At 35.2% G+C, this 51,861-nt stretch carries 37 protein-coding genes and 3 pseudogenes; 7 read left to right on the top strand and 33 right to left on the bottom strand.

Annotated elements, in window-relative coordinates:
• Positions 1 to 701 (bottom strand): annotated as a pseudogene (locus TEPIDINF_RS04610) (IS3 family transposase); the annotation flags it as partial.
• Positions 702 to 876: 175 nt separating this feature from the next.
• A pseudogene (locus TEPIDINF_RS04615) lies at positions 877 to 1,588 on the bottom strand (IS30 family transposase); the annotation flags it as partial.
• 222 nt (positions 1,589 to 1,810) lie between these two features.
• Between TEPIDINF_RS04615 and TEPIDINF_RS04620 the strand changes: the two are divergent.
• Together TEPIDINF_RS04620 and TEPIDINF_RS04625 are read left to right on the top strand one after the other, a co-directional pair.
• Entirely contained in the window at positions 1,811 to 3,109 is a 1,299-nt protein-coding gene (locus TEPIDINF_RS04620; RefSeq protein ID WP_069797965.1) for an NCS2 family permease, read from the top strand.
• A 63-nt stretch (positions 3,110 to 3,172) separates the two neighbouring features.
• Entirely contained in the window at positions 3,173 to 3,520 is a 348-nt protein-coding gene (locus TEPIDINF_RS04625) for a cupin domain-containing protein (protein WP_068724212.1), read from the top strand.
• Between the two features lie 173 nt (positions 3,521 to 3,693).
• On the opposite strand, the gene mnmA is transcribed toward TEPIDINF_RS04625, so the two are convergent.
• From mnmA to TEPIDINF_RS04670, 9 genes are all read right to left on the bottom strand, one after another.
• Positions 3,694 to 4,788: a tRNA 2-thiouridine(34) synthase MnmA gene (gene mnmA / locus TEPIDINF_RS04630; RefSeq protein ID WP_068724214.1), complete on the bottom strand. Its 1,095-nt coding sequence runs from the start codon at positions 4,786 to 4,788 to the stop codon at positions 3,694 to 3,696.
• An 82-nt stretch (positions 4,789 to 4,870) separates the two neighbouring features.
• Positions 4,871 to 6,106, bottom strand: a complete 1,236-nt coding sequence (locus TEPIDINF_RS04635; RefSeq protein ID WP_421691429.1) for an MFS transporter — start codon at positions 6,104 to 6,106, stop codon at positions 4,871 to 4,873.
• 132 nt (positions 6,107 to 6,238) lie between these two features.
• Positions 6,239 to 7,684, bottom strand: coding sequence for a degradosome RNA helicase CshA (cshA, locus tag TEPIDINF_RS04640; RefSeq protein WP_069797967.1), 1,446 nt, complete (start codon positions 7,682 to 7,684; stop codon positions 6,239 to 6,241).
• A 216-nt stretch (positions 7,685 to 7,900) separates the two neighbouring features.
• Positions 7,901 to 9,508 (bottom strand): gamma-glutamyltransferase, encoded by a 1,608-nt coding sequence (gene ggt, locus TEPIDINF_RS04645; protein WP_421691430.1) that lies wholly within the window; start codon positions 9,506 to 9,508, stop codon positions 7,901 to 7,903.
• Positions 9,509 to 9,608: 100 nt separating this feature from the next.
• Positions 9,609 to 10,220: a DedA family protein gene (locus TEPIDINF_RS04650; protein WP_421691431.1), complete on the bottom strand. Its 612-nt coding sequence runs from the start codon at positions 10,218 to 10,220 to the stop codon at positions 9,609 to 9,611.
• 105 nt (positions 10,221 to 10,325) lie between these two features.
• Positions 10,326 to 11,099, bottom strand: coding sequence for an SDR family NAD(P)-dependent oxidoreductase (locus tag TEPIDINF_RS04655; protein ID WP_421691432.1), 774 nt, complete (start codon positions 11,097 to 11,099; stop codon positions 10,326 to 10,328).
• Positions 11,100 to 11,207: 108 nt separating this feature from the next.
• Positions 11,208 to 12,203, bottom strand: a complete 996-nt coding sequence (locus TEPIDINF_RS04660) for a DoxX family membrane protein (protein ID WP_421691433.1) — start codon at positions 12,201 to 12,203, stop codon at positions 11,208 to 11,210.
• Between the two features lie 161 nt (positions 12,204 to 12,364).
• A complete protein-coding gene (locus TEPIDINF_RS04665) occupies positions 12,365 to 14,425 on the bottom strand; it encodes a thioredoxin domain-containing protein (protein ID WP_421691434.1) in 2,061 nt (686 codons plus the stop codon).
• Between the two features lie 294 nt (positions 14,426 to 14,719).
• Entirely contained in the window at positions 14,720 to 14,821 is a 102-nt protein-coding gene (locus tag TEPIDINF_RS04670; RefSeq protein WP_421691435.1) for a Mur ligase family protein, read from the bottom strand.
• Positions 14,822 to 14,992: 171 nt separating this feature from the next.
• Between TEPIDINF_RS04670 and TEPIDINF_RS04675 the strand changes: the two genes are divergently transcribed.
• On the top strand, positions 14,993 to 15,256 hold the full coding sequence (locus tag TEPIDINF_RS04675; protein ID WP_421691436.1) for a hypothetical protein: 264 nt from the start codon (positions 14,993 to 14,995) through the stop codon (positions 15,254 to 15,256).
• A gap of 41 nt (positions 15,257 to 15,297) precedes the next feature.
• Here TEPIDINF_RS04675 and TEPIDINF_RS04680 read toward each other — a convergent pair whose 3' ends face one another.
• On the bottom strand, positions 15,298 to 15,882 hold the full coding sequence (locus tag TEPIDINF_RS04680) for a lytic transglycosylase domain-containing protein (protein WP_421691437.1): 585 nt from the start codon (positions 15,880 to 15,882) through the stop codon (positions 15,298 to 15,300).
• Between the two features lie 303 nt (positions 15,883 to 16,185).
• On the opposite strand from TEPIDINF_RS04680, the pseudogene TEPIDINF_RS04685 reads away from it, so the two are divergent.
• A pseudogene (locus TEPIDINF_RS04685) lies at positions 16,186 to 17,432 on the top strand (IS110 family RNA-guided transposase).
• Positions 17,433 to 17,678: 246 nt separating this feature from the next.
• Complete coding sequence (locus TEPIDINF_RS04700) at positions 17,679 to 18,194, top strand: L,D-transpeptidase (protein WP_421691440.1); 516 nt, start codon at positions 17,679 to 17,681, stop codon at positions 18,192 to 18,194.
• Positions 18,195 to 18,236: 42 nt separating this feature from the next.
• On the opposite strand, the gene TEPIDINF_RS04705 is transcribed toward TEPIDINF_RS04700, so the two are convergent.
• The 13 genes from TEPIDINF_RS04705 to TEPIDINF_RS04765 form a co-directional block, all read right to left on the bottom strand.
• Positions 18,237 to 21,830 (bottom strand): AAA family ATPase, encoded by a 3,594-nt coding sequence (locus TEPIDINF_RS04705; RefSeq protein ID WP_421691441.1) that lies wholly within the window; start codon positions 21,828 to 21,830, stop codon positions 18,237 to 18,239.
• Positions 21,827 to 23,065 carry an exonuclease SbcCD subunit D gene (locus TEPIDINF_RS04710; RefSeq protein WP_069797979.1) on the bottom strand — a complete coding sequence of 413 codons (1,239 nt, stop codon included), beginning with the start codon at positions 23,063 to 23,065 and terminating at the stop codon, positions 21,827 to 21,829. The genes TEPIDINF_RS04705 and TEPIDINF_RS04710 overlap by 4 nt, the downstream gene beginning before the upstream one ends.
• Before the next feature lie 93 nt (positions 23,066 to 23,158).
• Positions 23,159 to 23,833: a tetratricopeptide repeat protein gene (locus TEPIDINF_RS04715; RefSeq protein ID WP_421691442.1), complete on the bottom strand. Its 675-nt coding sequence runs from the start codon at positions 23,831 to 23,833 to the stop codon at positions 23,159 to 23,161.
• Between the two features lie 137 nt (positions 23,834 to 23,970).
• The gene (gene pgmB, locus TEPIDINF_RS04720) at positions 23,971 to 26,946 is read right to left on the bottom strand and encodes a beta-phosphoglucomutase (protein WP_421691443.1); all 2,976 of its coding nucleotides are present in this window, start codon (positions 26,944 to 26,946) and stop codon (positions 23,971 to 23,973) included.
• A 61-nt stretch (positions 26,947 to 27,007) separates the two neighbouring features.
• Positions 27,008 to 28,702: a phospho-sugar mutase gene (locus tag TEPIDINF_RS04725; RefSeq protein ID WP_069797985.1), complete on the bottom strand. Its 1,695-nt coding sequence runs from the start codon at positions 28,700 to 28,702 to the stop codon at positions 27,008 to 27,010.
• 169 nt (positions 28,703 to 28,871) lie between these two features.
• Entirely contained in the window at positions 28,872 to 30,014 is a 1,143-nt protein-coding gene (locus tag TEPIDINF_RS04730; RefSeq protein WP_421691444.1) for a glycerate kinase, read from the bottom strand.
• Positions 30,015 to 30,057: 43 nt separating this feature from the next.
• On the bottom strand, positions 30,058 to 31,326 hold the full coding sequence (locus TEPIDINF_RS04735; RefSeq protein ID WP_069797990.1) for a GntP family permease: 1,269 nt from the start codon (positions 31,324 to 31,326) through the stop codon (positions 30,058 to 30,060).
• A 142-nt stretch (positions 31,327 to 31,468) separates the two neighbouring features.
• Positions 31,469 to 32,629, bottom strand: a complete 1,161-nt coding sequence (locus TEPIDINF_RS04740; RefSeq protein ID WP_069797992.1) for a sugar diacid recognition domain-containing protein — start codon at positions 32,627 to 32,629, stop codon at positions 31,469 to 31,471.
• A gap of 36 nt (positions 32,630 to 32,665) precedes the next feature.
• Positions 32,666 to 34,174, bottom strand: a complete 1,509-nt coding sequence (locus TEPIDINF_RS04745) for a carboxypeptidase M32 (protein ID WP_421691445.1) — start codon at positions 34,172 to 34,174, stop codon at positions 32,666 to 32,668.
• Between the two features lie 341 nt (positions 34,175 to 34,515).
• Positions 34,516 to 35,115: a pyroglutamyl-peptidase I gene (pcp, locus tag TEPIDINF_RS04750; protein ID WP_421691446.1), complete on the bottom strand. Its 600-nt coding sequence runs from the start codon at positions 35,113 to 35,115 to the stop codon at positions 34,516 to 34,518.
• 13 nt (positions 35,116 to 35,128) lie between these two features.
• Complete coding sequence (locus TEPIDINF_RS04755) at positions 35,129 to 36,763, bottom strand: peptide ABC transporter substrate-binding protein (protein ID WP_421691447.1); 1,635 nt, start codon at positions 36,761 to 36,763, stop codon at positions 35,129 to 35,131.
• Positions 36,764 to 36,799: 36 nt separating this feature from the next.
• Complete coding sequence (locus tag TEPIDINF_RS04760) at positions 36,800 to 37,648, bottom strand: M55 family metallopeptidase (RefSeq protein WP_068724269.1); 849 nt, start codon at positions 37,646 to 37,648, stop codon at positions 36,800 to 36,802.
• Positions 37,649 to 37,865: 217 nt separating this feature from the next.
• Positions 37,866 to 38,318, bottom strand: a complete 453-nt coding sequence (locus tag TEPIDINF_RS04765; protein ID WP_068724271.1) for an Lrp/AsnC family transcriptional regulator — start codon at positions 38,316 to 38,318, stop codon at positions 37,866 to 37,868.
• A 384-nt stretch (positions 38,319 to 38,702) separates the two neighbouring features.
• Here TEPIDINF_RS04765 and TEPIDINF_RS04770 point away from each other — a divergent pair, with 384 nt between their 5' ends.
• Positions 38,703 to 39,980: an MFS transporter gene (locus TEPIDINF_RS04770; protein ID WP_421691448.1), complete on the top strand. Its 1,278-nt coding sequence runs from the start codon at positions 38,703 to 38,705 to the stop codon at positions 39,978 to 39,980.
• A 145-nt stretch (positions 39,981 to 40,125) separates the two neighbouring features.
• On the opposite strand, the gene TEPIDINF_RS04775 is transcribed toward TEPIDINF_RS04770, so the two are convergent.
• The 7 genes from TEPIDINF_RS04775 to TEPIDINF_RS04805 all read right to left on the bottom strand — a co-directional run bounded on the left by TEPIDINF_RS04775 (position 40,126) and on the right by TEPIDINF_RS04805 (position 49,360).
• A complete protein-coding gene (locus tag TEPIDINF_RS04775) occupies positions 40,126 to 41,034 on the bottom strand; it encodes a zinc dependent phospholipase C family protein (RefSeq protein ID WP_421691449.1) in 909 nt (302 codons plus the stop codon).
• Positions 41,012 to 42,244 (bottom strand): MDR family MFS transporter, encoded by a 1,233-nt coding sequence (locus tag TEPIDINF_RS04780; RefSeq protein WP_421691450.1) that lies wholly within the window; start codon positions 42,242 to 42,244, stop codon positions 41,012 to 41,014. The genes TEPIDINF_RS04775 and TEPIDINF_RS04780 overlap by 23 nt, the downstream gene beginning before the upstream one ends.
• A gap of 276 nt (positions 42,245 to 42,520) precedes the next feature.
• The gene (locus TEPIDINF_RS04785; protein WP_421691451.1) at positions 42,521 to 45,625 is read right to left on the bottom strand and encodes an ATP-binding protein; all 3,105 of its coding nucleotides are present in this window, start codon (positions 45,623 to 45,625) and stop codon (positions 42,521 to 42,523) included.
• A complete protein-coding gene (locus tag TEPIDINF_RS04790) occupies positions 45,622 to 46,896 on the bottom strand; it encodes a metallophosphoesterase family protein (RefSeq protein WP_069798010.1) in 1,275 nt (424 codons plus the stop codon). Before TEPIDINF_RS04790 ends, TEPIDINF_RS04785 begins: the two co-directional genes overlap by 4 nt.
• A 112-nt stretch (positions 46,897 to 47,008) precedes the next feature.
• The gene (locus TEPIDINF_RS04795) at positions 47,009 to 48,253 is read right to left on the bottom strand and encodes an MFS transporter (RefSeq protein WP_421691452.1); all 1,245 of its coding nucleotides are present in this window, start codon (positions 48,251 to 48,253) and stop codon (positions 47,009 to 47,011) included.
• 162 nt (positions 48,254 to 48,415) lie between these two features.
• Positions 48,416 to 48,994 (bottom strand): non-canonical purine NTP pyrophosphatase, encoded by a 579-nt coding sequence (locus tag TEPIDINF_RS04800; RefSeq protein ID WP_421691453.1) that lies wholly within the window; start codon positions 48,992 to 48,994, stop codon positions 48,416 to 48,418.
• A gap of 45 nt (positions 48,995 to 49,039) precedes the next feature.
• Positions 49,040 to 49,360: a hypothetical protein gene (locus TEPIDINF_RS04805; protein WP_069798015.1), complete on the bottom strand. Its 321-nt coding sequence runs from the start codon at positions 49,358 to 49,360 to the stop codon at positions 49,040 to 49,042.
• 247 nt (positions 49,361 to 49,607) lie between these two features.
• Here TEPIDINF_RS04805 and TEPIDINF_RS04810 point away from each other — a divergent pair, with 247 nt between their 5' ends.
• Complete coding sequence (locus TEPIDINF_RS04810; protein ID WP_068724295.1) at positions 49,608 to 50,066, top strand: OsmC family protein; 459 nt, start codon at positions 49,608 to 49,610, stop codon at positions 50,064 to 50,066.
• A gap of 91 nt (positions 50,067 to 50,157) precedes the next feature.
• Here the strand turns inward: TEPIDINF_RS04810 and TEPIDINF_RS04815 are convergent, their stop codons facing one another.
• Complete coding sequence (locus tag TEPIDINF_RS04815) at positions 50,158 to 51,834, bottom strand: TRAP transporter permease (protein WP_421691454.1); 1,677 nt, start codon at positions 51,832 to 51,834, stop codon at positions 50,158 to 50,160.
• Positions 51,835 to 51,861 lie beyond the last annotated feature (27 nt).

Raw genomic sequence — 51,861 nt, forward strand, 5'->3', positions numbered from 1 at the left:
TCTGTTGTCATCGATTTTGCAAAAGAGTAACCAACAATTTTATGTGTATGTAAATCCATTACAGAAGCCAGGTAACACCAACCCTCTTTAAGCGTATGGATATACGTAATATCTGCCACCCACTTCTCATTCATGGTGTTGGTAGAGAAATCCTGTTGCAACAGATTGTCACGTTCCACAACCTTCTCTTTACTCGGATAAGGCTTATATTTTTTCTTCACAATGGAACGGATATCTGCCTTTCTCATCAAACGCTGGACACGCTTAAGACTGACCTTATAACCTTCTTGGTTCAGGAGATAATGGATTTTGGGAGCACCGTAACGCTGTTTGCTCTCCTCGTGGAGTACTTCTTGGAATGCCCAACACCTCACACAAGGTGTGGACAGCATAATCTGATTTATGGTTATCAATCAATTCTGTCAATTCTGTGTCACTTACTTTTTGGAGAATATGGCTATAGCCTTTTTTAAGATTTCATTCTCCTGTTGGAGGCGGAGCATTTGCTTTTGCATGTCGGCTACCTCTTTTGGAGTCATTGCCTCGTCTCCTGTTCCAATTGGGGTATATTGTTTAATCCATTTGTAGACCGTAACCTCTGATACGCCATATTCGCTACACAGATCTTTGACAGAAGTGCCTGAATGATACAAATCCACAATCGTTTTCTTAAAGTCATCATTGAATTTTTTGCGTTTCATATTGGACACATCCTCTCCCGTTTTTATTGTAAGGGACTTAACTAAGTTGTGTCCATGAAACTATACTAACATCAATGCATTTCACGTTTAGAAAGGGACTATACAGTAAATATTACCAATGCTTGTTATAATTATAAATAATACTTAGCGTACGAAATTCGCGTTTTGTTGGCGGTACCCCTTGTATTGCATGATGGATCGCAGTCGTTGTCTTTTGATCGATTTTCATGATCACTTCCTTGCGAGTCATGCGCTCAGTTAGGGTAAGGAGGACAGCTCCTTTTTGACGACTGCCTAAAACTGTATCAATTTCCCAGTGTCCAAACTCTGTGCGTTCGTTAATGTGAGAAGGGCGTTGTTCAATGCTTTTTCCAAGGATCTTCTTATTGACGCGGTTTCGTTTTTTCTTTGTGTTTCTTGTTACTTTTAAAGGCAGATCAATATTTTTCACAGGTAGTACACCAAGATCGATGTAGTTATAGAGCGTTTTTGTGCATACAACGACCCCAAAGAGTTGATTTGCCTTAGCAAAGCCGCAGACGGCATCAGGAGACCAATGTTCTTTTTGTATTTTCTCTACGGCAAAGCGAATAAAATCAGATGCTTGGACGAGTTTATATTTAGCCCCGCAATGGAAGCGGTTGGCTTCATAACGTGCTTGTCCTGTTTCCGGGAAATAGGTCTTATACTCAGATAAGTCAGAACGACGCTGAATAACAGTTCCTCGCTTCAATTCTCGAGAAATCGTAGATTTGTGGCGACCAAGAAGATCTGCAATCTCTTGAAGGGTTTTTCCTTCTTTTTGTAGCACTTGAATTTGACCTCGCTCCATATGGAGTGAGATGTTTGAAATGACGTTTCTTTGTGTTATGATTAGAATAAGCCATCGGTAAATCCTCCTGTTATGTATGGTTTTGGTCAACTTAATCATAACGGATTTACCATGGCGTTTTCTATATATTTGTTGTTGCATTTAATTTTACAATGAACCTTCGTTTTTATGAACATCTATATTAAACAAAAATGTTGATGACGGGATTATTCTTTCATATAATGAACATGTTTGTGATTACTTATCTTTACTAAGACAAAGCGTTGAGGTGATTAAATTGAATCATTTTTTTAAACTTCAGGAACGGGGTACAACCGTTTCTACAGAATTTTTAGCTGGGTTAACTACATATTTGACAATGGTATATATTGTTATCGTGAATCCTGCCATCTTAAGTGATGCAGGAATGGATTTTAATGCTGTATTTATTGCTACGATTATTACAAGTATGTTAGCGACGTTAATTATGGGTTTATTTGCAAATTATCCTATTGCAATTGCTCCAGGTATGGGGTTAAATGCTTATTTTACTTATACGATCGTAAAAGGCAATGGTGTTCCATGGCAGGTTGCATTAGGTGCTGTCTTGGTTGCTGGAATTTTATTTGTTTTACTTTCTGTCACTAACTTTCGAAATATCTTAATCAATGCAATTCCTAAAAATTTAAAATATGCCATTACAGCAGGAATTGGTTTATTCATTTCCTTCATTGGTCTACAACATGCTGAAATTGTTGTTGATTCCCCTGCAACATTGGTCACAATTGGTGATTTCTCTAAGCCAATGACTCTTTTATCCATCATTGGGTTAACCATCTCTTTGATTTTAATGGCGTACAATATAAAAGGGTCATTATTTATTGGGATGATTATTACCTTCCTTCTCGCTTGGATATCTGGACACGTTTCAATACCCGAAACGATTTTTGCGATGCCAACTGGACTTTCAAAAACTGCGTTTCAAATGGATTTAGGCGGAATATTTGAGCATGGATTATATACGGTTATTTTTACTTTTCTTTTAATTACCCTTTTTGATACGACGGGAACGATGCTAGGTGTTGCGGAACAGGCAGGGTTAATGCGTGACGGGGAGTTTCCTAGGGCAAGATCTGCATTTTTAGCAGACGCTTTTGGTGCTACTTTTGGTGCTTTAATGGGGACAAGTCCAACGACAGCCTATATTGAATCCACTTCCGGAGTTGCTGTTGGTGGAAAAACTGGACTCACCGCCGTTTTCGTTAGCATACTAATGCTTGTGACTCTATTCTTTGCACCAATCGCACAATTACTAGCAAGCATCCCAGCAGTAACTGCACCTGCTTTGATCATCGTTGGCTTCTTCATGATGAATGGGTTAAGAAAAATTGATTGGCACGATTTAGAAGATGCCTTTCCTGCTTTCTTAGTTATTGTTACTATGCCGTTAACCTATAGCATTGCAACTGGAATTGGAATTGGTTTTATTGTTTATCCTGTGTTAAAAGTGATACGAGGCAAGGCAAAAGAAGTACACCCAATTTTATTTTTATTTGCAGTTCTCTTTTTTATCCAGCTAGTCTTTTTAAGCCATTAAATGTTTCTTAAAATCTAGGTAGGGTTTATAATAGATGTAAGTTTATATAAAGGGGGAAGCGTAATGATTGTATCTCATCTTCGGGAGTTAAAAACAATGAAAATGGATCATCCTGATGCCAAAGAAGTTTTAAAAAAAGTTTTGGTTTCACCAGCAGAGGGTTGGGAAGGTTATGTCATGCGAGTATTTGATTTGGGAGAAGGTGGACATTCACCTAAACATAGTCATCCTTGGCCACATATCAATTATATGATTCAAGGGAAAGGAATCCTACATATTGATGGAAAGGATTACGAGGTTGAAGAAGGTTCATTTGCCTTTGTTCCACCAAATAAGGTCCACCAATTTTCCAATCGAGGTTCAGAAACATTTACATTCATCTGTATTGTTCCTGAAGAAGGGGATAAATAAGATAAGTTTGTATATTCCAACGCGCTCCGTTGTCCGTGTATTTCTTCTAAGGAAAGAAAGTTATACTTTCATTAACATTAAAAAATAGCAAAATATAGTTAAGGGGTAGTTATTGGGATAGCGCGTTCTTTACCATCTCATAACTCCCCTTTTTATTTGTAGACATTTATGACTTATTTATAGATTTTATCAATCGTACCCCCGCCAAGGCAAACTTCTCCATCATAAAATACAACGGCTTGTCCAGGAGTAATCGCTTTTTGTGGATCATCAAAGATTACCTCACAGGTCTTATCTGTTTGAATACGTACACGTACGCCTTGGTCAGGTTGACGATAACGAAATTTAGCTGTACATTTAAACTCTTGTTCAGGTTTCTGTTTACTGATCCAGTTCACATCTGTCGCAAATAAACCTTTTGAGAATAGACTTGGATGGTTTTCACCCTGTACAACATAAAGGATGTTATGTTCTAAATCTTTCTCCGCGACAAACCATGGTTCACCTGTTCCTGAACCACCGATGCCTAAACCTTTCCTTTGGCCTAAGGTATAGTACATTAACCCATGGTGTCTTCCCTTTAATTCACCATCTAAAGATCTTATTTCTCCAGGTTGGGCAGGTAGATATCTTCCTAAAAATTCATTAAAATCTCTTTCACCAATAAAACAGATCCCCGTACTATCCTTTTTCTTAGCAGTTGCTAGCCCAGCTTCCTCTGCTATTTTCCTTACTTCCTGTTTGGTTAAGTGACCTAGAGGAAACATCGTTTTAGAAAGTTGATATTGATTTAATGCGTTAAGAAAATAGGTTTGGTCTTTCCTTTGATCAGCAGCTCGTAATAATTTGTGCTCTCCATCAATATAATCCACACGTGCATAATGGCCAGTTGCAATATAGTCGGCCTCTAGCTCTAACGCCTTTTCTAAAAATTCCCCAAATTTGATCTCTCGATTACACATGACGTCAGGATTAGGAGTTCTCCCTTTTTTATATTCATCTAAAAAGTAAGCAAATACTTTTTCAGAGTATTCTTTTTCAAAATTTACTGTATAGTATGGGATTCCAATTTGGGTAGCGACCCTTGCTACATCCTCAAAATCTTCTTCAGCCGTACAATACCCTAATTCATCTGTACTGTCCCAATTTTTCATGAAAATTCCTATCACATCGTAGCCTTGCTGTTTTAATAATAATGCGGCTACAGAAGAGTCTACTCCACCAGACATACCCATGATTACTTTTATATCTTCTGGTCTTTTTTGCATATCAATCGCCTCTCTTAAAACTGAAAAACTATAACTGATAATGAATTATAGCAGATTTCAAATAGTAATACAAAAAATATGGTTAAGATGTTAGTTGTTCAAGCCCCTCTTTATGATAGGATGCATGGATAAGAAATAGTAAAACAGCAATGCTTGAAGTAATTGCTGCCAAGGTAAGAATTGGTATAACTCCATAATAATCATACATATTCCCAAAAATATAGGGACCTAAAAGACGTCCAAAACTACCAAAGCCACCTACGACTCCTAAATAAAAAGGGGCAGCTAATCCAGTTCTTTCAGTAATAAAGGCAGGAATCGTTGGGGCAATAAGCATTTCCCCGATGGTTGCAATGATCATTCCAATAATAAAATCTAGATAGTAATGATGGAAAAAAACCATAAAGACAAAAGCAATTGCATAAAACAGAGCACTTGCAACAAGTCTAGAACTTAACGATTTAATAATCGTTCGATTTAAAAAGCTTGTAAAGGGTTGACCTGCAAAAATGACAATGCCATTGATCGTCCATAAGAAACTATATCTAGCCATACTAAATCCTTGTTCATCCAAGTATGGTGCAATCCCGGAACTCCACTGAGAAGTAGAGAACCAAACAAACAGAGAGCCTAAACCAATAAATAAATACATTTTATAATCAAATAATAACTCTTTTGGTGTTTGCATCACTTGTTGTGACTGTTGACCTAAAGAATAGATTTGTGTATCTTTTAACGTTACTTTATTTAAAAGAAATAAAAAGAATAGGGCAAATCCAAAGGTTGTGAGTCCATTGAATAGAAAGATTAAATGAAAAGAAATGGTTGCAAGGATCCCGGAAAGAGTCGAACCAATGGCCATCCCTACATTATTGCTAACATAAACCACGTTAAATAATTCACGTGTTTTCTCCTTCCAGTGGAAGCCAATAAATGCGTTGATTGCTGGCATGGTAATCGACATCAGAAATCCTAGGAAAGTGAGAGTAGCCATATAAATCGTCCAACTAGAGATAAAGATAATTGAAACTTGTGCGATAGAGGTCAAAATGAGAGAACCAACAATCAGCTTTTTTACCCCAAGCTTATGAAACATAGAGCCTCCCACAATTTGGCCAATAATCCCTGCCAGTGACTGTAGCAATAATACAAAGCCTGCATCCCCATAAGACCGATGTAATACATTATGTACATATAAGGTAGTAAGAGGCCACATTAAGGCACTGCCCATGGAATTAATAAAACTGGCAATGATAAAAAATAAGGCCTCTTTTGGATAGTTTTTTAGGATCGTCATGGTATGTAATCCTTTTCTCAAGAACTTCACCTTTTTCTATGTAGTGTGACAACAAATACAAGTATACTATGTTTAAGTCAAAAAGAAACGATAAAAAAGTTTTTTCCATGAAAAAAGACTCCTAAAAAGGAGCCTCTTTATTAATTAATATGTTTATTTTGATTTGCCTTTTTTTCTTCTAGGTGATGAATGATTTCTACTTCTCTGTTCAAAATTCCCTTTTGGAATTCGCTTTCCTCTTTTATTTTGGGGCCTTTGTTCCGTTTTAACCTTTTTTACACGAAGAGGTGCTTCTTCTGTTAATTTAACTGGGGTTTGATTGGGCTCTTTTGTCAAAAGTTTTAATGCAGCGGATAAAAGGCTAACAGAATCGGTTTCGTTTAATAAATCCTCTGCCAAACCACGGTATTGCTGAATCTCTTCCTCTTCGATAACACGTAATAGCTTTTCCATGGTAATTCGTTGCTGTCCTTCTAATGCTTCAGCTAGAGTAGGGACGGATCGACGTTCTACTTTATGTTTCGTCATATGTTCGATAAATTTTAAATGTTCAATTTCTCTTGGTGTTACAAAAGTTGTTGCTAGACCTGCTTTTCCTGCTCTACCTGTTCTCCCAATACGATGGACATAGCTTTCTGGGTCTTGAGGAATATCAAAATTATAGACATGAGTCACTCCACTAATATCTAGCCCTCTTGCCGCCACATCAGTGGCTACTAAGACTTCAATGGTTCCGTCTTTAAATTGACGTAAAACAGAATCTCTCTTTGCTTGTGTTAAATCACCGTGAATTCCTTCTGCAGAATAACCACGTTTATTTAATGCTTCCGAAAGCTCGTCTACACGTCGTTTTGTTCTGCCAAATACAATAGCTAATTCAGGAGATTCTATATCCAATAGCCGACAAAGGACATCAAATTTTTGTTTTTCATGCACTTCAACGTATTCTTGCTTAATACTAGGAACAGTAATTTCCTTAGCTTTAATTTTGATGATTTCTGGATCTCTCATAAAACGTTGAGCAAGTGCTTGAATTGGCTTAGGCATTGTCGCTGAAAAGAGTAAAGTTTGTCTTGTTTCTGGTATTTCTTGAAGAATAGCTTCAATATCCTCAACAAAGCCCATGTTTAGCATTTCGTCTGCTTCATCTAATACGACCATAGAAACTTGTTGTAAACGAATGGTTTTTCGATTGATGTGGTCAATTAAACGCCCAGGAGTGCCAACGATAATTTGCGGGCGTTTCTTTAGAGCTTTGATTTGTCTATTGATATCTTGTCCACCATAGATCGGTAATGTACGAATTTTTTTAAATTGCCCAATCTTATTTAATTCCTCCGCTACCTGTACCGCCAATTCTCTTGTCGGTGTAACTACAATCCCTTGGATCTGTTCTACATCAATTGACACTTTTTCTACTAAGGGGATTCCAAATGCAGCCGTTTTTCCTGTCCCAGTTTGGGCTTGTCCAATGAGGTCCTTTCCTTCCAAAGCTAATGGAATTGTCTTCTCTTGAATAGGTGTTGGTTCTTCAAAACCCATGTTATTGATCGATTGTACTAGGTTGTTACTTAAGCCAAATTCACTAAATGTTGTCATTTTACATCAAACTCCTTTTGTAACTCTCATATCTATATCATGTACTATTTTTTCATCTCTTAAAAGAAAAAAAGCATTATCCGTCAAATGGCAGAAAATGCTTTCCACAATCTATTAGGCTTATATAAGGTACCACATTATAGTTAAAATAACAAGTTCTTTATTTATTATTCTTTTCTATTATCAATAAAAGTGTAAACTGACTACTAAATCATTTTACCAAGAAGCAATTGTTCCATCTGTTCTTGGTTCAGTCCCTCCGACTAAAACACCATGTTTATTTCTCCAAATGATTTGTCCTCTGCCAAAGCCACCTGTTCCTAATGCCCATTTTATAGAATGCCCCCTTCTTGCCAAAGCCTCTACAAGATGGGTTGGCATTTGCTGTTCTACTTCTATAACCTTCCCTTCCATCCATTGCCATCTAGGTGCGTCTAGTGCAGCTTGTGGGTTAAGCTGAAAATCTATGGTATTCATGATCACTTGAACATGTCCTTGTGGCTGCATAAAGCCACCCATGACACCAAATGGACCAATTGGTTGACCATTTCTTGTTAAAAATCCGGGAATAATCGTATGGTATGTCTTTTTACCAGGTTCTAAGTAATTGTCATGAGCTGGGTCAAGGGAAAAATTATGGCCACGATTTTGTAAAGCAATTCCTGTTCCAGGTACCACTAAACCTGAGCCAAAGCCCATATAGTTACTTTGGATATAAGAAACCATATTGCCTTCTCCATCTGCCGTTGCCAAATAAACCGTTCCACCTTTAGGGGGCTGGCCAGCAATAGGCAGCAAAGCGTTGTTGCCAATTAATTTTCTTCTTTCTTCTGCATAGGCATCTGATAGTAAGTCTTCTACTTTTACTTTCATCTTTCTTGGGTCAGTAATATATTTCTGCCCATCAGCAAAGGCAAGTTTCATCGCTTCAATTTGTTTATGATAGGTATCTACTGTATCCTTCTCGGTAAACTCAAATCCTTTTAATATATTAAGGGCGATTAAAGCAACAAGCCCATGACCATTAGGCGGAATTTCCCAAACGTCATACCTGCGATAATTCACTTTGATTGGTGTAACCCATTCTGGTTTGAAGCTTTCAAGATCCTCTATTGTTAAATAACCACCGTATTGCTTAGAAAATTGATCAATCTTTTCAGCTATTTCTCCACGATAAAAAGAATTTGATTTAGTTTCGGCAATTGACATTAACGTTTTCGCATGGTTAGGTGAACGCCAAATTTCGCCAATTTGTGGAGCCTTTCCATCAGGAGCAAAGGTCTCAAACCATGATTGATATTGTTCTTCTTTCAAATTTTCTTTGTAGATTTGATATGCTCTGTTCCAATACTTTCCTAGTATCGGGGAAATAGGGTAACCTTTTTCAGCATATTCTATAGCTGGTCTAAGAACTTCAGTAAGAGGAAGTTTACCAAAGCGTTCAGAGAGAGCCGCCCAGGCTGAGGGTGCTCCAGGTACGGTAACAGGTAACCAGCCATATTTAGGCATCGTATCATATCCAGCCTTTTTTACTTTGTCTGCAGATATTTGTATTGGTGCTGGCCCGCTAGCATTAAGACCATGTAATTCCCCTTTTGTCCAAACAAGGGCAAAAGCGTCCCCTCCAATTCCATTGGAAGTAGGTTCAACCACGGTTAAACAAGCGGCTGTTGCAATAGCAGCATCTATTGCATTTCCTCCCTTTTTCAAGATCTCTAAACCAGCTTGTGCAGCGAGTGGTTGTGAGGTTGCGACCATTCCATTTTTCGCATAGACAGACATTCTTTGTGATGAATAAGGATGATAAAGTGGATCGTAGTTCATTTTAACTTTCACCTCTACTATTATTTTTATTTAGAATAGATTGAATTGAAAGATATTTTTTAAATTATAACATAGTAGAGTGATAAATTTACCAATGATTTTACATTTGTTTTTTAAGTTTTTTTTGGATACGTAAGGTTAATAGTAATAATAAAATGATTCCAATGAAAATAGCAAAGGTTGTAGAATATGGTCGAATCATTTCATCTATTTGCAGCCAATGTTCACCAAAACGATAACCTAAATAAATGAATACATAGGTCCATGGTAAAGAACCAACAAAGGTAAAGATTAAAAATTTGCCAAATCCCATTCGTCCCATACCAGCTGGAATAGAGATAAATGTGCGGATGACAGGAAGTAATCGACTAAATAAAACAGCCCATTCACCATATCGTTCAAACCAACGCTCTGCCTTATTTAAGTCATGCTCATTTAAAAAAATATATTTTCCGTACTTGAAAACAAAAGGTCGTCCACCCCAACGGCCGATCCCATAAGATAAAACAGATCCTAATAAACCACCTAGTACACCTGCAATTGTCGCATCAAGTAATGTAAGCTTTCCTTGATAAACAAGAAATCCACCCAATGGTAAGATAAGTTCACTTGGGATAGGAATAGCTGCACTCTCTAATGTCATCCCTATGGTAATACCCCAATAGCCTAATTGTCCGAGAAACTCAACGATTTTAAGAAAGATATCTAGCAAGATATTCTCCTCCCTCATTGCTGCATGATTTTTTATTCACTTAAATGACAGAGGAAAGTGAAAAAAAGTTCACTCCTTTGCCAATAGCAATTATATGTTACACTACTACTTTCGATTCATTTGTTTTGCTATCCATTTATCAAAGATTTTCGGAAATAAATGATATAATTTAACCCCGATGTTAGCCAAACTAGGAATCGTTTTTTCATGCTTTTTATCGATCATCATTTTTAAAACCTCTTTAGCAACTTTTTCAGGGGATAACATCAACCATTTCACTTGTTTTACATAGTGACCTGATGGATCAGCTCGATCAAAAAACGGAGTATCAATGGGTCCTGGGTTCAGCGTTGAGACATAAACACCAGTTCCATTCAACTCATGACGTAATCCATTTGAAAAGCCGATTACAGCGAACTTACTTGCCGAATAGCCACTTGCTTTAGCTGTTGCTAGTTTTCCAGCGACCGAAGCGATGTTGATGATATGGCCATTTTTTTGTTTTAACATGATCGGTAATACAGCTTTTGTGCACCTAACCATTCCCATATAATTGACATTCATCATCTCTTCAATATCTTCAATGGAGGCATCTACAAATCGATCAAAGATTCCAAAACCTGCATTATTGATCAGAATATCAATTTTACCGTATTTTTGTACAATTTGATTCATCACTTTGAAAACCTGTTCTGTTGAAGTGACATCAAGCTGAAATATCTCATGGGCACCTGATAATTTAGTTGAAACCTTTTGTAGTTTTTCTAACGAGCGAGCAGTTAAGATGGGAATGGCCCCTTTTTCAGCTAACTGCTTTGCAATTTCTGCCCCAATTCCACTTGATGCTCCAGTAATGACTACGATTTTGTCTTTGAACATTCTGTTCTTTCTTCCTTTCTTATGAAAAAGATATTTACTACTCCATATTATCCCACAAAAAAAGAATCATTTCCCTCAACCGGAAATGATTCTTATTAACAAAGTTAATTATGCAAAACGATAATAAATCATTATCATGGTGGCTAATACAAAAATAAAGTTAAAAACCACAAAGATGAGTTTATCTATTCTCCGTTTGTGATAATCGATTGGTGGTTTGTAATAACCTACCCCTTCAATAATAAAGATGATAAGAATAATATGAACAATAAAATGGCCTGCTACCTCCACTCCACCAAAAACACTTGTTGTTAATATAAATAATAAAGTGACAACTAAAGCAAGTAATCGATTGAGGATCCCTACAACTAATAGATATCCTACAACAAATTCAATATAGGCAGCTAACATCACAAACATTTCTGGACTAAAGCCAAACGTTGGTAATTGGTAGTGTTCTACAATTCCCGTGCTCATTCCTGGGAAAACCCATTTTTCTACAGCAACCCACGAAAGAGATAACCCTGTTCCCAAATAAAGAGCTGGTGTACCTGTATCTTTCCATTTGGTATTCATCGTAAAGAGAGCATATGCAATCGCCAAATAAAACCCGTAGTCTAACATGGAAAACCAGCCTAATTGAGCGACGGATAACCCAAATAAGATCAAAATCAAGAGGGAGGCTATTTTTGTTGCCAGATGATATGGGATGGCCAACATGATCATGGTTAAAATTCCAATCCATTTCATCGTACTGTTCAACTGGACATCTGGAGCTAATATACTCAGGTTTAAGATTTGAATCAAAAGTGCCAAAGCTAGTCCGTATCGTAAAATAAAAGGAATCCATTTTTTAAAGGATTCAAGCCTTTTATCTAATTTTTTTGCAAAAGGAAACTTCATTAAATAAGGTGTAGCTTGGGATAAAATCGCCAATATGATAGCAGTTATCATTGCAGTAATCATAAAAGCAGGGGTAATGATTTCTTCTAGTGGCACTTTCACTGGATCGGAAACATTAAACCATTTGACATGTGCAAATGCTTTAACATTGATTCCTATAATTAAAAAAAATACAAAGCTGGCAATGATCTTTTTTTTCATGATCCTAATCCTTTCTCTTAGTAATAAGAATCTACCGTTCTTATTTTAACCACTTTCGCACTATTTGCAATGTGGAAACTGTAGGAAATAAGCATAAAAAATGTGTTCCCATTCATATCTAGACTAAATGAGGAACACATGTTGTGTTATATAAAATCTTTTTAAGAGTTAAGCAATTCGTATAATTTTTCGCTACTTGTTATAGGAGCTTGACAAGCATAATTTTCACACACATAGACTGTGGGCATTGAATCTTTTTTCTTCTGGTCCTTGGTAAAAGGAGCAATTTTTTCTATGTCTTCTCTTCCTTTTCCATCTGGATGGAGAAGAACTACTGCTTCTGGTAAGTAAGTATCACGAATGATGTTAAACAGATCCATTGTTCGTTCATCCTCTAATTCCCCGGCGATGACGATCTCCTTTGTTGGCCAAAGGGCAAATTGGATCGCAGTTAAAAAATATGAATATGCACGTGGATATTGTTCAATAGATCCAGCGAATGCTTTTAATTGGGTATTAGCATCTTCTTCTAATTGAGGATCTCCTGTTATGCGTGCTAATCGTAATAAATTAACTGCTGCTACTGAGTTCCCAGAAGGAATAGCCCCATCGTAGATCTCCTTAGGTCTTGCAAGTAATTCTTCTGCATCACTTCCGTAAAAGAAGTAACCCCCTTTTTGATTATCCCAGAATAAATCTTTCATCTGTCTGTTTAATTTAAGTGCATCTGTCAAATAGCTTACTTCAAAAGTCGCTTCATATTGTTCGATCAATCCCCAGATCAAAAACGCATAGTCATCAAGATAACCCAGAAAAGCAGATTCACCTTCTCGAAAACGCGCAAGTAAACGACCATCATTTCTTTGTAAATGTTCAAGGATAAAGCGAATCGCTTTTGCTGAAACTTCGCTATAATCAGTGCGGTTTAAAACTTTAGCTCCTTTTGCAAAAGCAGCGATCATCATCCCATTCCACGATGTTAAAATTTTATCATCTTTATGGGGATAAATTCTTTTTTCTCGTACTTCAAAAAGCTTTTTACGGGAAACATCTATCCGTTGTTTTAGTTCTTCAACCCGAATTCCTTCATTCTTTGCAATTTCTTCTAATGATTGTTGAATAAGGTTAGGGATACTGTGTCCTTCAAAATTACCTTGAAATGTGATGTCATATACCTTACAGAATAGATTTCCTTCTTCTTTACCCAAAATCTTAACCACTTCTTCAGGCGTCCAGACATAGAATTTTCCTTCTATCCCTTCTGAATCGGCATCTTCAGCAGAAAAGAAACCTCCCTCCGAGTGAGTCATCGTCCGCAAAACATACTCCAGTATTTCTTCTGCTATACGGGCGTATTCTTTGTTTTTTGTTGCCTGATAAGCTTCTAGATAGGTGTATGCTAAAAGAGCATTATCATAAAGCATTTTTTCGAAATGGGGAACCAGCCATTTATTATCGGTAGAGTATCTCGCAAAACCAAAGCCGATATGGTCATAGATACCACCTGCATGCATGGCCTGTAATGTCGTTTCTACCATATGTAACGCTTTCTCATCTCTATATTTTTTCCAATAACGGAGTAGAAACAAAAGGTTATGCGGTGTTGGAAATTTAGGAGCAGATCCGAAACCACCATAAGTTTCATCAAATTGTTGGGAAAATTGTTCATAGGCCATGTGAATAACCTTTTCACTGATTTGACCTGCTACAAAGTCATTTAAATTAGGTTTAATTGCATCTACCAATTGATCCCCTGTTTTCAATAAACCATCGCAATCTTGTTCCCATTTCTCCGCTATATGGGAGATAATTTCCATTAAACCAGGTCGGCCATATTTCTCCTTTTTAGGAAAGTAGGTTCCTGCAAAAAATGGTTTTTTATCTGGCGTCATGATAACGGTTAGTGGCCATCCACCTTGACCTGTCATAGCTTGACAAACCGTCATATAAATATGATCTACATCGGGCCTTTCCTCCCGATCTACTTTAATGGAAACAAAATGCTTATTTAACATTGAAGCCACTTCTTCATCTTCAAACGATTCATGAGCCATAATATGACACCAATGGCATGTGCTATAACCTATGGAAAGAAAAATTGGTTTGTTCTCGTTTTGCGCCTTTTTAAAGGCTTCATCTGACCAAGCAAACCAATTCACAGGGTTATTCGCATGTTGGAGCAAATAAGGAGATTTTTCATAGATTAATCGATTAGTAGGCACAAGTACACTTCCCCTTTGCAATTTTTTTCAAATTCATTATATCCACTCATCCATTTTTTACGCAGGTATTAAGTGTTTTGAAGTTTTTAGAGCACAAAAAAATAGAGCTACTTCTTCTGTAGCTCAAAATAAATCTACATTTGGTTTTATTATTTCGCAACTTCTTATTATATGTCCAAACTTTTGTAAACCATATTCTAAAATGACAATTTCATAGGAGTTATCTATAATATTTTTAAACTTTTCTACGTACTTTGGCATATTCATATTATTTGATGTTTTAAAAAGTTTACCTCAATATTTTAATATGGATGCTAACATTTCTGTCGTTGTTGTTTTACCCGCACTACCTGTAATGGCGATGATTGGTTTTAAGAAGTTTTGTTTATCTTCCAAGATAGATCCCCCCTTAATTTTGATATATTACATCTTATGTGGTCTTCAATTCTGATGTATAGATTGATACCTTATCATCTTGATCCATTTCTCTAAATTTTAGGATTTCAGCTTATACAGAAATGTTTCACTTTTCATATTCTATTACAATCAGGATAAGGGGGGATAAAGATGCCTGAAACGAATCAACCATTAGGTAAAATCAAAATAAAAATCAATGAAAAAGGGATCGTCGAGGAATTGCTTCTCATCCAAAATAAAACAAGAATTCTTTTTATTGAACAAGAAGGAAAAAAAATAAAAACAACATGCCATTCAATATCTGGAAAATATAATTTTAGTAAAAAGGATTTAGAGTACATTAATCAAAGTATCTTAAAAGAATTAACCAATTCGAAATGGGAAACAAAAAATGATTGTTATTGTATAGTGTAAAACAAATATAAAACCCCGTGCCAAATAATTTATATACAGATTTATGAAAGTTTACTTAATACCTTATCGATATACTGTCTCGTATCTGCAAAAGGTGGAATTCCCTCAAAACGGTCAACATTTCCTGGTCCAGCGTTATAAGCTGCTAAGGCTAATTTGGTATTCTGGTACTTGTCCAATAATTGACGTAAATATTTAACTCCACCTTCAATATTCTCCTTTGGATCAAAAGGATCTTGTACCCCTAAAGATTCTGCAGTCTTTGGCATTAATTGCATAAGTCCCATCGCCCCTACCTTAGAAACTGCATTAGGGTCAAAGTTGGATTCTACTTGGATCACCGCTTTTACCAATTCGGAAGGAACTTGATATTTTTGTGAAACTTCATCAATTATATCTTCAAAGTCAGTTTTGCTATACCTTTTGTTATGTAATATGGGTGGAATTGAAACGGTCCTAACTAACCCACCCTGATATTGATTTAAAGGACTGCCTTTTTCTAATTCTTGATTTAATATTTCATCAAATTTGGATTCGACGCCATACATCTCCTGATTCTGCTTGGCATTGATTTGTGCAAGTAATAGATATTTGATTAGGAGATCGTTTGTAGACGATTCAATCATGTTTATACCCATTCCTTTCGCTTCGCTCAAGGCACAAAACGCAATGAAATAAGTTGGCCTTAAGCGTTATTTTTATTAATCTATAGTCATAGGGATAACAGTTAACTACAAATCACGTGGAGGTGAGTGGGCTGCTCCAGTTGTGGAGTGACCGCATTTTTATATGTGTAGATTGCCTTTCCAAGCACAAATAAGTGTGACTTCGAGCACGCGGACTTATCTTTGTATAAACATTACTCGTTTATTGCTGGGCAATCAGTCAATGTTGTCTATCCCTATCATTCTTTGAAAGGAGTTTTCCCTATGGCTTTAAAAATTGTTTATCCAATTTGTTGTGGAATTGATGTCCACAAAACCTTTGTTGTTGCCTGTATTGCTTCAACAAACAACAGAGGAGTTACTACCTACAAACGCCATCGCTTTTCTACCTATACGAAAGGATTGAAAGAGCTGTCACAATGGCTTTGTGAAAATGACTGCAAGGATGTCTGTATGGAATCTACCGGGAAATACTGGATTCCCGTGTTTAATGTACTTGAAGATTCTTGCAACATTACTCTTGCACATCCTAAATATGTCAAGGCTATCCGTGGCAAAAAGACTGACAAAAAAGATGCCCAATGGATTGCCGATTTATTTAAGCATGACCTTGTAGCTGGAAGCTTTATGCCTCCGCTTGCTATCAGACAGCTTCGTGACCTTATGCGTTATCGTTTTAAACTGACTAACTTTATGTCCAGTGAGAAGAACCGTCTTCAAAACAGTTTAACCGTGTCTAACATTCAGCTTTTAAATGTTGTTTCGGATACCTTCGGCAAAAGCTCCATGAACATCATTGACAAGCTCCTTAAAAATCCTCTGGATACCTCTTTTGATTTAGAACCTTTAATCCATGGCTCCATGAAGGACAAACTTCCCGAACTGGAACTCGCCATTGACGGATTTATTACTCCGGAACAGGCTGAAAAATTAAAGGTTATTAAACAGCACTATGAAGACCTTAAATCCCGAAAAGCTGACCTTGAAAAAATAATTCTTTTCCTTGCCGGGTCCTACACAGAAGAAATCAACTTAATCTTAACTGTTCCGTCCTTTAAAAACATTTTTTCTGCCATTGCCGTGGTTTCAGAAATAGGGGTTAATATGGACGTCTTTTCGACAGCTAAGCATTTTATGTTCCTGGGCAGGACTTACACCTACAAATAACGAGAGTGCCGGCAAGAAAAAGTCAGTAAGAATTTCGAGAGCTGGCTGCTACATAAAGCCTCTTTTGGTACAGTGTGCTACCGCTGTAGTCAAAAGCGAAAAGCATCCCTGAAATCCGAAACCGTTATTTAAAACTCAAAAAACGCCGTGATCACAAACGAGCAATTATTGCAATTGCACGAATGCTTTTAACAGCTATATACAACATCCTCAAAAAGAAAGAACCATATAATGCTGAATTAGATAAAAAATCGGATGTTCTTCCAGTAAACCGTGAAATCACGGTAGAGCAAGCGATTTTATTAGCTAAAACTCAAGGTTATCGTGTAATGGTGGCAACTTGATATTTTCTTATCCATATATTTTTTAAAAAGTCATCAATAGATGGCTTGTTTGCTATGCTCTTTTCTTTACTGACGGCTTCTAGTATTTATTTCAGACTTCACCTCATCCATTAGGACAATCTGTATCTAATTTCAAGGATAACTTAAAAGATGAAGGTTCACAATATTTTTTCAAGGTTTTCCATGCAAGAATGAATATTATTTAGGTAACAATATCTATGAATGTAGGTTTAAGGGAGATAAAAAATGATTAAAAAAAATATGATCTTCATTTCTGTTATGTTTCTACTCTTTTCATTTCCCGTACTTGCCGCTACGGAAGATAAACGAATCGATCAGGAAAATTTGACTATGCCAGACGAATATGAGGGTGTCTATTTGGAAATCAATAAGACACAGAATACCTTAAAGGTTTATTTAAATGGTTATGTTGTGAAAAGGTTTCCGGTAGCCACAGGGAAAAATAATCTTTTAACGCCTGAAGGTAAATTTAAAATTATTACAAAGGTGAAAAATCCATGGTATTTACCGAAAAATATCCAAGGAGGAGACAAAAAAAATCCATTAGGCACTCGTTGGTTGGGATTAAATGTACCAGGAACAGGTGGATATAAATATGGAATCCATGGAACAAGTAATCCATACTCCATCGGTCATCATGTTAGTCTTGGTTGTATTCGGATGCATAATAAAGATATAGAGTGGATGTATCGGCATATTCCACTTGGCACACCAGTCATTATCAAAAGCGACATGAAATAATCCTCTCTTCCAAACGGTATATTGGGGATTAGGTACGATTGTTTAGGCGTATTCTACATTTATCTTCGAACCATTACCAAACGTATCAGGTGGAGTAACGATAATTCTACGGTTTAAACGATTTTGTAACTCTGGTACATGCGAAATAATGCCAATAGTCATCCTTTCAGCTTGTAGCTTTTCTAAAGTCATCATAACTGTATCTAAAAGATCTGTATCTAAAGTACCAAATCCTTCATCCAAGAAGAAAAATTCTAAAGGCTGACCACCTTTTAATTGAATCTGTGAAGATAAAGCTAATGCTAATGCTAGAGAAGTTAAAAATGTCTCTCCTCCTGATAAGGTTTGAACAGGCCTTGATAAACCACCATTTAAATCATCGATCATGATAAAACCACCTTCTTGATCTACATCAAGTCGGTAACGATTTCTTGTTAATTGCTTTAGTTTTTCAGAAGCAGTTAAAGTGATATTGTGTAGATGTTCTTGAGCGATAAAATCAACGAAGGCATTACCACGTAACACTTGATTTAATTCGGATACAACATCCAATTCCTTTTGTACTAATTTTCGTTGTTCTTCAAATATTAACCATTCTTGATGATCTTGTTCTAATTGTCGATATTGGTAATTTAACTCAGATAATCTTGATTTTGTAATCTCAAATACTTCTTCCAATTCTAGTTTTTGTTTTTGTAGTGTTTGCCATTCTTCTTCGATCAAAGTTCTTCCTTTTAATTGAACGACATATTGTTTTTCTTGTTGATATAGAAGATACATGGTGTCATTATAAACCTTGATTTGTTGATTCAGTGTTTCTATTTCTTCATGAGGAATTAGATAGGTTTTTACATGTTCAATCGATTGCCAGTTATTTTCCTGTAATTTTTCTTCTAATGCTTTAGAAAGGTCTTCGAATTGACTTCTCAATGTCTTCATTACTGCTTCTTCCGAACTTAACTTTCGCTCAAGTTGGTTATATTCTTCTTTTGAATTAACCCAACTATTCTCAAATTCAGCTCGTTTTTGCTTTAATTCGTCTAATCGCTGATCTACTTCTGAAATCCTCTGTATCGCAGGTTTTCCATTTGTAACCTTTTCCAAATTTGCATATAACTCTTGCCGTTTCTCTTCTGTTTGCTTATTATTCATCTCTAATATATCAAGAATAGATCGATTGTTTTGTTTTTCCTCATTTAACTTTTTTTCATTTAAGTCTAAATTTGATTTTATTTCTTCTGCCTTCGTTATTTGTTCAAGCAATTTTTCTCGTTGTTCATCAAATGCTGCTATCTCTTGTTTACGAATTTCAATGGTTTGTAAATCCCAATTTCCTTTTACTTTTTGCCATTGTTGTTCTACTTCTTGAAGTTGAGATTGAATTTGTTCTTTTGAGTGTACTATGGTTTGTTTACGTTCTAGATATAAGGTGATTTTTGATTGGATGATCTTTATATCTTGTTCTTCTATACCAATCGTTTTTTGCACTTCTTGAAGTTGCGTCTGCAAGTTTTGATACTCTTCACTCCAAGATGCTAGTTGTTCTTTAAGATTTATATGTTCCTTTTGTTCTTTGGTGAAAAGTTTTATCATTTTTACCAGATCTAATTCTTTGTATGGTAGGGGTAAGGCCTTTCTCAAATCTTGTACTTGTTCTTTTTTAGCTTCTATCTCCTTCTCTATTTTGAAAAGTTGATGTAAAACCATTTCTTTTTTACCTTCCAGTGTTTTTAGAGAAATGTTTTCATCTGTCAGTTGAGCTTCGATCTGCTTGATTTGATACTGGATTTGTTCATGTTCTTGATAAGATTCAGGCTCTACTATACCTTGATAAGGATTTGGATGATGTACTGAACCACAAACTAAACAAGGGACACCTTCTTCTAAATGTTCAGCCAGAATAATTGCCATCATTTCTATCTGTTTCTTATCCGATTTTGAAAATGTAAGCTTCAGTTCGTCTAACTTTATTTGAAATGAATCAATCCTTTCATTTATTTTCTCAATATGAGAAGAGATTTCAGCAATTGTTTCAGATGTTTGCTTTTTTTCTTTTTCTAATGTTTGAATTTCATGATTGATGGTCTGCAATTTATTTAACTTCAGTTCAAGTTCTAGAAGGCCACGGTCTTGTTCATGCCACTTTTCTTCTGTAATAGGTTTTTGGTCTAACATTTTTTGTTCTAATCGTTTTAAGTTTACATAATCTTCATTATGTTCCTTTGTGTTTTCTGTATGCTTTTCGATTTCCGCTTTTTGGACATTGATAGCTGTATCGATTTGAGTAATTTCAGCAATGAGTTCATCTAATTTACTTGTTATTTGTAGCAAATTCTGTCGAACCAGAAAAGCCTGGTCTAATTTATTTCTTTCTTCAGAAGTGACATGGATTTCTTCCATTTTTTGTTTCCATTGTTGAAGGTTAAACTCGATTTCATTTTTTTGTTGCAAAATGGACAATCTATCTTTTTCAATTTGATCTAACCGTTGAAGCACTGAATTCCTTTCTTCAGCATATCCTTCTAAAGTCTTAGTTAATTTTTCAATTTCCTTCTCCCATTCTAACGCTATGTCAAATTTGTATTTCTTCTCTTGAAGTAGTGGGACATCTTTATCAAATTGTTCTTTGGCTTGCAAAAATTGATGTTCCTTTTCCTTCAAACTCTCCGCTAGTTGCTTTTTGTGAAGATTTAATTGATTTATATTAGATTGCAAATGATCCATTTGTTCCAGTGTCTTTTGATATTGCTGAATGTATGGTTCAAGCTGAAATGCTTTTGTTGCCTTTTCACTTTTTTCTTCTAGTAGCCGCACATCTTGTTCTTTTTCCTTTAATTCGTTTAATTGTTGATGAACATAGTCTAATTGCCTTTGTAGTTCATATACCTGTTGTTTTTCAGTAAAATTTATTAGAAATCGACTTAAAGCTTCTTGCTTTTTCTCTTTTCTTTTTGTGGTTTCCTGAAGCTCCATATAAAGCTGATCAAGATTTTCCTTTGTTGCATGTGCTATCATTTCTTGCTTAATCAATATCTCATCTCGTTTTTTTCTAAGTTCATTCTCTTTTAATTGCACTTTATCCTTTAACTTTTTCCCATACTCATCTAAATGAAAAAGTCGTTCTAGCATTGGTCTTCGATCTTGAGCTTTTAATGTGAGAAATTCTGCAAATTTTCCCTGTGGCAAGACTACTGCACGTGTAAAATCATCCACAGTTAGACCAAGCAAGTTTTCTATTTCATTTGTTACTTCCCTTTCTTTATCAGCAATCACTGTTTCTTTCCCGTTTTCTATTACCACAAGACGGGCCAAAGTTGATTTAACACGATGTTCTTGACTTCTACTATATACTCGTTCAACTATATATATCCGAGGAAATTGGCCAAAATATAATTCAAACGAAAATTTAACATGAATTTTTTCTTCTTGTTGATTTAAGATACCTATCCGATTTGCATCACTTCGCTCTACTCGGCCATATAATGCTAATGTAATCGCGTCTAATATCGTCGATTTTCCACTTCCTGTAGGACCAAAGATGCCAAAAACTCCAGCATCAGAAACTTGCTGAAAATCAATATGTTGTGCTTTACGAAAACTATGTAATCCTGCAATGATTAAAGAGATCGGCTTCAATCTTCTTCAACCTCCTCGTCATTTTGTTGTTGAAACAGTTTAAGAAATAGATCTACAATTTCCTTTCTAGGTTCAGCACCTATACGTTGTTGATAAAATCTCTTAAATAATTCTGATGGTTGTTTAGATTGCATTTCAATCGCTTCCATTGCCTGTTCTAGTTCTGGTGTAACGACTCGAATATGAATAAATCCCTCATTCATTTTGCGAATTCGCTGGATTTCTTCCATTGATAGTGGATGGGGCATATGAAGCTCTAAGTCGATCCAAGCAGGTGTAGTTCCCTCGTTTGTCAGCCATTCTTCTAATTCAGGAATGCCATTTTTAATCTTCTTTTGTATCAATAACTTCCCACTGGATAAGTAAATTTCGTAAGGTTGCACTGAATCATTTGGATTAACATCAAAAATAGTGACAGATTTTTTGTGATTTGCTTCTGAAAAGCTATAGGCCAAAGGAGAACCAGCATAGCGCGTTAAACTTAATGTTCCTTTCACATCTTGCGGTCGATGTAAATGGCCTAAGGCAATATATTGAAAAAAGTCTGGAATGTGAATAGGATTGACTGTATAAGCTCCGCCAACTTGAATTTCGATTTCTGAATCAGAGGCTTGTCCACCTTGGACAAAAAGATGGCTCATTGCCAAATTTACCGTGTTTGCCCGGAAAATTGATCGTTGGGACTGAAACCATTGATGAACAAAAGCGGAATAGGATTCTCTTATTTCTTTCACATCTGCACTTTCATGAAACAATTGTTTTAATCGCGATTCAGATGGGTATGGTAAAGTTGATACCATAGCCGTTTGATTTGCTGTTGGTAAATATAGTTCAAGCCATCCTATCCCAGTTTTTTCTGCATAGACTTGTCCATGATTTTTTAACTGGCTTGGATAAATTTCATCTGTGGGTAACCCCAAGAGATAAATACCTTGTTTATCCGCTAATGGATTTGCAGCTCGAATACGTTCTGGTTGGTCATGATTTCCTGCAATCACGACAACTCCCCGTTTTCCATAGTTGCTTAAGCGATGAATCGTTTCATAAAAGAGATGTTCTGCCCATGCAGGGGGATTCACCGATTGATAAATATCTCCTGCTATTAAAACAAGATCTATCTTTTCATCATCAGCAATTTGACAGATTTCATCCATCACTTCAATTTGCTCATTTTGTCGATCTCTTCCTTCTAATGTTTTTCCTAAATGCCAATCTGCGGTATGTAAAACTCTCATCCGGAAACTCCTCTCTTCTAACCTTTCTCTATTGTATCTGTCTTTTGCCACAAAAAAAACACTTTCCATCATGGAAAGTGAAATGAAATAGTTTTAGCAGTCAAATTGCATATGTCGATGTGTTAAGGAAAGAAGCTGGCTAACTGTTCCTTGTGGTGAAAGATCCAAGGTTAAGATATGATCTACTTCTTTAAGGTTCACTTCTGAATAAGTGTATGCTTGTTTCAAAAGTTGGATGGCTTGGCTCGTATCTTCCTTTTCAAAAGCCAATAGTGCCAAATTGAAGTATGAATAGAATAGTAAACTGTTGGTTTTTTCTTCTTTCTTATGTACTTCTTCATTTTTAATAATGGAATAAATTTCTTGAGTCACTTTATCAGTATCACCAGATAAAGCATGTATTTGCCACATTTGATTATAGAGAAGGCCTCGATTGATCAAAGGAAAGGAAGTAACCGTTTTTTGAGAGAGACAGTCAATCGCTAGATTCAATAGTTCGATTGAGTGTTCTTTATCGCCTGTTGAGACCCAATAATAATCCGCTAAGTCAGATAACGACCAGATGTATTGCTCATCATCTTCCTGCTTCACTTCTTCTAAAATCGATTCTAAAAGTTCAATAGCAGGTTTATAAATATTTAGATTTGCTAAAAGTCGACCAAGTAATGCACGATTATGCCAATTTTCATAAGATTCCAGTGCTCCTTTTTGCAATGGAACATATTCTTTTACATAATCTGCCCAGTACCGATATTCTTGTTCGTTCAAAGCTATTCTCCTTTCATCTACTCTTGTAAATTCGTTGATACTTCACCATATGATGCAAAAGTAGATTCTAGTACAGGACATGCTCTGAACCAGCAAATTTTTATGAATGATGAAAAAAAGCCACCGTATATTGGTGGCTATTTAAAATTTTCTCTTAATCTTTCCAATGTAAGTTCATTTGTATCTTTCACAATAAGGTCTGCTAGATGCATCGAATCTTCATTTCCAACTCCTACGGCAAACATATTTGCTTCTTTAATGGCTCTTATTCCAGCTTCTGCATCTTCAATACCCACACAGTTTTGCACTGGTACCTTTAATTGTTCGGCGGCCACCATGAAGATTTCTGGATCAGGCTTTCCTTTCACGATTTTACCAGCATCAACAATGGTATCGAAATATTCTCCGACTTGCAGTTTATCAATAACAGTAAAGGCATTTTTACTGGCAGAAGCAAGGGCAATTTTAACGCCATTTGTTTTTAATTCTTTTAATAATGGCAAGATCCCTGGCAATAAATCATTCGGTGTAATTTTTTGAATCAACTGCTTATAATGGTCATTTTTCCGATTAGCTAGGGATATCTTCTCTTCAATTGTGTAAGATTTGTTTCCTTGTTGCAGAATGAGCTCTAATGAATCCATTCGACCAACACCTTTAAGCTTTTCATTAAATTGACGATCAAAAGGAAGACCTAATTCTTCAGCTAGCTGTTTCCAAGCCAAATAGTGATATTCAGCAGTATCTGTAATCACACCATCTAAATCAAAAATAACCGCTTCAATGAAAGGTTTCAGACTTTTATTTATGGATTTGCCTTGTTCTAATTGAAGGCTTTCTTGACGATGATAAATCGTTATCGGTTTTCCTTCTAATAAGGTATAACTAACCTTTTCTGTTGCAATATCAACATCAATCAAACGGCCTTTAAACGTAACCTTAAAGTGATAACCCTCCCATTTTTTAGGAACGATTGGATTAAATCTTAAGATTCCTCCATATTCTCTTACACCAGCAAATCCATTAAAAATGGACAACCAAGCTCCAGCCATTGATGCTGTATGGATTCCATCTTTTACATTTTTATTGATATCATCTAAATCCATTCTTGCCGTTCTCATGAAGTATTCATAAGCTTTATCATGATAACCTATTTCAGCAGCCATTATGCTGTATGTGCAAGGAGATAATGAAGAATCATGAGTAGTAATTGGTACATAATAGTCATAATCGCGTTTCTTATCTGCCAAGTTGAAACGATCTCCTTGTAAGAATAAAGCAAGAACTACATCCGCTTGTTTTAACACTTGATAACGATAAATTACCAATGGATGATAATGTAAAAGTAATGGATAATTTTCTTGGGGCGTATTTGCAAAGTCCCATACCGCTTTATCTAAAAAAGAATCGTCCTGTGGATGAATCCCTAATTCATCATCATAAGGTAGATACATTTTTTCTGCAGCGTTCTTCCATTCTTCAATCTCTGCATCGTTTAAATTGATCTTTTCAGCTAATGATTTGAATTCATTAGAAAATTTATCTTTAAGTAACTGAGCAGTATGATAAGCAAACTCTAAATGGTCTTTTGCCATAATGTTTGTATATAAGTTGTTATTCACGATTGCCGTGTACTCATCAGGACCAGTTACATCATTGATACAGAAGCGATTTCCTTTCCTTTTGATATAATCTCCTGCATCTACCCAAAGTCTAGCGGTTTCAAAGAGCATTTCAGCGCCTTTTTCTACTAGAAAATCTAAATCATCTGTCGCATGTATATATTTTTTCAGGGCAAAAATGATATCTGCATTGATGTGATATTGGGCAGTCCCTGCTGGATAATAGGCTGAGGTTTCTTCCCCATTAATGGTTCGCCATGCATAAAGCGCACCTTTATGTGATAATTCTTTAGCTCTTTTACGAGCTTTATCCAAAATACTGTAACGATATTCGATTAACTTTTTGCTGATTTCTGGATTCGTATAAAGGAAGAATGGTAACACATAGGTCTCAGTATCCCAAAAATAATGGCCTTCGTATCCTTCGCCTGTAATTCCTTTTGCTCCGATATTCGTCTTTCCATCTTTCCCCACAGATTGAAGTAGATGATATTCATTAAAACGAATACTCTGTTGTAAAGAAAGATCTCCTTTAATTTCAACATCGCTTCGGTACCAGAAGTTTTGTAAATACTGTTTTTGATCAGCAAATAATGCATCAAATCCTCGTTGTTTCGCAGCCATGACTGTTTCTCTCGCCAACTCATGCAACCGATTTTCAGGATAATCTTTTGATGTATAGTAGGTAATATATTTTGATAAGCGAATGGATTGTTCTTTGTTGGCCACAATTGTGTACTTAGTTTCGACCCATTGATCTTTTGATTGCGCTATAAATGTAAAATTACTTTCAGTCGCTAGCTCATTTTCCATAGCACAGACTAAAGCAAACTGAGTATTTTTTGTCTTTTGATGTATTGCACCGAAAGTTCCTCTTTGCACTACGTCTTCTGTTAAAAGAACTTGCTCCGATAAAACTGATCCAGCCCTAGGATCACCCATAGAGACTTGATTTTGCACTTTTCCGTTAATTGCTGAGATAAGAATGACTTCACCATCAAAATTAAGGGGGATTACTTCATAAGAAATCGTTGCTAAATGTTTGTTAGTTAAAGCAACAAATCGCTTAATTTTAAGTTTTACTTGTTTGCCTGAAGGTGATTCCCAGGTTACTTCTCGAGTTAAAACCCCTTCTTTCATGTTTAATTCCCGATAGTAGTTAAGAATTTTTCCGGTAAATAGATTAAATTCTTCACCTTCAACATATAACCGAATAATTTTACTATCCGTTACATTTAACATTGTTTGAGAATATTTGGCATAACCGTAAGCTTCTTCTCCATATATAATTGGTTCTGACTCATAAAAACCATTTAAGTAAGTCCCGTTTACTGAAGTACCCTCTGGGCCAGCATATCCTTCTTCAAAATTTCCACGCATGCCAATATATCCATTTCCTGTAGCAAAAATCGTTTCATCCTGTAGATTTGTTTCGACATCAAAAGAATTTTCAATAATTTTCCATTCATGAAATGGGTAGATTACTTTCATTTTATGACTCCTTTTTACGTATAAATATTCCTTATCTTGTATTGTTTCCCACAATAGCATTTCATGTAAGTTGTGCCAAGACAGCCTCTTTTAGTTGTTTTAATTTTTCTTGAACTGAAAGTGGAGAATTACTAACCATACTAAAGTAAAACTTTAGCTTTGGCTCTGTACCAGATGGGCGAATGGCAATCCAAGCGTCATCCTCAAAAATGATTTTAAGCACATTGGATTTAGGAAGACCCATTGGTGACAGTAAATAATCTTCTACCGACTTCACCTTCATACCAATTAACTCTTTGGGTGGATTTTCTCTAAAGGACGTAACAATCTCCTTAATTTTGTTACTTCCTTCAATTCCTTTTAATGTGATTGAAACTAGATCTTCTTTGTAATACCCAAATCGTTGGTATACTTCATCTAGAATGTCTAACAGACTTTTTCCTTCAAGTTTATATACAAGAGCCATTTCGGCTACAATAGCAGTAATTTGTACTGCATCCTTATCCCGAACAAAATCCCCTGCTAAATAACCATAGCTTTCTTCGTAACCAAATAAAAAGGTGTATTGTCCTGTTTCGCGATATTCTTTTATTTTTTCACCGATATATTTAAAACCTGTTAATGTTTTTTCTGTTGCAATATGAAAAGCACTAGCGATTTTTTCTCCTAAGTCTGAAGTAACAATGGTATTTACCATTACCCCATTCTCAGGAAGAATTCCTTTCTTCGCTTTCTCATTTAATAAATAGTATAAAATTATCGCACCTAATTGATTTCCATTTAAAGCCTCATATTCTTCCCCATTTTTCACCAGAACACCAAGTCGATCTGCATCTGGATCGGTTGCCATGATGATATCTGCATTCTTTTCCTTAGCTAATTGCAGAGCTAAATGAAAAACTTCTCTTTCTTCTGGATTTGGTGCTTTTACTGTTGAAAAATTGGGATCAGGATGTTCCTGTTCTTTTACAATATGTAAGTTTGTAAAGCCAACTTGATGTAATATCTCTCTAACAGGTTTATTTCCTGTCCCATGTAAAGGGGTGTAAATAATTGATAATTCTTTGCCACTTTGGGCAATCAGATCCTGATTTAATAACAATGACCGAACATTCTTGGCATATTCATTGTCAATCTCTTTACCAATATAATGGATTAAACCTTGTTCAAGCAATTGATCTAAAGGTTCTACTGAAATATGTAATATGTCTTTTACATTGGTCATCTGATGATAGATTTGTTCAGCCATTTCTTCAGTGATTTGGTTCCCATCTGTATTGTAAACTTTGTAACCATTGTATTCTGAAGGATTGTGGCTAGCTGTAATCACTATACCTGCAAAGGCATGCAAATGTCGAACGGCAAAGGATAAGAGTGGTGTAGGTCTAAGCTCATTAAATAAATAGACCTGAACTCCATGAGTAGCTAAAACTTTCGCAGATTCTTCTGCAAAAGTTTGTGAATATCTTCTTGAATCATATGCGATAACCACGCCTTGCTTGATCGCTTTTTCACCTTGCTCAATAATACAATTAGTTAGCCCCATTGTGGCTTTTCGAACAGTGTAGATATTCATTCTGTTTGTACCAGCGCCTATTATTCCTCGTAAACCACCAGTCCCAAACTCTAAATTTTTGTAAAAACGTTCTTCGATCTCTTTCATGTTTCCTTCTATTTGCTGCAATTCTTCCATCAATTCTGGTTGTAAGTTGTCATACTGTAACCATGTTTCATATTGTTTTAATACTTCTCCCATTTGACCACCACCATATTAAGCATTTAATTTGGAGTTACTTCATCATACTATCATTTTAACTTATGAATTTGAAATGACAACTATGTATATCAGTGAAAAAGGAGCATAAACATCTCGTTTAAGCTCCTTCATTTTAAGAATTGACCAAATTTTACCTATTTAAGAGATTTTATATTTCATTTTTACTTATTCTCCAAACAGCGGCTACATTACGAGCTGTTTGATAAACGTAATTAGATGCGCCTTCGAATGCATCATGTAAAGAAATCACGCCAGGTACAACACTAAATAAAGCATCAATACCATGTTGATGGACAATATGACTGTCTGTGGATACACTACCTGCTATTCCAATCACAGGAATGTTTAGTTTTTTTGCAGTTTTGGCTACTCCAATGGGTGTCTTTCCATGGATGGTTTGATTATCAATCTTACCTTCTCCGGTGATCACCAAATCAGCCTTGTTCATATGCTTTTCCAATTCTGTTGCAGCTATAACGATATCGACTCCTCTTTTTAATTCAGCAGAAAGAAAAGCAAGTAAGCCAGCACCGAGACCTCCAGCAGCACCTGCCCCAGGAATATCAATGACATTTTTTTTGAGATCTTTTTTGATGATTTCAGCATAATGGGTTAAATTTCGATCAAGAAGGTTGACCATTTCAGGTGTTGCACCTTTTTGAGGTCCGTAAATTGCTGCAGCGCCAGTGGGACCAACAAGTGGATTATTTACATCACAAGCCACTTCAATCTTTACTTGTTGAAGTCTTGGATCTAATGCTGACAAATCAATTGAAACAAGCTGGTTTAATGAACCACCACCATAGCCAATTTGTTCGCCTTTATCATCTAGTAACTTAGCACCTAATGCTTGAGCCATTCCTGCTCCCCCATCATTGGTAGCACTTCCACCAATTCCAATAATGATATGTTCTACCTCATAATCTAAAGCAGCAAGAATTAACTCTCCTGTTCCCCATGTCGTAGTGATTAAAGGATTGCGATCCGATTGAGGAACCAAATGCAAACCTGATGCGGCAGCCATTTCAATGACAGCAGTTTTTCCATTTCCCAAAACCCCAAAAAATGCTTCCACGGGATGTCCCAATGGGCCAATCACTTGTTTATTTATAATTTGGCCATCTGTGGCATCTACTAAGGATTCAACTGTTCCTTCCCCACCATCTGCCATAGGAATCTTTATATAGGTTGCATCAGGATATATCTCTTGAAAACCTTTCTCAATCGCATTGGCAACTTCTAGTGCTGTTAAACTTTCCTTAAATGAATCTGGCGCGATAACAATTTTCATTTGAGACACTCCAATCTATTTTGTCTTTCTTAGAAGCATATTCTTATCCGAAAAATTTAAATACACCATAAATCAAAGTAGAAACAACAGCTAATGTTAAACCTACTAATGATTCATAAGGGATTAACTTTAATCTTTCTTTGATTTGCATATTTACACTACCGCCTGTAGCATGGAAGAAACTACCGTGTGGTAAATGGTCTAATACTGTTGCACCTGCATGAATCATAGCTGCACCTGCTATCGCAGCAACGCCTAATTCTAAAATAGTTGGACCAAATACACTACTTGCTACAGCTGTACCCGCGGTGGTCGAAGCTGTTGCTCCTGACATAAGTACACCAGAAATTGGTGCCAATAGATAAGCTGGTAAACCTGAAGAGCTTAATGCATTAATGACTACATCTTTTAATCCAGAGTTGGCAATGATACCTGCTAATGTACCTGTACCTAATAACATAATCGCAACTCCAGACATTTTTCCTAAACCAGATACTGCATATTGGTTGATTTGTTTGATTCTACCCATAAATAATGCACCGATCAATCCACCTAAAGGTAATGCAATCATTGGGTCAATACTAATATCAGCAATTGGACGTAATGCTAATAGGACAATAGTGACAACTGGCCCTACAATAGCCGTAAAGAAGATCGGTAGGTTTCCATCGCTGTGGTTTTGGATTTCTGCTAATTCAACCTGTGAACCTTTATGAGTAAGTTTTTTTGCAATAAAATAAGTGACAATCAGACCAAAAAATGCTGGTATAATTCCTGCTGCCATAACCGATGTTAATGGAATATTGAAGGCTTCCGAAGCAGCAATCGCATTTGGGTTAGGAGAAATGACGTTACCTGCTTTACCTCCACCAATCATCGCAATTAAAATGGCCATTTTAGAAAGGTTAGCCCTTTTTGCAATCGCTAACGCAATTGGTGAAACGGTAATAACCGCAACATCAATAAATACCCCTACAGCTGTTAAGATAAGGGTTGCAATCGCTAACGCAAACAATGCTCTTGTTTCCCCTAATTTTTTCACGATGGTTTCAGCTATCGTTGATGCTGCACCAGACTCTATGAGTACACCTGCTAAAACTCCAGCTGCTAAGATTCTTAATACTGCTGGAATGATACCTTTGGCACCATCCATCATTAATGTGACTGTTTGACCTAAATCTGCACCGCCAATAATACCACCTATTAATGCTCCAGCGATCATTCCGTAAGCAGGTGGAACTTTCCTAAGAATCAGGACAATGGCAATGACTAATGCTACTATAGCACCTAAAGCAGTTACTTGAACATCCATGTTTTGACTCCTCCTAAAGTATTTTTATGATGATTAGTTCAATTACCATTGTAAGCGGTTCCTTGCCAATTAACATCATTCATACAACAAAAAATAACCAAAAAAACAAGCCGTTTTTTTGGTTATTTGCATAAATAATGCTTTATTTTGAATTTAACAAATTTAATAACATTGAGATATATAAGTCTATTAAATCTTTTAGTTTTTTGGGATCTTTACCTGTCATTTCTTTTATTTTTTCGAGGCGATAATGTAGAGTATTTCGATGAATAAATAACTTCTCTGCTGTATGATTAACTTCACCGTTCTCTTCAATAAATACTTTTAATGTTTGTTGAAGTTCACCCTTTTTGTCATTTTGAACAATTCTTTGATAAACTTCAAATAGTGGATGTTTTAATGTTTTTGGTAGATCCACTAATAAGGTAGGAAAACCCATCTCTTGATAAGAATAAATATCGATATCAGGAAATAAATGTTTCCCAACTTCTAATGTTTTCATTGCCTCATGATAGGATAAAGATAGTCCCGCTATTTCAGGATAATACGATCCTATGCTCATGGTTGTCTTGACCTTTGATAATTGGAAGATACGTGATCCCCATGAACGCAATTGTTGCAGTGTTTGTCCTTCATTCCATTGATCATCATTTAATTTAATTTTTTTAAACAGGATAATATCAGTGGTATACCCCAGTGCCATTAAGTCATCATTATCTAGCAAATTTTGAAGGGTAGAGACTACTTTTTTCCTTCTACTCAATAATTCCTTTTCAGATAACTGATTAACCTTTATTTCAATAATGACTGCCACTCTAGGTATTTGAAATGAAATTCCAAGAATCTTTGCCCTTTCAAGAAACCATGGATCTGTTTCAAGATTGCCAACTACAATCTGATGAATGACTTCCTCTTTTAATCTTTGATCCCACTGAATTTGCTCTAAAAGAAAGGCCTGTTCTAGAATCATTTCTGCAGCCATTTTAACTAATTCTCCATAGCCTCGTATTTCCTCTGGGCGGCCAGTAATTCCAACTACACCAACAATTTCGTTTCTAAAAAAGATCGGAAGATTTACTCCTGGCTTTGCTCCTTTTAGATAGTTCGCCTTTACTTCATCGATTTCAACCACAGATTGACTTTTGATTACAGCAACTGCGCCATCGTGGATTTGATTGATCCTTTCTTTTTCTCCAGAACCAATAATAACTCCTTTTTCATTCATCACATTGATATTTCGGTGAATGATATTCATGGTTCGATCAACAATTTGTTCAGCTAGTTCATGATTAAGAAAAATCATTTCATTCCTCCCACAACCATTTAAAAGAAAAAAGGGCTAGACTTGGTAGATATCTTTTACTTTCTCGGTTAAATATTCAATTAAATATTTCGCATTTAAACTCTCATGGGTTACATCTTTTAACAGTTCGTTTGGTGTTTTAGCTTTACCAAAACGGTGAATCTTATCGTCTAACCAATTTTTGATTGGGATTAAATCCCCTTTTTGCAATAATTCATTAAAATTTGGTAACTCTAATTTAAGTTGATGATAAAATTGTGCAGCATAGATATTACCTAATGCATAGGTTGGAAAATAACCAATCATCCCTCCAGACCAATGCACATCTTGTAATACTCCCTCCGCATCGGTATTAGGAACAATCCCTAAATATTCCTGCATTTTTTCTTTCCAAATCGTGGGCAGTTCTTCTACTTGTATCGTTCCATTGATCAGTCCTTTTTCAATTTCATAACGGATCATAATGTGAAAATTATATGTAAGTTCATCCGCCTCAGTTCGAATCAATGAAGGTTTCATTTCATTAACCGCTCTATAAAAATCTTCTTTTGTGATATTTCCTAATTGTTCAGGGAAATAAGAAATCAAATCTTCATAATAGGTATCCCAGAAAAGAGAGCTTCGTCCAATCATATTTTCCCAAAAACGAGATTGAGATTCATGAATCCCCATTGAACTTCCTTCTGCCAAAGGTGTTTTTTCCAAATCTTTTGAGATATTTTGCTCATATTGCGCATGTCCACCTTCATGCATGGTTCCGAATAATGCGATGGTTAGATCATTTTTCTCAAACTTGGTTGTTACCCTTGCATCACCACGATTTAATGTGATTTGGAAGGGATGAACCGTTTCATCAAGCCTACCAGCTTCAAAATCGTAACCCATTTTCCTTAAAATAAATTGGCACAGTTCTTTTTGTTGATGGGGATCATACTCTTTTTTCAAAAAGCTTGTATCGACGGGGGAGGCTTTGGCTACCTTTTGTATTAATGGAACCAATGCATCTCTTAAATCTTTAAAAATTGGATCAAGTTGTTCAACTGTCATTCCTGGTTCATATTGGTCTAATAAGGCATTGTATTTATTTCCTTCATAACCCCAAAGTTCAATAAATTCTTGGTTAAATTTTACTATTTTCTCTAGATATGGTTTAAATAAAGAGAAATCATTCTTTTTCTTTGCTTCCTCCCAAACAGACTCTGCATTAGAGACGAGGACAACATATTCTTGGTATTTGTCTTTTGGAATTTTCTTATCTCGATCAAATTCTTTCTTTAATAAGCGAACAGATTTTAGTGTGATTTGATCAATTTCATCCTCATATTCTGACAATTGATTTAATAACTGTTCCATTTCTGAAGACGTTTTCATTTGGAAAACTTCTGAAGATAAAATACCTATGACTTCAGAACGTCCTTCTACTCCATTTTTAGGTGCCCCTGTTCTTAAATCCCAATACATCACATTGATTGCTTCATTGTACGACTTTATCTTTTTTACAAGTTCGTAAAATCTTTTTACCTGTTCTTCAATCTTGCTTGACACATATTTCACCTCTATCTTTATTTTCTTCTATTTTCCATGATTTAACTGTGAAATTCAAGTGTAATTGCACACTTCATTGATATATTCCTGACGATATTCTTCATAGCAATTAACACGACAGTTCCGTCTTCAAGTATTATCATTGTCTTGATATTTAATAGCCCATCAACCGTTGCTTGAGCTGAGGAAATTCTTCCACTCTAATTGGGTAGTGAAATCGCTTTTTCCAAATAAAGAAACCTCCGCTAGTTCGTCATTTTGATTTTACTTCTTTCTAATAATGAAAAAGAGTCGGTTTTTCCGACTCTTTTATAGGAACCTATTTGAATCAATTTCAATGTTTACAAAACATTGATGATCAACTCGATTGCCTTAACTAAGTCATGTTGATGCCAACTTGGTAAAGAACGATTTTTGAGCGCTAAATCATGAGAAGCAGGCACATGAACAAATCCAGAACGTGTAGAAAGACCTTCTTTTGCTATTTTGTGTAACATACTATACATGACATGATTGCACAAATAGGTACCAGCACTATTTGATATTTCTGCAGGATATCCTTCTGCAACCAAAGTATCTACTATTCTTCTGATTGGTAATGTAGAAAAATAGGCAGCAGGACCTTCTTGCTCTATAGGTTGATCTTGCATGATAACTCCTTTATTATCTGCAGCCCCATCATTACAATTAATAGCGATACGTTCAGGTGTAATTCGGTTTCTTCCAGCAGCAAGTCCTAATGAAATGACAACATCTGGTTTTTCTTTATCAAAAACCCTAAATAAAACCTTTGCCGCTTCTGCAAAATCTACAGGAAGAACCTGTTCAATTACTAAATATTGGTTAATTACCTTTCCTTTTAATTCTTTAACAATTTCTTCTGTTGGATTGATTGGATTATCCAAAAACGGTTCAAATCCAGTTAGCAGTAATTTCTTCATTTTCTACTTTCCTTTATTCAGCAATTTTTTTTGCCCAACGGACATTTGGATAGCGGTTATAAGGATACACAATTCCCTCAAACTTTTTCGATGTGAGATAATTATTGGAATAGAAGTAGATTGGCATGAATGGAAGTTCTTGCATCAATACTTCTTCTGCTTGATGTAAATATTCCATCCGTTTGGTCTGATCTTGTTCTACTTTTCCTTTATGTAATAAATCATCATATTTCTCACTTATCCATAATGTTCTATTATTAGGACTATCACCTAGAAAATAATCCAGAATGACAGATGGATCTAAGAAAATTCCAACCCAACCCATGCGAGCCATTTGAAAGTCAGATGAATTTGTTCTTTCCAAATAGGCTTTCCATTCCTGATTTTCTAAAGTAATTTCAATCCCTAAGTTTTTCTTAAGCATATCCTGAATTGCTTCTGCAATCTTCTTGTGATTTTCAGAGGTGTTATAAATTAAAGTCACCTCAGGAAACTTTGTCCAACCTTCTTCTTGCATTGCTTCTTGGATTAATTGTTTTGCTTTTTCTAAGTCTTTCTTTAAATAAGCTTCTTTTTGTGCACGAAAATCTTCTCCTGAAGGCGTTTTAACACCATAAGGAACAAAGGCGTATGCTGGTGTTTCACCAGATAATGTAATATGATTAGTAATGGCTTCTCGGTCTATTGCTAAGTTAAAAGCCTCTCGTACTTTTGGATTATTAAATGGTTCCTTTTTGACATTAAACATAAACATATAGGTTCCAAATAAAGGTGTGATTTTAAATTCCTCATTTGATTTTTCAGTTTGAATCGCATCAGCGGGAATACTTTGAATCAAGTCAATTTGTCCACCTTTATACATTTGATAATAGGTGGTGGCTTGATTGATCATCACCCATGTTACTTTTTCCATTGTGATTTCATTTTTGTTATAGTACTGATCATTCTTTTCGATCACTACTTCTGAGTCATGGATCCAACTAGTTAACTTGTAAGCACCATTGCTCACCAAAGTTTCCGCTTCTGCTGCCCAATCTTTATTCTCTTCAACAAGAGATTTTTTCACAGGGAAGTAAACCCAAAATGTTAACATTTTATCAAAAAAACCAACTGGCTCTTCTAATTCCACGACTAATGTATGGTCATCTATCGCTTTTACTCCAACTTGATCTACAGTTGCCTCTCCACTATTATACGCTTCTGCCCCTTTAATGTAATATAAATAAAAAGCAAAATCACTTGCAGTCTCTGGGTTTAGAACACGTTTCCAAGCATATTCAAAATCATATGCTGTTAGTGGATCTCCATCTGACCATTTTGCATCATCACGAATGGTGATGGTATAAGTTTTCCCATCTTCAGAAACTTGAACATCTTTGGCTGCTCCTTTGACTATATCACCATTTTTGTCTGTGGTATATAGACCCTCAAAAAGATGTTCAATTACCCAACCTGAAGTAGTATCGGTTGCTAATGCTGGATCTAAAGTCGGCGGTTCACTCATTGCATTTAACGTAATCTCTTGTTTAATATTGTTTGTGGTACTTCCTGTTTCTGAAGATGTTTGCTTGGCAGTATTTCCACATGCAGTTAAAACTGGAACAACGAATAAAACGATAACTAAGAATGAAAATAATAACCTTTTCAATTGATTTTCCTCCTCTTTTTTATTCATTTATTTAGTTTAAGCATTGGCATGTCCTAAAACCCCATTTGTTGCTGACATACCAATGATCACTAATCCCCACATCATTTTGTATGCTGTTACATAATCATCACAAGTAAAGCGAATGGTTTTAGGGTTTACTAATTCAACTGAAGGGATCGTTGTTGTCATTAGTGCTTGATTGCTCCCCTTAAACTCAATTTCAAATATAACTGGACCTTGGACAACATATGGTTTGATTTGGCTTGCATTTTTTACAGCATTTTTAGCTTTTTTCCTTATCAATTCGTGAGCATTATCCGGTGATAATAATTCCGCAGCAAAACGGTCAATTCCACGCTTAACAATAGCTGTTTCAACATTGGGTAATGTGTCTTTTACTTCTGAGGTTACTATGTCATCCCCTGTAACAAGTAGAACTGGAACTTTATAAAATCCTGCAACACCAGCATTTAATTCACTTTCTCCTACTACCTTACCATTGATTCGCATTTCATTTACAGCTACCCCTGCCAAGGTATGACTAATCACAGAACGTTCGGAACCACCTTCCCGCCCATGATAGCCAACAAAGAATACACCATCAAAACTATCATCAATACCTTCCATTTGGCACATGACGCGATTATTTCCAGAAATTAAGCGAGCCCTTGGGTCAAGATCCTCAATCAGAATATTTGACATATTTCCATGACCATCCGCTACTACTACTTCTGTTGCTCCCCCTTGAAAGGCACCTTCTATTGCTGCATTTACATCCTGTGTCATTAGTTTGCGAAAACGATGATACTCATCATTTTTCTTCAATTGCATGTTTGTCGCTACACCTGAAATCCCTTCCATGTCGACTGAAATATAGATTTTCATGATCCTACTCCCTTTCTAAAATTCAATTTTTGTATTTTCATCTAAAGTTATTTTTTATCATTGGATGAGCAATCAAACTGAAGTCCATCATCTTTATTCCTACCCCTGCACCAAGTTTTAAACTATATCATCTCTTTCCGCTTCTTCTTTGATAGTAGCCTCAATATCAATATACAATTGTTGTTAAGAACATTAAAAATGGCTTAAAAAACATACCTTATAGATACTCGAATGAATTTTTATATACCTCGAGTTGAACCATTACATTCACATGCATAATTCCTGCAATTCTATTAACCTTTTTTAGCGTCTCTGTTAATTCCTCATAGGTATGTACATTAACTTGAGTAAGCAACTGAAATTCCCCAGAAACAAAAGAAATGTATCGGATTTCTCGAAAAGACCGAAGTTCATCAATCACATGATCAAGCGTATTTGGCTGCACGCTTATTTGAATAATTGCTCCCGTTTTGACCCCAAGAGAAATTGGATTTACTATTCCTACAACCTCAAGAATTTGGTTCTCAACAAGGTTCTTATATCTTACACGTATTGTTTTTTCTGATACATTTAATTGATTTGCAATCTCTGTAAAAGCCATTCTTCCATCCTTCGATAGAAGCTTAATCATTTCTTTATCCAGTTCATCTAAAGTATATGTTTGCACCATTCCATTTCCTCTCCTCAAACTATATTTTAAATTTTAGTAATGATATTAGGACTAATACATATAAAAAGTGGCTTATTTAATCAATAATTTGAAATTTTACTACTGAATTTCGTAAAATATTTGATTGTTATTTTAATTTATAAAACTCTTAAAGACAATAGTTTTTTGAAAAATTATAAAAAAATAAATCCAACAAAAAATGACACTAATTTCACGCAAACATTTGTGTGACTGCCCAGATCGCTCTTCAAGCTAATGTAAGGGATCATGGCGAAATTTGATTCTCCAACGTTAATGTAAATTTTATATAAATTTAATGATGCAACCGATTCTTTTCGTTTAATTACATGATATGATAGGAAAAAAGGGACGTGGAGGAACTTTATGGATAGAAAAAAGGCAATCTTTGGCTGGACCATGTATGATTGGGCAGATTCTGCATTTGCAACAACAATTATGGCCGCCGTTTTACCGATTTATTACACAGATATTGCAGGGATCTCACTAGAAAAGACGACAGCTACCGCTTATTGGGGATATACTCAATCGATTGCGATGTTGATTGTTGCAATTCTTGCCCCAATCTTAGGAGCTATATCTGATTATACATGTTCCAAAAAACAGTTTTTACGAATTTTTGTCTATATGGGTGCGATTGCAACAAGTTTACTCTTTTTTACAGATAAAGGAGATTATCTCTTGGTTTCCTTTCTTTATATATTAGGAATGATCGGATTTTCCGGAGGAAACGTTTTTTACGATGCCTTTCTTCCTGAGATTGTTCCTTTAGAGGAAATGGATAATGTTTCATCTAGAGGTTATGCATTTGGATATATTGGTGGAGGTTTCTTATTATTAGTTAATCTAACAATGATCCAAAAACCGGAATTATTTCATATTCCTGATGCTACGACAGCAACTCAACTCTCATTCTTAACTGTCGGTACTTGGTGGCTTATTTTTTCATTGCCCTTATTTAAATTTGTAAATGAAAAAAAGACAGATCAACAAAACTCTACAAAGAAATCCTACCTAATTATTGGATTAAGTCGTGTGATAACGACTTTTAAAGAAATCAACCATTATAAGGAATTAGTAAAATTCCTCATTGCTTTTTGGTTATATAATGACGGGATTAGTACGATTATCAAAATGGCAACCATTTATGGTAGAGAAATTGGGATTGGGACTTCAGATTTAATTGCTGCCTTATTGATCACTCAGTTTGTTGGTATTCCCTTCTCTCTTTTATTTGGAAAATTAGCTAGGAAAATCGGTTCTAAGCAGTCTTTATACTTATCATTATGGATTTATGTTATCATCGTCATTTTTGGTTATTTTATGACTTCGACTGTCCACTTTTATATCTTGGCTTCTGCTGTTGGTTTGGTTCAGGGAGGAAGTCAAGCCATCAGTCGTTCGATCTATGGCAGTTTGGTTCCAGTTCATCGAACTGCTGAATTCTTTGGCTTTTATGGAATCTCAAGCAAATTTGCTTCTATATTCGGGCCTTTCCTTTTTGCTATTGTAGGTCAACTAACAGGCTCTAGTCGTTTTGGTATCGTTTCTCTCGTTTTATTCTTTGTCGTTGGAATATGGCTTTTAACCAAAGTAGACCTAAAAAAAGGCCAACAACAAGCAAAAGTAGTAAACTTGCTGTAGCCTTTCAGAGTTTTGTAGAAAATAGTATTTTTTATTATAAAATTGTACTTTGTACCGTGCTCCTTTGCTCATTCCTTCTTATGATTTAATAAATAAGGTAAGAAAGGTAATCACAAAAGTCACCTTTTGTAAAAAGAACAATTTTTTATAAGATGAGCTCAAAAAATTGATTGTCCAGCTTGGCATCACAAGGTTTTCCTGTCTCATAGGACACATTTCCAATCAGTGACTTCATTTGTTCAATTGGTTTGATACCACGAAGATAATCTTCTATACATTGATAGATTGGAATTGCTTCCTGTTTAGCTCGATCAAAAAGATCCAGAAAGCTTTCTTTACTTCCTTCAATTCCATTTGTAGGGTGAAACCACTCAGTATGTTGAAGATTGAGAAAGTCTTTATTCGGGATCTTTTTGCTGTAAGAAAATGGCGAAACCATCTCCCCTAGCAGTATATGTTTAATCCCTGTTGGGTCAAATAAAAACTTTAAAGCTTTTATCATATCCTGATAGGATTGATTAATCACCAATTGTAAATCAGGTCTTTTTTCAGCATGAACTTTCTTTATTAAATAGATTAGCATTTGCTGGATCTGAGATGGTAGATTTTTGCCTACATCAATTTCTTTAAAAACGGGTGTCTTCCAAGTGTCAACTCCTTTAAAACGTTTCATCATTAAGGTATCTATCATAATCTCTAACTTTTGATGTTTATTTCCCTCTTCTCCTGAACGATAAACAATATAGGGATGAGTATTTCGGTCTAAAAGATGGTGGCTAACAAAACCAAAAACATATGCTTTTAATAACGGGTCAGGGTGTTGCTTTAAATATTGAACCATCTCTACCAGAAATGAACCACAGTGTTTCTTATGAAGTAAACTACCAATCTTCGTTACTGACTTATCCTTTCTCCATGGCCAAAAATGATGGTAGAAAAAAGGATCAGGCCCTTGGCAACCTAGGTAGTAAATCTCTTTATGTTCTAAAAAGTCGTACCCAATTTCTTTATCCAAGTGCTCCCCAAATAGGTTATGGGTCCATACATTGGGCATAGCGTTTTCTTCCCTTCATTTTCAGTCCTCGATCATAATTGGAAAAGATTAATCCTGATATGACAAAGAAGGATATCATAATGATGATCAGTACATCCATCGTAGTATGATCATAAAGCCAACCACCAATTAAAAAGCCTAGCATCCTTCCACCAGCTCCGGCACTACTAATAACCCCTTGATAAAATCCAGCTTTTCCCTCCGGTGCTAAATTGGCTGCTGCAGAGGGAACGGCTGGCCAAACTAGCATTTCTGCTAATGTCATTATGACCATAGCCAATACAAATCCGAAATAACTTTTATTCTGATATAACAATAAAAAGGAAAAAACAAAAATGATCATTCCAATCAGCAATTGTTTTTTAATGGTTCGTAAAAGAAACTTAGTAATGTAATTAACCAATGGTTGTCCAAGAACAATCAAAGCCCCATTGATTGTCCATAGTAATGTGTATTTAGATAATGGGATACCTATGCTTGAAATATACGCTGATAGACTTGTTTGCCATTGTACATAAGGAATCCATGATAAGATAAATGCTAACGAGATCACCATCAGGGCAATAAAATGACTAAGTTGGTTCTTGATCATACTTTCGTTCCCGATTAGATCACGATGTCCGATTGTATTGTCAGAAACCTCTTGCCATTGATCCTTGTTAAAACCAAATAACACCAGAAGGAGAAAAAGAATAAACGTTAAAGCATTGACGATAAAGATAAGGGAAAAAGAAATCTGTGCAACCAACCCTCCAAGAGTAGACCCTAATGCCACTCCAAAGTTTTGAGACACATAAATCATATTAAAGGCTCTTCTTCCTCCTTCAGGCCACACAGAACCAGCCATTGCATACATAGAAGGAAAAACTAGTCCATTACTAAAGCCTAAAATCAGCATCAGTATGACATAAATCGTCCACTGATTAAAGACTGACAATGCTAAAACAGTAATGACAGATAGTAAGATTCCAGTAATAATCGTTTTCTTACCGCCCCATTTATCAAATAACCAGCCACCAATCAAATTTCCTAATATACCAGTTGCTTGTTGTAGCATTAAAACGATACCAGCAATAGACATCGATTGGTGTAAAACTTTTGTTATATAAATGGTATTTAAAGGCCATAGAAAAGAGTTACCCGTCACATTGATAGTCATTCCGATTGCCAAAATCCAAATAGAGATTGGGTAGTTAAAAATCTTTTTCATTGATGTCACCTTTTCTAACGATTGCAGTTTCTATTTAACTATTCCATTTTAACGGCTCCCAATTTATTTTGAAAGCACATTTTAAACTTTTTATTTATTTAGTGAGCCGTCCTAGTAACATATAATATATCGTAAAATCTTGATGAGATGTGAGAATATGGACATTATTAAACATTCGATTGGCGCCTCGTCGGTTTTTTAACAGGATCTGCAACCTTCGATTACTACCTTTATAAACATTTACATGGAGAATTTTTATCTGTTTACCAAAAGAAACTATATGATACCACTTGAAGAATAATGATTTAGTGATATCTGTTTGATTTCCTTAATAAGTGCTCCTATTTTTCTTGTAACATGTGGGTGGCAAGTGAAAAAAATAACTTGATGCTGCTTTGCCAGAATCTCTAATGCTTGGATAGATAGTTCTAATCTTCTAGGATCAAAATTTACGAAAATGTCATCTAAAATAATTGGAAGAAAATATTGATTAGAAAATTCTTCAACAAGTGCAAAACGCAACCCTAAGAATAGCTGTTCGATCGTACCCCGGCTTAAAAACTGAGGCATAAATCTTTGTCCATCTTTTCTAATAACTTCAACAGAATGACTATTGATGGGAACATAGACTTGTTGGTATTCTCCATCCGTTAATAACGATAAGTAATGTGAAGCCCTTTTCATCACCTGTGGCTGTTTTTCTTTTTCATAGCGACTCATCGCTTTTTCCATGATCTGTTTTGCTAGCGTGATCGTCATCCATTCTTTTACCTTTTGATGAAGCTGAGATTGCATTTCTACATAACTTTGGTTTAGTTCTGTAAGGGTTTGATCTTCTTCAAGCTCTTTAATTTGGTTTTGTAATTCTCCTTTTTCTTCTAACAATTGTTTATTTAAGGTTGATCTTTTTTCTATCTCGTCTTTAAACTGAACAAGTTTTGCCATGATCTCCTCTTTATTTTCAGTTTCAAGAGTTTTTAACAATCGCTGGTATTCCTCTTCAGTCTTACAACTTAATTTTAATAAAGTAGTGAGTTGTCTACTTTCATTCAAAAGGATTTGATAATGTTCAAAATTCTTTGCTTTATGATAAAATTCTTCTTTATCTTTAACCTCTGCATAATTGATTAGTTCTTCAATTTGATCATGAATCGATTTTATTTTATTTTCCAACATCTCCAGCTGTTCTTTCCACCCATCGAACTTTTCTAATAAAATCTGATGGTTTTGCTTTGCCTGCAGATGATCATTTAAGCGTTCATTTAATTGAAAAATCCCTTCTTCAATAGATTTGCCGTTTAACCCAACAATTTCTAATAATTCTTTACTTTTTTTTTCATATTCAACAATTTCTTTTTTAACAAAATCTATTTTTTTTATTAAACTTTCTTCTTTCTTGATCCATTCTTTTACTCTCTGTATTGTTGCGATGATATCAAAGACGACCAATGGTGACAATACCTCATCAAAATGGTGTTGAAAAAACCAGTCCTTCCAGTTTTTCTGTAAGGTAGTTAAGTCCTTTTCTAAATGCTGACGAACTTTTTGTAAAGTAGAAAGTTCTACCCGAATTCCTCTTCTTTCTTTATTTATTTCTTCAAGATGAGCCTTTTTCTCATCTAATTGTCCTTTTTGTGAAATTGCTTTTGCCCTTAACTCTTCTATTTTGTTTATTGTGAACTCATCGAGAACCTCAAAACCATAGTTTTCAATAAGTGGAATTGACTTATTCAAGATCGTAGTGATTTGATTTTGAAGGTCTTCAAGTTGCTCATCTAGCTGGGTCATTGAGACATTCAATTTTCTTCCCTGATTAACGTGTAGTTTTTGTTGATAATGTAAAGTTAACAGAATGACATTAAAGAATAATAATAGACTTGCTGGTAGCCATTCTTTAAAATAGAAAAGTACAATACTACCTAACAAGAAAATTCCTACCATAATAAGGAGAATTCCATTGCTTTGAAAAGAATTTGAATGATCTTGTTGATGCTGGTATACATTCCTTTGTTGTTCTAATTGTGTTTTTTGCCATTCCTTTTCCTTAAGGTCATTCCAATTCTTTTTTATGACCGGATATATTTCTTCGAGCTTATCAGCTTTTTGCTCAGAAAAGACATGTTCTTTTAAAGAATATATAGAATCTTCAAGATGAATCTTCCTTAGCTCCTTATCTTCGATTCTTTGTTTTACGCTTTCTAGTTCTCTTTGTTTGCTTTGTATTTGTAGTGAGTATTCTTGTAAAAATTGTTTATCTTGAATAGAAAATTCAATCAATTGTACTTTTTCTTTTGAAAAAGTTGGCCCCAATTGTTTTAACATATCATTTATTTGTTCGTGTAAGCTTTCCTTTTCTTGCGATAAACTCTGGTATTCCCTTTGATTTTCTTGATATTTATTTAATTGATTCTTAAAATGTTGAATTTTATCCTTATTTTCTTCAAGAAAAGGATTTTCATAGAAATTTTCAAGTTCCTTTTCTACTTCTAGTTTCCTATTTAATACATTCTCTTTTTCTACTTCTAAATCTAAACATTTTTCTTCTAATGTCTTTAATCTGCTCATTCCGTCTTCTGGGAATAGAAAAGGATTAGGATACTCCTTAAGTTGTTCTTGCAAAAGATTCAGTCGAATGTAAGTATCATAGGATTGGACAACTTTCTCTAACCATAGCGTATTCTTTTTTATTCTTTCCATTTGTAATTCGTTCTCAACTATTTCTTCTTCTAGACTTTTTATTTTCAAGATCAATGTTTGATATTGGTCATATTTTTGCTTTAATTTTTCTTTAGATAGATAAATACGATCCATCTCTGCCAAGATCAAATTTATTTCAGGTTTTTTACCGCCCATTTTAAATAGTTGTTGCTGTTTCTGTTCAAGCGTCTGCTTCATTTTCAAAATTTGGCTTGCTGATCCTGTACCTGTATGATAGATAAAACTATTTATTTCTTCATCTTGAAGCGAATCGATTTGTTGCAACTCTGTTAAACCAAAAGAAAAGATTTGCTTATATACCTTTTCGTTAACTTTTCCAATGAGTTGTGGCAAAACCTCTTCCCCTGCTACTTCTCCATTAGGAAGATAAACTTTTACATCTCCAGATGCCTTTTGCGAATGAATTCGTTCAATTCGATAAGATTGGTTATTTACATCAACGATTTCAATGGTCCCTCCAAATTTGCCCCCATGAATTGGTTCGTACCGAAGATGAGCATTTTTTCTTCCTTCAAAACCAAAAAGAATAGAACGAATAAACGCCATCATCGTACTTTTTCCAGACTCATTCATCCCTTCTATCACATTGATTCCATTGTGAAGTTCAATGGTTAGATCATTCAGTTTTCCAAACCCATAGATATATAATTTTTTAATGATCAAGAATTTCTCTCCTCCCTAGTGAAAAAGTGAATGGCTAAATGTTTAGCTTTTTCAAAAATGTTATCTATGTCTTCATTAGAAAAAGAGGTAAAATGATTTTTTAAGCTACGGTTTTTAAATAGTTCATGACCCAATTCTTTTTCTATTACAGTTACATCCATTTGTTCTTTTGCAAGTGTTAATTGTTCTAGATAATCAACCAAAAAGGAACCTTTTTCTAAATAGTCTTCAATCTGAAAATAAGGCGTGGTTTTTAATTGAATCGATTCTATCCATGTCCATTGACTTTGAACGATATAGTTTTGGTTTAATATTTCAACCATTTCTTCCTTTTTTCCATCTTCATGTAACTCGAAATGTAAGTCCGACTCGCCAATCAAAGAAATTCGGAGAATCATTGGAACTTGAGAGGTTTGCATCATCCCATCTATCTTTTCCTGAATATGATCCATAAGACGATTCATGTTCTCTATTGAGGTAATATCGATCACTACTTCGTCCCATTTAATCTGTGAGGTTTCGATCCATTTCATCGTTTGAACTTTTTGACGATCAACTTCAACCAGTACACACCCTTTAGTACCTGTTTCTTTCATATGGCGGCCTTGTGGATTCCCAGGGTAAACGATCACAGGCGTGGAATTAGAAACCACATGCTTTTTATGGATATGACCTAAAGCCCAATAATCCATGTCAGAATAAAGTAGTTCTTGCGTTGTAGTAGGCGCATATGTATCATGCTCAGGGTTTCCATCTAGATTGGTGTGTAGTAAACCGATATGGAATATTCCTTCAGCAGACTCTTTTTTCTTATACTCAGGAACGATATTTTCTCTAAATGACTTTGTTGGAAAACTACGTCCATATATTCGAACTAATTCTTTTTGCTCTTTAATAAAGGAATAGACTTCCACTTTGTCAGAAGGAAAAAAATGAACGCTCTTTGGCCAATCAAATGAAGACTTTATCTGATCTGCTGGGTCGTGGTTACCATGTATAATATAACTTTGTATTCCATGTTCATCTAACTTTTTAAGTCCTTGGTAAAAATGAAGCAATGCTTTTAAACTATGTTCCTCCACATCAAAAACATCTCCAGAAATAAGCAAAAAATCTACTTGATACTTAATACAATAATCGATAATTTGATCAAAAGCCCTGAAAGTAGATTGTTGAATTTGTTGATGTAAATGCTTAGGTATATGGACTAATCCCTTAAATGGTGTATCTAAATGAAGATCTGCAGTGTGGATAAAACGAAATGTAGACATTTATACCCTCCATGAAAAATTTAACTTCTCTTTTTCTAGTTTACATCGAATTCACGTTCGTATACAAGTATTAAAATAGCCCACAATAATGATGTATAAAAAAATACCCCGTCTAATGACGAAGTATTGCTGGAATACGATCCTTTTCAAATTTAAAAGCAACGACAAAAAAGGCAAAAGCTCCTAATAAACGAATGACTGATGATATATTCATAGCCCAAAACATGCCGGTCAATGATAATAGCCAAACACCAATTTGGGGTGAAATAAAACCGATAAAACCAATAACAATGGTGTATAAAGTAATATAAGAAGAACGATTCTTCCCTGGCGAAACACCCAATAATTGATTAAATAACAAAAAGTTCGTCCCTGCTAGAAATGCACCAGTAAATAAATTCGTCATTGTTAAGTAGACTAAATTGGTAGAAAGTACAGTTAAAAAAGGAGCAGATGCCATCCCTGCTGAAGCAATAAAGAGCATCACTGAATTACCGAATCGTTCAGACATTCTTCCCCACCAAGTATAGGTGAGAATCTGTGATAATTGATTTGTAACAGTAAATAAACTTAACCAGACTGCAGTAGCTCCTGCTGTTTTAATCTGATAGATACTAAATAAAGGCCAAGCCATTTGCCAGCCGAAATTAAAAAGCATTGAACTTAAAAGAAAAAAAAGAAATGGTTTCTCTGAGATACTTTCTTTCATCGCTGTCAATAAATGTTTGGATTTAGTTGAATCGATAAGACTATATTCCTTTCGTTCAACATGTTTGAATAGATAGTATGCTTCCAATAAACCAAATAAAAAAGAAACAAAAAAGAGAATTTGAAATGGATATGGATTCGTTGTATTAAAATGATTTAAAATCCAACCTACTAATGCGGTAGATACCATTCCTACAATAGTTAAGATCCGATTACGGTTACTAAAGAAAAGTCCTCTCTCTTTCTCTGGGATTAGATCCCCTATTAAAGATTGCCAGGAAAGGTTTGTTAAACTTCCAGGTACATTCATTAAACCAATTAAGATCACTAAGACCCATGCTTGGTATAATGGAAGAAATGGAATGAGGGCAAAAAGTAAGAGGAAAAACCTCGTCGATAAAATCCCTATTCCGCATACTTTTCGTTTCATTTCTTGTCGGCTAAACCAATAGCCTCCAATCACCGTTGTGATTAAGCTAACGATAGCTGGGAGTGAATTAATTAAACCAACTTGTTGATTATTAGCATGAAGAATATTAATTGCATATAACGAAATGAAACCAGTATAAGTATTGGCGATCGTTGAATAAGCTCCATTTAAAATACTATAATGTTTGTTTTTTTGGACGATCTCGTACGGATAATACATTTAGTTCCCTAACCTTTCAGAGTTATAGCAACAGTATAATACGAAACCGGTTTAAAAACGAATTGAAAATTTGTTTAAAAATAATTAAAAATCATGTAAAAAAACACAATTATCCTCGATTTTCTTTTCTTCTATTTATTTATCATTATCGGAATTTTCGTTTCACGAAGTTTTATCTACAACGAGTTGGTTTTTTAACCATTTCCCCATCTCTTCTAACGCAATTCTTCGATAAGAGAGAAATACTCTTTTTTCAATTGGCATCTCTCCTAAAACCTTGTTATATCCATTGGGTATAAAAATAGGATCAAAAGGGAATTTAAGGTCGATTGGCAAATCGTTTGGAATCAAGTTGGTAATTTTACCATGTAGTTCTCCATGAAATACCTTTATTTCATTTCTCCATTTCATTGCAATGACCCCGTGAAAATAAGCTGACCTATTCTCCTCTTTTAACAGTTTTTCAATTCCTTTATACCCAACTAAGTTAAAAATTCTTTTCGTTAAAATACCAGGGAAGTTAGGATATGCTTCAAAAAAAATACCTGAATCATCTACAAATACAGGTTCCTCTCTATCTTCAATTTGAGATAATTTATACCTTGCAATAGATTCCATCGTTCCTTCGGTTGGTTCTTTAAATGGAAACGATTCATCCTCTACCTCAAAGCCAAAGGGTGCTAAAGCCATTTTTGCTTCAATTAATTTTTCAGAATTTGTAGTGGCAAAAATAAGTTTCATCTATAATACACCTTTCTCTACATTAAATGGTGTTAATCAAATTCTCTATTCGTTCATACTTTTTTCTGTAACCTCTCCCTGTGTTCTAAACCAGATGTTTAATTCATTGATTACGCTAGCCTTATCCACAATTTCTTCATGAACTTTACAATATTCTTCGAAGCTCATCTCAAACATAAGTTCTTGTTTCTCCATAATTTCCTTTTCTACCAGTTTAATTCGATCTGGGATCTTAGCGCGCTCCTGTTCCCAGCGATCAATAATATAACTTTGTTCTAATGTAGAATATTCTTCCCAATCTTTATCAAATTGAGGAATATTAATTCCCAATCTAAAATCATATACGAATTTAACTACTTGTTTCAACTTAAAAAGACCCCTCTCATTGTAATTACTAGTTGATACATCTATTTTAATAAAAAAAAGAAAAAAATAGAATGGTTAACCATACTTAGAAGGTTAAAATATTCACAAATTAGACAAATTTTTTATGACAAATTTTCAAACTCTTCATTTTAGATATTTTAATTTAATACTAATTCTAGTATACTTTCATTGTGGAATTATTCACAAACTAAAAATAAAGTTAAATATTTAGGGGGAGGCATTTAATATGGCAAATCAAGTTATGCGTTCTACTGTTACTCTTAAAGATGGGCTTAAGGTTGAAGCAGAGTCTCGCGGATTTAAAGTCATTGTTGACGAGCCACAACAAATGGGCGGTAGCAATTTAGGCATGACTCCTGTTGAATTATTACTTTCTGCATTAGGAAGTTGCCTAACGATTACAATTACCATGTTTTCTAAAGCTTTTCACATCGATATCAAAGATCTTAAGGTTGATGTTGAAGGTGACTTTGATCCCATGGGTGCTATGGGAAATGATCCAAACGCACGTAGTGGCTTTACTGAAATTCGTGTTAATATTCATATCTCTTCAGATGCTCCAGAAAGCCGTATTCATCGTTTAATCGAGATGGCTGAACAAAAATGTCCTGTAAGTGATACTTTAAGACATGGTGTTGGTATTAACGCTAAATTTGAATTGAATACTGAGATTGTTTCTGCTTAACTGTTCGTCTCTAATTTTGCTAATTTCAATTGATCAAATATGAACTTACAAAAAAGAAAGCCCATCAATGATGGACTTTCTTTTTCTTTGTTTATGAAGATGTTCCTAATCTTCCTTTTTTTATATCCTTATTTCTCGTCAGATATTGAATAACTAAGAGAATAGCCAACGTTCCTAAGCCTACAGTATCAGTCCAGATACCTGGAACAATCAATAATAATCCTGCAGGTATTGCTAAAATTCGTTCTAACCAATTCAAATGTCTTAACCAATAACCCATTAACCCAGCACTTATTCCAAGCATTCCAATACTAGCAGTTGTAATAATTAAAAGAGTTTTCCAGAAGTTCGTATCAATTAAAAGCAATTCAGGAGATAGTACAAAGATATAGGGAATGATAAAGGCTGCAATTGCCAACCTTGTAGCTTCTGCTCCAGTACGAATTGGTTTTCCACCTGCTATGCCAGATGCGGCAAAAGCGGCTAAAGCAACTGGTGGAGTGATGTCTGCAACAATACCAAAATAGAAGGTAAACATGTGAGCTGCTAAAGCAGGCTTCCCTAATGTGATAATAGCTGGCGCTGCAATCGTTGATGTAATGATATAATTTGCAGTTGTTGGAGACCCCATGCCCAGAATAATTGAGGAGATCATTGTCAAGATTAAGGTTGGAATAAGAATTCCACCTGCAAGGTCGATTAAACCATTTGCAAATTTAAGTCCTAATCCAGTTAAGGTCACGGTACCAACGATCATACCTGCAGCCGCAGTCGCAGCCACAACACCTAAAGCAGACTTCGCACCGTCTTCTAATGCAAGAAAAAGATCTTTTATTTTCATATTATTATGACCTAACAGCATACCGATAAGGCCAACAATAATAACGGAAACAATTCCACTAATCGCGGAAAAAATGGGTGACCTTCCCATCATTAAAAATCCTATGATCACAAATAGAGGTATTAACAAATAAAGTTTCTTTAAGATTTCCTTTTTATCTGGTAATTCTTCCTTTGTTAGTCCACGTAGACCAGTACGTTTTGCTTCAAAATGTACCATGATCCAAATCCCAGCAAAATATAAAATAGCAGGGATTGCAGCAGCTTTTGCAATCTCCCAATAAGATAATCCAATAAACTCTGCCATCAAAAATGCTGCTGCCCCCATAATAGGTGGCATAATTTGACCACCAGTAGAAGCAGCAGCTTCTACTGCTCCGGCAAATTCAGGACGATAACCTAATTTTCTCATCATTGGAATGGTAAATGAACCAGAGGTAACAACATTAGCAACTGAACTACCACTAATTGTACCTTGTAATGCACTTGAGAAAACAGCAACTTTGGCTGGCCCCCCTACTCTTCTACCAGCAATCAATAATGCCAGATCATTAAAGTATTGACCAACTCCTGTTTTCTCTAAAAAAGCGCCAAACAATAAGAACAAAAAAATAAATTTAGCTGAAACCCATAAGGGTGTTCCTAGGATTCCATTAAGTGTGAAATACATATGGGAGATAATTCTTTCCCATGAGAGACCACGAAAGGCTAGAAAACCAGGAAAATAATTTCCAAACTTTGCATAAATCAAGAAGAGTGCAGCAATCAACGTAATTGGAATACCCACTACTCTTCTTGAAGCTTCGAGTACCAATAGAACAGCTAATAATCCAATAATGAAATCTAGTTGGTTATAATTTCCTGCTCTCATGACTAATCCATCATATTCATATACCCAACTAAGACCGCAATAGCAATACTGATCCATCCTTTTTTCACATTTAACACCTTACCT

Source organism: Tepidibacillus infernus (assembly GCF_048898065.1).
In the GTDB taxonomy this organism is placed as follows: domain Bacteria; phylum Bacillota; class Bacilli; order Tepidibacillales; family Tepidibacillaceae; genus Tepidibacillus_B; species Tepidibacillus_B infernus.

Coding starts and splice junctions, on each gene's coding strand:
- TEPIDINF_RS04775 (WP_421691449.1), bottom strand. CDS start 41,034: ATGCCCAATGTATGGACCCATAACCTATTTGGGGAGCACTTGGATAAA.
- TEPIDINF_RS04740 (WP_069797992.1), bottom strand. CDS start 32,629: ATGATTTTTCTTAATCATGAACTAGCTGAACAAATTGTTGATCGAACC.
- TEPIDINF_RS04625 (WP_068724212.1), top strand. CDS start 3,173: ATGATTGTATCTCATCTTCGGGAGTTAAAAACAATGAAAATGGATCAT.
- TEPIDINF_RS04760 (WP_068724269.1), bottom strand. CDS start 37,648: ATGAAAATCTATATTTCAGTCGACATGGAAGGGATTTCAGGTGTAGCG.
- TEPIDINF_RS04655 (WP_421691432.1), bottom strand. CDS start 11,099: ATGTTCAAAGACAAAATCGTAGTCATTACTGGAGCATCAAGTGGAATT.
- TEPIDINF_RS04660 (WP_421691433.1), bottom strand. CDS start 12,203: ATGAAAAAAAAGATCATTGCCAGCTTTGTATTTTTTTTAATTATAGGA.
- mnmA (WP_068724214.1), bottom strand. CDS start 4,788: ATGCAAAAAAGACCAGAAGATATAAAAGTAATCATGGGTATGTCTGGT.
- TEPIDINF_RS04765 (WP_068724271.1), bottom strand. CDS start 38,318: ATGGTGCAAACATATACTTTAGATGAACTGGATAAAGAAATGATTAAG.
- TEPIDINF_RS04790 (WP_069798010.1), bottom strand. CDS start 46,896: ATGTCTACATTTCGTTTTATCCACACTGCAGATCTTCATTTAGATACA.
- TEPIDINF_RS04710 (WP_069797979.1), bottom strand. CDS start 23,065: ATGAGAGTTTTACATACCGCAGATTGGCATTTAGGAAAAACATTAGAA.
- TEPIDINF_RS04730 (WP_421691444.1), bottom strand. CDS start 30,014: ATGAAAATTGTTATCGCGCCAGATTCATTTAAGGAAAGTTTAACAGCA.
- TEPIDINF_RS04700 (WP_421691440.1), top strand. CDS start 17,679: ATGATTAAAAAAAATATGATCTTCATTTCTGTTATGTTTCTACTCTTT.
- TEPIDINF_RS04815 (WP_421691454.1), bottom strand. CDS start 51,834: ATGGATCAGTATTGCTATTGCGGTCTTAGTTGGGTATATGAATATGAT.
- TEPIDINF_RS04800 (WP_421691453.1), bottom strand. CDS start 48,994: ATGAAACTTATTTTTGCCACTACAAATTCTGAAAAATTAATTGAAGCA.
- TEPIDINF_RS04780 (WP_421691450.1), bottom strand. CDS start 42,244: ATGAAAAAGATTTTTAACTACCCAATCTCTATTTGGATTTTGGCAATC.
- TEPIDINF_RS04795 (WP_421691452.1), bottom strand. CDS start 48,253: ATGTATTATCCGTACGAGATCGTCCAAAAAAACAAACATTATAGTATT.
- TEPIDINF_RS04725 (WP_069797985.1), bottom strand. CDS start 28,702: ATGGGAGAAGTATTAAAACAATATGAAACATGGTTACAGTATGACAAC.
- TEPIDINF_RS04810 (WP_068724295.1), top strand. CDS start 49,608: ATGGCAAATCAAGTTATGCGTTCTACTGTTACTCTTAAAGATGGGCTT.
- TEPIDINF_RS04770 (WP_421691448.1), top strand. CDS start 38,703: ATGGATAGAAAAAAGGCAATCTTTGGCTGGACCATGTATGATTGGGCA.
- pgmB (WP_421691443.1), bottom strand. CDS start 26,946: ATGAAAGTAATCTACCCATTTCATGAATGGAAAATTATTGAAAATTCT.
- TEPIDINF_RS04675 (WP_421691436.1), top strand. CDS start 14,993: ATGCCTGAAACGAATCAACCATTAGGTAAAATCAAAATAAAAATCAAT.
- ggt (WP_421691430.1), bottom strand. CDS start 9,508: ATGAACTACGATCCACTTTATCATCCTTATTCATCACAAAGAATGTCT.
- pcp (WP_421691446.1), bottom strand. CDS start 35,115: ATGAAGAAATTACTGCTAACTGGATTTGAACCGTTTTTGGATAATCCA.
- cshA (WP_069797967.1), bottom strand. CDS start 7,684: ATGACAACATTTAGTGAATTTGGCTTAAGTAACAACCTAGTACAATCG.
- TEPIDINF_RS04735 (WP_069797990.1), bottom strand. CDS start 31,326: ATGGATGTTCAAGTAACTGCTTTAGGTGCTATAGTAGCATTAGTCATT.
- TEPIDINF_RS04680 (WP_421691437.1), bottom strand. CDS start 15,882: ATGATTGAATCGTCTACAAACGATCTCCTAATCAAATATCTATTACTT.